We start from the raw sequence: 57,671 nt of genomic DNA, 5'->3' as shown, positions 1-57,671 counted from the left end.
GGTTGATGCGGATGCCCGTCAGCGTCTCCAGGGTGGAGATCGTGCAGGCGACGCCGCCGTGGTTGTAGGCGGAGTTGATCATCGCGCGGCTGGGCGGCATCTCCTGTTTGGTCGTCTCGTTCTTGCACTTGGGGATGTCCACCATCGAGTCGCGCGGGAAGCTGATGAGCCTCGCCTGATCGCGGTTGGGGGAGATGTGCAGGACGATGATCGTGTCGGTGCGCTTGCCGCCCGCGTCGGCCAGCCGGGCCGTCTCCTGGCCGTACTGGGCGTTGCCGTCGCCCGCACGGGTGTCGGAGCCGACCAGCAGCACGTTGAGCGCGCCGGTGTCGCGGGGGCGGGGGTTGATGATGTCGTCCTTGACGTTCTTCTGGTCGATCGCGCCGAACGCGTCGCGGTAGGCGACGTAACCGGTCAGCGAGCCGGCGACCATGAGGGACGTGGCCGCGATGCTGACCCAGGCCAGCACGCGCATTTTGCCGTTGCCGCCGTCTCCGCCCCGCCGGCCGCGCTCGGGCTCCTTCGGCGGAGGCGGCGCCGAGGCGGCGAGCCTGCGTGCCATCCTGCTGCCGGGCTGGGGGGACCTGCTGTCCTCTACGGACATGCCTCTGTAGTCACTCATGCGCCCCCTAGCCTCGTCGCTGCGCCTCACGCGCTGGCTCGGTCGTTCTGCGCCACGAGACTAGGTCACCGGCGGCGTCGCCGCAGCCATGACTGGAGTAATCGACCGTGACCCAGCGGTGATGATACCGGGGCAAAGCATACTCAGAGTTGGACATTTCGTGGAATAAGATCAGTAAATTCTCTACCGTTCCCGCAGGCCAGGGCCGCCGCCAGGCAGGCGAGCGGCACCGCCGGCAGCACGTACCGGTAGTCGAACTCGGCCACGGCCGCCGGAGTGATCAACAACACGACGGCCACCGACCAGGGCAGCAGCCACAGGGCACGAGGGGAACCCGGGCCCCGCCCGTACCGGAATGCCCGCCACGCCACGGCGGCGGGCGGCACGAGCAGGACCACCAGCAGGACCGTGCCGGGGATCCGCGCCACGTCCTGGTAGGCGCGCATCCACCCGGCGTACGGCTCCACGATCGAGGTGCCGATCGGGCCCTGCTCGTAGCGCTTGGCGAACTCGGTGCCGACCTGCGCCGGGTAGCGGCCCGGCGGCCCCGGCGGGGTCTCGGGGAACTGGTAGTAGCCGTAGATCTCCTGGTCGGGGTAGACCGGGCGGCCCCACACGAACGAGCGGCCCAGCTCCGCCAGCACCGAGCCGGCGTAGTCGAGCGGCTGCGTGCGGATCGCCAGCAGTGCGAAGCGCATGGCCAGGTCGTCGGTCTCCTTGGTGAACGTGATGCCGGGCAGGGCCACGATCGGCGCGTCCCTGGCCCAGATGTACTCCTGCGACGGCGGCCGCTGGTCGGCCGGGCGCGGGTCGCACAGCACCCGCAGGTCGGGCGGCGGGTTCATCTCGGCGCAGTCGGCGAACGACATCGTGCGGGCGTAGAGGAAGACGCCGTTCGCGCCGATGACGCCGACCCGCTGGTAGGTGGCGTAGAACCAGCCCCCGTACGCGAGGATCGGGACCACCGCGGCCACCAGCATGATCCAGGCCGGCCTGATCTGGCGGCGCAGCAGGAACCAGGCCACCAGCACCACGATCAACGGCTGCCCGACGGTCCTGGTGAGCGAGGCGGCGGCCAGCAGCAGCCCGATCGTGACCGCCTTGGGCCGTCCGGCGAGCGCGAGCGCGACGGCGGCGACGACCAGGAACATGAACAGCGTGTCGGAGACGAGCAGGTGCTCCAGCTCGATCTGGTACGGCTCCACCAGCACGGGGGCGGCGGCCAGCGTCGCGATCCACCTCCGGGTGTGCCGCGCCGCGGCCCAGTAGACCAGCACCCCGGTGGCCAGCCCCAGCAGGTGCTGGGCGGCGGTGACCGCGCCGAAGGAGTGCAGCGGCTCCAGCAGCTTCATGAACATCGAGTAGCCCGCCGGGCGCACCAGATCGGGCCGGGGGCGCAGGACGGTGACCACGTAGGTGTAGGAGTCGGGGAACCACAGCGCCGGCCGGTAACCGAGCATCGTGACCACCCGCAGCGCGGCGCCGATCGCCAGGACCGCCAGAAACCACCCGTGCCGCCCGAACCCGGCCCGCTCATCCACCACGCCGCGCACGCGAGCGGCTGCTCGCCGCGCGCCCTCCCGATCTCCCCCCACGCCGCGTACGCTACCGGCCCCCGCCCGCGGCGCCGTCATCTCAAGCCGGTTCCTTGTCTCCCGTCACGTCGCGGCGCTGGGTCTTCTTCCGTCCCGCCGCGTTCGCTACCGGCCCCCGTGCCCTCCCGATCTTCCCCCCCCCGTCACGTACGTGACCGGCCCCGCCCGCCCTGCCGGTATCCCAAGCCGGCCACGTCGTGTGCTGCCGTGGTCACCTGCTCGGGCTGGGGTCTCCTTCTTCTGTTTTCCGCCGTAGGTGGGGTGGACACTCAAAAGCCTTTTGGGAAACCCCTCGGGCTGGGCGCCGATAGCAAGCCTTCGGCCTGCCCGACCCGCCGTAGGTGGGGTGGACCCGTGACTCGTCCCTTTGGTCTTGGCTTTCGTCATCGTGTGCTGGGGGCGGGGGTTTGGTGTGATCATGATTGGTGGGTTCTCGGCGCTGCCTGGCGTGCCGTCGGCTTGAGGTTGGATACGCTCGCTCACCGATGGGAATCGCCTGGTTGGACCCGATGCGGAGGCCGCCGGCGGGCCGGGTGCTCGCGGCGCTCTCGGTGCTGCCCGCGCTGGCCGTGGCCGGGTGGCTGCTGGCGGCGCTGCCGCTGCTCGCGTTCGGCGTCTACCGGCCGGTGGTGGCGATCCCGCTCGGGCTGGCCATGGCGGGGCTGCTGTGCTGGGCGGGCACGCGCGGGCTGGTCAGCGTGGCGGAGGACGCCGACGGACACGGGCCGGTCGACACCGTGCGGGCCACGGTGGGGCAGGTGGCCGCTGCTGTGGCGGTCGCGGCGGGGGCCGGGGTGTTCAACGGGGTCATGCACGGTGAGCAGCTCGCCGTCCGGCGTGACCCGTCCACCTACGCGCAGTACGCCATCTGGCTGGCGCGGGAGGGATCGCTGCCGATCCCCGCGCGGCCGGAGGCGTTCGGCGGGGCCGACCCGTCGCTGATCTTCGAGAGTGTCGGCTTCTACGCCGTCGGCGACTCCGTGGTGCCGCAGTTCATGCCGGGCGCGCCGATGCTGTTCGCGCTCGGGGAGTGGCTCGGCGGGCTGTTCCTGGCCCCGGTCGTGCTGGGGGCGCTGGCGGTGCTCGCCGTGGCCGGGCTGGCGGCCCGGCTGGCCGGCGGGCGCTGGGCCCCGGTGGCGGCGCTGGCGTTCGCCTGCTGCATGCCGATCATCTACACCTCGCGCGCCACCTTCAGCGAGATCCCGTCGATGCTCCTGCTGCTCGGCGGGCTGGCGCTGGTGCACGACGCCCTGTACGGGCACGGGCGGCGGATCGGGGCGGCGCTGGGCGGGCTGACGCTCGGGCTGGCCGTGCTGGTGCGGGTGGACGGCCTGCGTGACGTGCTGCCCGTGCTGGCGTTCGCCGGCCTGCTCGTCGCGATGGGCCGCCGGTCGCCCGGCCGCCACGGAGGGCTGGGGCCGCCGCTGCTGGCCGGGCTCGCCGCCGGGGCGGGCCTCGGCCTGGCCGCCGGTTACGGGCTGTCGCGGCCCTACCTGACGTACCTGTCGAGCTCGATGCGGCCGCTGCTGCTGATCTGCGCCGCCGTCCTGGTGCTGACGCTCGCCGGTACGGTGGCCGCCCCGCTGCTGGCCAGGCTCAGGCCGCCGGGCTGGCTGCCGGCGGCGGGGGCGACGCTGGTGGCGCTGACCATGGCCGGGCTGGCGGTGCGGCCCTGGCTGGTGACCGTGCGCAGGGTCCCCGACAACGTCGACGACCGGCTCACCGCCACCTTCATCGAGCAGATCCAGAAGGCCAACGGCCTGCCGATCGACGGCACCCGCCTGTACTTCGAGCACACCCTGCACTGGGTGGCGTGGTACGTGGGCGTCCCGGCGCTCGTGCTCGCCACGCTGGCCGCGGCCGTGCTGACGCACCGGCTGCTGCGCGGCCGCGGCCTGCCATGGCTGCTGCCGCTGGCGGTCATCGGCTGGGCCACGCTCACCACGCTGCTCCGCCCGGCGATCACCCCCGACCACCCGTGGGCCGCGCGCCGCCTGGTGCCGGTGGTGATCCCCGGCGTGATCCTGCTGGCCGTGTGGGGGGCGGAGCGGCTGCGCGAGCGGGCGGGAGAGGGCAGGTGGCGCGGCTGGGTCGTGCCGGTCTGCGCGCTGCTCCTGGTCGTGCCGCCGGCCGTGACCTCGATCGGCACCGCGTTCACGCCGGTCGGGCGGGGCGAGGCGGCCGCGGTGGCCGCCATGTGCGCGCGCATCCCGCCGGACGCCTCGGTGCTCATCGCCGAACGGGTCACCGCCGACCGGTACACGCAGGTCGTCCGCGGCGCCTGCGGCGTCCCGGCCGCGGAGGTGCGCCAGGTGGAGGGCGACACCGCGCCGGAGTCCGACGTGCGCCGCCTGGTCGAGCGGGTGCGGGCCGCCGGGCGCACCCCGGTCGTGCTGGCCGCCGAGGAGGGGCAGGTGGCTCCGTACGGTCCGGTCACGCAGCTGATCGGGCTGGTCACCCGGCAGGACGAGCGGTCGCTCACCGAGGCGCCCGACGGCACCTGGTCACTGCGGATCAACGTGTGGATGGCCCTGCCTTGACCTGTGATGTGCACTCGGCCACGGACCGGGCAGAGTACCCTCGTCCCACGTGAGAACGCTCCGAGCCCCCGCAGCAAGGTGGACCCGCCGTGGATGAGGAAACCCCGTACGTCACCATCGTCCTGCCCTGTTACAACGAGCAGGACCATGTCATCGACGAGGTCGACCGCATCACCAAGGCGATGGACTCGAGCGGCTACACCTACGAGCTGGTCGCCGTCGACGACTGCTCGACCGACGAGACGCTGGCCAGGCTCAAGGAGGCCGCGCCGCTCTACCCCCACCTGCGCATCCGGGCCTTCCACCGCAACGGCGGCTCCGGCACCGTGCGCAGGATCGGCACGCAGGAGGCCAGGGGCGAGATCGTCGTCTGGACCGACGCCGACATGACCTACCCCAACGAGCGCATCCCCGAGCTGGTGCAGATCCTCGACAAGGACCCGACGATCGACCAGGTCGTCGGGGCGCGCACCAGCGAGGAGGGGTCCCACAAGCTGCTGCGGGTGCCCGCCAAGTGGGTGATCCGCAAGGTCGCCGAGATGCTCGCCGGGCAGAAGATCCCCGACCTCAACTCGGGGCTGCGGGCCTTCCGCAAGTCGGTGGCCAAGCCCTACCTGCGCCTGCTGCCGCCCGGGTTCTCCTGCGTCACGACGATCACGCTGTCGTTCCTGTCCAACCAGCACGACGTCTACTACCTGCCGATCGGCTACGCCAAGCGGGCGGGCAAGTCGAAGTTCAGCTTCGTCTCCGACGCCTACCGCTACATCCTGCAGGTCCTGCGGATGATCATGTACTTCAACCCGCTCAAGGTGCTCATGCCGCCGGCGCTCTGGCTGGTCGGCATCGGGCTCGTGAAGGGCGCGTGGGACATGATCCAGCACCCGTTCTACTTCCCGGCCAACACCGTCATGATCTTCCTGTCCGGGATGCTGATCGGGTCGGTGGCGCTGCTGGCCGACCTGATCGTGCGGTCGCGGGGAGACTGAGCGTGCGCGTCGCGATCGTCGGCCCCACCTACCCCTACAAGGGCGGCGGGGCGCAGCACACCACCGAGCTGGCGCACCGGCTGGCCGCGCTCGGCCACGACGTGGTCATCGAGTCCTGGCGGGCGCAGTACCCGTCGTTCCTCTACCCGGGGCAGCAGACGATCGACGCGCCGGAAGGCGTCCCGTACCCGAAGGTGCTGCGCGAGCTGGACTGGCGCAGGCCCGATGGGTGGGTGGCCGCCGGGCGGCGGCTGCGCGCCGCCTACCTGGTGGTCCTGGCCGTGCTCAGCCCGGTGCAGGTGCCGCCCTACCTGGCGATCCTGGCCGGGCTGCGGGGCCGGGCCCGGACGGTCGCGCTCTGCCACAACGTGCTGCCGCACGAGCGCAAGCCGTACGACCGGCCGCTGATGAAGGCGTTGCTCAGGCGGGCGGGGGTGGTGCTCACCCACTCCGAGCAGCAGGCGGGGGTGGCCCGCGAGCTGACCACCAGGCCGGTGCGGGTGGCCGCGCTGCCGCCGCACCTGCCGTCCACCCACGCCGCCCGGTCCGACCGGGTGCACCGGCGGCTGCTGTTCTTCGGCATCGTGCGCCCGTACAAGGGGCTCGACCTGCTGCTGCGGGCGCTGCCCGCGGGGGTGTCGCTGACCGTGGCCGGGGAGTTCTGGGGCGGGCTCGACGAGACGAAGGCGCTGGTCGGCGAGCTGGGTCTCGCCGACCGGGTGGACCTGCGGCCCGGCTACGTCGCGGCCGAGGACGTGCCCTCGCTGTTCGCCGGGGCCGACGCGCTGGTGCTGCCCTACCGCAGCGCCACCGCCAGCCAGAACGTGTGGCTCGCGCACGAGCACGGCGTGCCGGTGATCGCCACCCGGGTGGGGGCGCTCGCCGACCATGTCACCGACGGCGTCGACGGGCTGCTCGTGGAGCCGGGCAGCGCCGGCGCGCTCCGCGACGCGATCGAGCGGTTCTACGCCTCGGGGGAGCCCGAGAGGTTGCGGTCGGGGGTCAAGGCCGTCGACCCCGACCCGTTCTGGGCCTCGTACACCGCCACCCTGCTCGGCTGACGGCCCAGCAGGAACGCCAGCCCGGCGGCCGTCACGTCGGCGAGCGTGAACACCAGCCGCGACACCACCGCCACCGCGAGCGCAGGGCCGGTGCCGAGGATCGGGTGGAGCACCAGCACGAGCGCGCCCTCCCGCACGCCCACCCCGGCCGGCACCAGGAACGCGAGCAGCCCGGTCGACCAGGCGAACGCGTAGGCGCCGGTCGCGATCACGTACAGGTCCCAGCGGCCCGCGAGCATCCACGTGTGGAGCCCGTACACGAGCCAGCCGAGCACCGTCCAGGCGGCCGCGACCAGGACCGTGCGGCCGGGCAGCACGGAGTCGAGCGTGTCGCGGCGGGCCAGCCGTAGCGCCAGGTTGAGCCCCCAGGTGAGGATCTTCGGATGCATGCAGACGGCGATCACCGGCAGCAGGAGCAGCAGGTACCACGCCTGCCGCACCACCTCCTGGGTGGCCAGCGTGGCGGCGGCGATCGCGATGCCGACCCCCAGGTTGATCACCAGCGCCAGCGAGATGCACGCGAACGTGCGGCGCGGCGGGCTGCCGTGGTCGCGGCCCAGGTCCATCATCGCCGCGTACGCCCAGATCGCGCCGGGGATGTACTTGCCCATCTGGCCCACGAACATGATGCGCCCCGCGGTCCGCACCGGCAGCGGCGAGCCCAGCCCGGCCAGCACCTGCCGCCAGGCGAGCAGCATGCAGAACTGGCCGAGCAGCACGGCGGCGAACGCGCCGGCGACCGCCCACAGCGGGATCTCGGCGACCGCCGCCGTGGTGTCGGCCCAGTTGGCCGCCAGGCCGTAGCCCAGGAACCCGAGCGCGACCAGCGCGAGGACGATGCGCAGCAGGCGGCGGAACATCACGCAAGGGTACGGTGTCCGCCCAGGTGAAAGCCAGTTACCGCATCACGAACAGCGAGACGACGAGCGCGACCAGCGCCACCGCCGCCAGCACCGCCATGGTGATCTTCACGGCGCTGTACGGGCGATCGCCCTGCACCTCGCCGCCCACCCCGTTGACCAGCACCTGGTACGGCCTGCCTCCATACAGGTAGGAGCCGACCCAGACCGGCAGCAGCACCAGCTTGAACGTGACGTCCGCGTAGCGGGTGTCGACGCTGTGCAGGCGCTGCACGTCGCCGCCGATGTCGCGCTTGCAGTCGGCGGCGATCACCTCGGCCATCTTGCCCTTGGCGTTCTCCAGGCCCGCCTCGGGTCCGGCGTCGTAGCGCAGGCTGTGGTGGCCGGCGACGAAGCCGGGCTCGAACGCCACCGCGCGCTCCAGCGGCCACGGCTCCAGCGCGTCCAGTCGCTCCCTGGGCACCCGGGCGGTGGCCGAGACCAGCACGTCGTCGAACGCCCTGGTGACCGAGCCGCTGGCCGGATACCAGCGGGTCTTGCGCACCCGGCGGGTCTTGGTCTGGCCGTTGTCCGTGTAGGTCTCGGTGACCCAGTAGTGGACGCCGCGCTGGCCGGAGTAGTGGGAGAAGGTGCTCGCGTCGAACGTCCAGTGGGGCAGGTAGGTGCTCTTCATCGACTCCGCCTCGGTGACCTTCTTGAGGCGGTTCGGGGCGAACCAGCGGGACCTGGTCCACGTGCGGAGCGCGTCGCGGGCGGCTCCCTTGTCGAGCGCGAACGGCAGCACGGCCTCCGGCGCGATCTCGTCGCCGGTGCTGCCCGCGACCAGCGCGGTGCCGCAGAACTGGCAGTCCTTGGAGATCGCGTCGCTCTCGGTGCGGGCGCCGCAGCCCGGGCAGGTGAACTGGTTCGGCGCGATGGCCTGGACGCGGGGCTTGGCCAGGAACGCGTCGTAGGAGTGCTCGCGGACGTGCCGGGCGGGGGCGGCGATCGGCTGCTCGTGGCCGCAGTACGGGCAGCGCAGCACGCTGGTGCCGGGCGCGTACTGGACGCTCGCGCCGCAGCCCCCGCAGGGGTGGGTGGTGGGGGTGAGCGAGGTCATCGCGGGTCTTTCCGTACGGGGCGCCGGGGCGGTGAGGACGAGGGAGCCGGTCAGGACGGCGGGAGCGGCGGCGGGGTGTTGTGCAGCAGGGCCGCCAGTTCGGGGACGTCGCGGGCGGGCGCCCACTGGGCCATGCCGGCCCGCCACACCAGCGCGTCGGGGGTGAGCCCGGCGGCGGCCAGCCCGGTCTCGTCGAACGGGCCGCGCCGCTCGCCGCCGACCCCGAGGAACCACTGGTGCCGCTGGGGGAGCGGCGGCGGCTGCTGGGCGGGCTGGCTCAGGGAGGCCGCCATCTGCTGGCCGGCCGCGATGCCCATGCCGAGGCCCATGCCCTCGCCGGCGCCGCCCGCGTTCTCCAGCGCGTTGGCCGCCTGGAACCTCGTGTACTGGCCCAGGTCGCCGGCCAGGCCCATCTGGGTGCGCTTGTCCAGCGCCTTCTCCACCTCGGGCGGGAACGAGATGTTCTCGAAGGAGAAGTTCGGGATCGACAGCCCCACGGTGGACAGGTCGGCGGAGAGGATGTCGGCCAGCTTCTGCCCCATCGCGTGCTGGTCGGCGGCCAGGTCCAGCACCGGCACCTGCGCCGCGCCGAGCGCCCCCGCCAGCCGGCCGACGATCATCTGCCGCAGGTAGCCCTCGACCTCCTCGGTGCGGAAGCGCTGGTCGGTGCCTGCCAGCTCGCGCAGCAGGCTCATCGGCTCGGTGACCTGGACCGAGTAGGAGCCGAACGCCCGCAGCCGCACCGGGCCGAACTCCGGGTCGCGCAGCATGATCGGGTTCTGCGTGCCCCACTTGAAGTCGGTGAACCGCCGGGTGCTGACGAAGTACACCTCGGCCTTGAACGGCGAGTCGAAGCCGTACTTCCAGCCCTTGAGCGTGGACAGGACGGGCAGGTTGCGCGTCTGCAGCGTGAACGTGCCGGGCGGGAACGCGTCGGCGATGTGGCCCTCGTTGACGAACACCGCCACCTGGGACTCGCGGACCACCAGCTTGGCGCCCATCTTGATCTCGTTGTCGTGCCGGGGGAAGCGCCACACGATCGTGTCACGGCTGTCGTCGAGCCATTCGATGATGTCGATGAATTCGCCGCGGATCATGTCCAGAAAAGCCATAGAGCACCCGCTTAATGGTGGTTCGCACTGGCGGGCACCGTACCAAAGCCGGATCGACTGATGGTCGCGGCGGGCGCGGGTACTGTTGGGCGTCGTGGGGAAGCAACGGGTCGCGCAGCTGGCCTACTCCGAGTTCCAGGCGGCGATGCTCGACGAGGAGAAGCGCCGGCGCAAGGCCGCGAAGATCATCGCGGTGCTGGAGCACTTCCACGGGCCGCTCGGCGGGCTGACCGTGGGCGACGTCGGCTGCTCGGCCGGGTTCATCGCCGACGAGCTGGCCGCGGCGGGGGCCAAGCACACGCTCGGCGTCGACATCGACGTGCCCGGGCTGCGCAGGGCGGCCGACCGGTTCGGCGAGCGGGTGGCGTTCGTCTGCGGCGACGGCACGGCGCTGCCGTTCCCCGACGGGTCGATCGACGTGCTGGTGTTCAACCACATCTACGAGCACGTGGTCGACCCCGACGCGGTGGTGGCCGAGATGCGCCGGGTGCTCTCCGACGAGGGCGTGCTCTACCTCGGGCTGGGCAACCGGCTGGGCGTCATGGAGCCGCACTACAAGCTGCCGTTCCTGTCCTACCTGCCGCCCTCGCTCGCCGACCGCTACGTGCGCGCGTCCGGGCGGGCCGACCACTACTACGAGCGGTTCCGCACCCGGCGCGGGCTGCGCAGGATGCTACGCGCCTTCCACGTGTGGGACTACACGTTCCCCGTGCTCGCGACGCCGGAGCGGTTCGCGGGCGGCGAGCTGTTCTCCGGCGTCCCGGGCCGCGTGGCGCGCGCTCTCCTGGCCCGCACCCCCCGGGCGGCGCTCCGGCTGCTGCTTCCCCTCGTTCCCACGTACCTCTGGGTCGCGACCAAGACCCCACGCCCGCCCGCGGGCCCCGCGCTCCCGCAGCCCCCCGAACGGGTCCGGCCGCTGTGACGGACGTCCCCCGGTCCGAGGCGTCGCCGTCCATACCGTCCGGCGGAGAGCCGCGTGCCGTGCCCGCCAGGCGGCGGGGGTGGCGGACGGCCGTGCGGGGCGGGTTCCTCGTCGTGGCGCTCGGGTTCGGGGCCTGGGCGGTGGCGTCGCGGTGGGAGGAGGTCGCCGCCGGGTTCCGGCAGCTGACGCCGGGCATGGTCGGAGCCTCGCTGGCCGCCGTGGTGGCGGCGCTGCTGGGCGCGATGCTGACGTGGCGGACGCTGCTGGCCGACCTGGGGTCGCGGCTTCCCGTACGGAGTGCGGCCAAGGTGTTCTTCGTGGGCCAGCTCGGCAAGTACATCCCGGGGGCCGTCTGGCCGATGCTCGCGCAGATGGAGATGGGCCGCGACCTCGGGGTGCCGCGGGCCAGGAGCGCGGCGGCGTTCTTCCTGATGATGCCGGTCCAGCTCGCCAGCGGGCTGCTGGTGGCGTTCGCCACGCTGGGCTGGGACCGGTTCGGGTGGCTGCTGCTCCTGGTGCCGGCGCTGCTCGTGCTGCTGGAGCCCAAGGTGATCAACGCGGTGATCGGCTACGGGCTGCGCAGGCTGAAGCGGCCGCCGCTGGAGCGGCCACTCACCCGTAAGGGGATGCTCGCCGCGCTCGGCTGGGCGTTCGCGGGCTGGGCCTGTTACGGGATCCACCTCTACTTCGTCGCCCCGCAGGGCGGGGTGGTCTTCGCCGTCGGGGCGTTCGCGCTGTCGTGGTGCCTGGGCATCATGACGTTCGTGGTGCCCGCAGGGGCGGGAGTCAGGGAGGTGGCCATGGTGGCGGCGCTGGCGCCGGTGATGCCGGCCGGACCGGCCATCGCGGTCGCGCTCAGCTCCCGCGTGGTGATCGTGTTGGGTGACCTGATCTGCGCCGGTGTGGCCGGATTGTCAGCGCGGCGTTCCTCCGTGTGATTTGGCGCACGTTTTGGGGGACGCTGGTCATAAGGTGGAAGAAGAGGGGGGCCGCCGGGTCCCACGTTGATCTTGAGGGGAGAAGATCACGTAATGCCTCGAGTGCTCGTCGACGCGGCGGCGGTTCCCGCCGACCGCGGCGCACTGATCAGATATGTCGACGGCTTGGTGGCGGCGCTCGACCGGGCGGGCGCCGACCTGGCGGTGGTCTGCCAGCGGGCCGACGCCGCCCGTTACAGACGCCTCGCCCCGTCCGCGCGCGTCCTCCCCGGTCCCGTCTCGATCACGAATCGCGCGGCCAGGCTCACCTGGGAGCAGACCGGCCTGCCGCTGCTCGCCCGCCAGGCCGGGGCCGACGTGATCCACGCCCCCTACTACTCCATCCCGCTCCGCTCGGGCCTGCCGACCGTGGTGACGGTGCACGACGTCACCTGGTTCACCGAGCCCGAGCAGTACAGCCCGGCCAAGGCCTCGTTCTTCCGCTCCGCGACCCGCACCGCCGTGCGCCACGCCAACCGGGTGATCGTGCCGTCCAAGGCGACCAGGGACGAGCTCGTGCGCGTCCTCCACGCCGACCCGACCCGCATCGACGTCGCCTACCACGGGGTCGACCAGAGCCAGTTCCACCCGCCCTCCGAGGAGGAGACCCGGCGGGCGGCCAGCCGGTGCGGGCTGCACGGGCAGCCGTACGTCGCGTTCCTGGGCGCGCTGGAGCCGCGCAAGAACGTGCCCAACCTGATCCGCGGCTTCGCCACGGCGGTCAAGGACCTGGAGACGCCGCCGGCCCTGGTGCTCGGCGGCGGGGTGCACGAGGACGACGTCGACGCGGCCTGCCGCGAGGTGGAGGCCACGGTCAAGGTGGTGCGGCCGGGCTTCCTGGGCGCGCCGGACCTGGCGGGGTTCCTCGGCGGCGCGCTCGTGGTGGCGTTCCCGTCGCGGGGCGAGGGGTTCGGGCTCCCGGTGCTGGAGGCGATGGCCTGCGGGGCCCCGGTGCTCACCACCCACCGCACGTCACTGCCGGAGGTCGGCGGCGACGCCGTCGCCTACACCGAGCCCGACGCCGGCAGCATCGCCGCAGGGCTCGCCGACCTGCTGGCCTCGCCCGAGAGGAGGAGGCGGCTCAGCGAGGCGGGGCTGCGGAGGGCACGCGAGTTCACCTGGGAAGCTTCGGCCGAGGCACACCTGTGCGCCTTCCAACGCGCGACGGAATAGTTCGGTAACCTCCCACAACTATGGAGAGCAGCTCTTTGCCAGACCTCGAGGCGATACTCCTGGTCGGAGGCCGTGGCACGCGCCTGCACCCGTTGACTCTCGGCACGCCGAAGCCGCTGCTGCCGACGGCGGGGGTGCCGTTCCTGGCCCACCAGCTGGCGCGCGCCCGCGCGTTCGGGGTGCGCCGGATCGTCTTCGCGACGTCTTACAAGGCGGCGATGTTCGAGCCGGTCTTCGGCGACGGGTCGGCGCTGGGGCTCTCCCTGGAGTACATGACGGAGGAGACCCCGCTCGGCACCGGCGGCGCGATCCGCAACGCGGCCCAGGCGCTCGGCTCGGGGCCATCGGATCCGGTCCTGGTGCTCAACGGCGACATTCTGTCGGGTCACGACATCGGCGAGCAGGTGCGCCTCCACCTGGCGCGCCAGGCCGCTGTAACGCTCCATTTGACGGAGGTGGAAGATCCGGCCCGGTTCGGTTGCGTGCCCACCGACGACGAGGGGCGGGTGACGGCGTTCCTGGAGAAGACGCCTAACCCGGTGACGAACCGGATCAACGCCGGCTGTTACGTGTTCACCCGGTCGGTCATCGACGAGATCCCGCGCGACGAGGTGGTGTCGGTGGAGCGCGAGACGTTCCCCGCCCTGATCGAGTCGGGGCGGCCCGTGCTCGGTTACGCCACCCGCACCTACTGGCTGGACGTCGGCACGCCGGCCGCGTTCGTGCAGGGCTCGCGTGACCTGGTGCTCGGCCGGCTGGAGTCGCCCGCGATGCCGGGGGCCACGGGCGAGTTCCTGGCGCTGCCGGGCTCGTCGGTCTCGCCGGAGGCCAAGGTGCAGGGCGGCACGTCCGTCTGCGAAGGCGCGGTGGTCGGCGCGGGCGCCACGGTGACCGGCTCGGTGCTGTGCGAGGAGTCCGTGGTGGAGCCCGGCGCCGTCGTCACCGACTCGGTCCTGGGCCGGGGCGCGCGGGTGCGCGGCGGCGCGGTGGTGCGCGACGCGGTGATCGGCGACGGCGCGGTCGTGGGGCCGGGCAACGAGCTGCTGGCCGGGGTGCGCGTCTGGCCCGGGGTGGAGCTGCCGGAGCGCGCGATCCGCTACTCCAGCGACGAGTGACCGGCCGTACGCCTTCGTGCTGGTGCGCTGAGCTGCGGGGGCACGGCAGACTGGACGGGTGAGGGAGCGTAGCTGGGTTCCGGACGGGCCGCTGGACGTGGGCCTGGCGCTGGCGGCGCACAAGCGGGGCGGCGGTGATCCGGCCTGGCGGCAGACGCCCGACGGCGCGATCTGGCGCACCTGCCGCACTCCCGGAGGGATCGCCACGCTGCGGGTGTCGGTGGCGGGCGGGCAGGTGCGCGGGCAGGCCTGGGGGCCGGGGGCCGAGTGGATGCTCGACGGGCTGCCGGCGCTGCTCGGCGCCGACGACGACGTCTCCGGGTTCGAGGCCAGGCACGAGATCCTGCGCGAGGCGGTGCGCAGGCACGCGGGGTTGCGGATCGGCAGGACGGGGCGGGTCATGGAGGCCCTGGTGCCCGCGGTGCTGGAGCAGAAGGTCGTCGGCCAGGAGGCCTGGCGGGCGTGGCGGTGGCTGCTGGGTCGCTACGGCGAGCCCGCGCCGGGGCCGGCCCCGGAGGGCATGCGGGTGGCGCCGGAGCCGTCGGTGTGGCGCGAGATCCCGGCCTGGCACTGGCACCGGTCGGGCGCGGAGACCGTGCGCGCGAAGACGATCGCGACCGCCGCCTGGCACGCCGCCAAGCTGGAGGCGGCGGCCACCAGCGAGGAGCTGGACCGGCTGCTGCGGGCGCTGCCGGGCATCGGGGTGTGGACGTCGGCGGAGGTGCGCCAGCGGGTCTTCGGCGACCCCGACGCGATCAGCGTCGGCGACTTCCACCTCGCCAAGATCGTGGGGTACGCGCTGACGGGGGAGAAGACCGACGACCCGGGCATGCTGCGCCTGCTGGAGCCGTATCTCGGCCATCGCCACCGGGCCGGTCTGTTCATCACGCTGACCGGCCGCCGCCCGCCGGCCCGCGGCCCCCGGATGGCCGCCAGGGACTACCGGTCGTTCTGACCGCGGTTCTGCGGTACCGGGCGTCCGCTTTGCGAAGTTCCTCTGAGTAAGGTCTGCCTATGACCGTTGTCAGTGATTCGGCCCTTCGCCGCGCTCTCGCCCGCGCCCGTGACGGCAAGGCGCTCGACCTCACCGAGGCCGTCGTGCTGCTGCACGCGCGGGGTGAGCATCTCGACGCCCTGCTCGGGCACGCCTCCCGGGTACGGGACGCGGGCCTGGAGGCCGTCGGCCGTGCCGGGACCATCACCTACAGCCGTAAGGTGTTCATCCCCCTGACCAGGTTGTGCCGGGATCGCTGCGGCTACTGCACGTTCGCCACCGCCCCGCACAAGCTGCCGTCGCCGTTCCTGTCCCCCGACGAGGTGCTGGAGATCGCCCGGCAGGGCGCCGCGCTGGGTTGCAAGGAGGCGCTGTTCACGCTGGGCGACCGGCCGGAGGACCGCTGGCACCAGGCCCGCGAGTGGCTCGACGCGCACGGCTACGACGACACGCTCTCGTACGTGCGCGCGATGGCGATCAGGGTGCTGGAGGAGACCGGGCTGCTGCCGCACCTCAACCCGGGCGTGCTGAGCTGGCGTGACCTGCAGCGGCTCAAGCCGGTGTCCCCGTCCATGGGCATGATGCTGGAGACCACGTCGCGGCGCCTGTTCGAGGAGAAGGGGCAGCCCCACTACGGGTCGCCGGACAAGGACCCGGCGGTGCGGCTGCGGGTGCTGGAGGACGCGGGGCGCAGCAACGTGCCGTTCACCACCGGCATCCTCATCGGCATCGGGGAGACGATCGAGGACCGGGCCGAGTCGATCTTCGCGATCCGCCGGGTGGCCCGCGAGTACGGCGGCGTCCAGGAGGTCATCGTGCAGAACTTCCGCGCCAAGCCGGACACGGCGATGCGCGGGCTGCCGGACGCCGACCTGGAGGAGCTGGCCGCCACCATCGCCGTGACCCGGCTCGTCCTCGGGCCGAAGGCACGCGTCCAGGCGCCGCCGAACCTGGTCGACGCCGAGTACGCGCTCATGATCCGGGCCGGGATCGACGACTGGGGCGGCGTGTCGCCGCTGACCCCGGACCACGTGAACCCGGAGCGGCCGTGGCCGCAGATCGACGAGCTGGCGACGCGTACCGCCGAGTCGGGGTTCCGGCTCAGGGAGAGGCTGACGATCTATCCCGAGTACGTCCGGGCGGGCGAGCCGTGGCTGGACCCGCGGCTGGCGGCGCACGTGGCCGCGCTGGCGGAGCCGGAGACCGGGCTGGCCAGGGAGGGCGCGATCCCGGAGGGACTGCCCTGGCAGGAGCCCGACGGCGGGTTCGCCCCAGGCGGGCGGGTGGACCTGCACGTCGAGGTCGACACCACGGGCCGCACCCACGACCGGCGGGACGACTTCGACCACGTGTACGGTGACTGGGAGGCCCTGCGCGACCGCCTCCCCGCCGCGACCGGCGGCTCCGGGACGCCCGCGGAGATCAGGAAGGCGCTGGGCAGGGCCGCGAGCGACCCCGCCGGGCTCACCGACGACGAGGCCGTGGCGCTGCTGTCGGCCGACGGCGAGGCGCTGGAGGAGCTGGCCGGGATCGCCGACGCGCTGCGCAGGGAGGCGGCCGGCGACGACGTGACGTACGTGGTCAACAGGAACATCAACTTCACCAACGTCTGCTACACCGGCTGCCGGTTCTGCGCCTTCGCCCAGCGCAGGACGGACGCCGACGCGTACACGCTCAGCCTGGAGCAGGTGGCCGACCGGGCGGAGGAGGGCTGGCAGGCGGGCGCCACCGAGGTGTGCATGCAGGGCGGCATCCACCCCGACCTGCCCGGCACCGCGTACTTCGACATCGCCAGGGCGGTCAAGGCGCGCACGCCGGACATGCACGTGCACGCCTTCTCGCCGATGGAAGTGATCAACGGCGCCAGCCGGGCGAACCTGTCCGTCGAGGAGTGGCTGCACGGCGCCCGCGAGGCCGGGGTCGACTCGCTGCCCGGGACCGCCGCCGAGATCCTCGACGACGACGTGCGCTGGGTGCTCACCAAGGGCAAGCTGCCCGCCGCCGAGTGGATCGACGTCGTCACGACGGCCCACCGGGTCGGCATCCCGACCACCGCCACGATGATGTACGGGCACGTGGACAACCACCTGCACTGGGTGCGGCACATCAAGCTGATCAGGCGGCTGCAGGAGGAGACCGGCGGCTTCTCCGAGTTCGTGCTGCTGCCGTTCGTGCACACCAGCGCGCCCATCTATCTGGCGGGCGTGGCCAGGCCCGGCCCCACCGCGCAGGAGAACCGCGCCGTGCACGCGCTGGCCAGGATCCTGCTGCACGGCGCGATCCGCAACATCCAGTGCTCCTGGGTCAAGCTCAGGGACGACCTGTGCCGCCAGGTGCTCCAGGGCGGCGTGAACGACCTGGGCGGCACCCTCATGGAGGAGACCATCAGCCGGATGGCCGGGTCGGAGAACGGCTCGTACAAGACCATCAGCGAGCTGCGGGCCATGGTGGAGGTGACCGGGCGGCCGGTCCGCCAGCGCACCACCGAGTACGGCGTGCCCGGCGCGGAGCGGCTGGCCGCCGCCGCGGCCAGCGACGGCGTGTGCCAGAGCGTGCGCAGGGTGCTGCCCCTGGCGTAGATATAACCAGTTCTAGTTAGACTGGCGTCCGCTCTGGGAGGCACTGGGAACATCGGCACCCCCTTCGGAGAGAGGTTTCACCGTGCGTTTGGGCCGACACCGCGCCGCGCTGTCCCCCCAGCAGAGGCGGAGCCGGGCGCTGTGGCGCGGCGTGCTGGCGGGCACGACCGTGGTGGCCGTGCTCGCGGCGGCGATCGTCCTGGTGTTCGGCGGCGGCGCGGCCGTGTGCGCCACGCGAGAGCCTGTTCTGGTCGACGTGGCGGCCGCGGTGGACGTGGCCCCCGCCGTCATGGAGGCGGCCGGGCGGTTCAACGAGACCAGGACCACGGCCGGCGGCCGGTGCGTGCTCGTCCAGGTGACCGAGCAGCCTCCGGCCACGGTCTTACGCACGCTCATCGGCGACAAGGTGGGCGTGCTGCGCGAGCGGCCGGACGGGTGGGTGGCCGACTCGTCCGCCTGGATCCGGCTCGCCCGCGACCAGGGGGCCGGCGCGCTGCCGGGCGGCGAGACCGTGGTGGCCACCTCGCCGCTGGTGTTCGCCACCCGCTCGTCGCTGGCCGAGCGGTTCGCCATCGGCAAGACGGAGATGAACTGGCGGATGGTGTTCCCGGCCACCGTCCGGGGCCGGCTCGCGCCCACGGAGAACGAGCCCGACGTCGTCCGCGTGCCCGACCCCTCGCTGGCGGGCGCGGGCATCGCCACCGTCGCCGCCGCCCGCGACGTGGTCGGTACGGGCCCGGAGGCGGACAAGGCGCTGACCGCGTTCGTCCGGTGGGCGCAGGCCGGGTCGGCGCCCGACTACCGGAGCATGCTGACCGCGGTGGACGACCGCACGTTCTGGCAGCGGCCGGTCGTCATCGTGCCCGAGCAGTCGGTGTGGCACCACAACCGCGCCCCGTCGGACGACCCGGTGGTCGCGCTGCACCCGCGCGAGGGCACGATCACGCTCGACTACCCGTACGTGGTGACCGCCACCGACCCGGCCGTGGCCGAGGCGTCCAAGGCGTTCGCCGGTTGGCTGGCGGACGCCGAGGCGCAGGAGATCGTGCGCCGGGCGGGTTTCCGGTCGGGGGACGGCGCGCACGGGCCGATCTCGCCGGGCCCGGAGATCCCGCAGGCGACGCCGAAGGTGCGCCCGTCGGTGTCGCCCGAGGACATCGACGAGGCGCTGCGGGCGTGGAGCAGGCTCGCCCCGCCGACGAACATCCTCGTGCTGACCGACACCTCCAGGCACATGGCCGAGAAGCTGAAGGGCACAACCAAGGCCGAGGTCGCGCTGGAGGCGGCCAGGATCGGGCTCCAGCTCTTCCCCGAGTCCACGCACATGGGGCTGTGGGAGTTCGCGCACCGGGCCGGCGGCCTGCACGGCTACCGCGAGCGGGTCGGCCTGGGGCCGATCAACGAGCCGGAGTCCGGCCAGCTCGTCCGGCGCGGCGAGCTGAACCGGCTGACCACCACGATGAAGGCCGACCCGGACCGCGACAGCTCGCTCTACGACGCGATACTCGGCGGCTTCCGCGAGGTCGGCGGCGAGTACCGCGAGGAGATGAACAACACGCTCCTGGTGATCACCGCCGGGAAGGACGACGGCCGCGGCGTCAAGCGGCAGGCCCTGCTGGACCGGCTGCGCGGGGAGTGGAAGCCGGACCGGCCGGTCCAGATCATCGTCATCGCCTTCGGCGACGACGTGGACCGCGACGGCCTGACGGCCATCACCGCCGCCACCAACGGCTCGCTGCACGTGGCCCAGCAGCCCGGCGAGATCATCGACGTCTTCCTCGCCGCCCTGGCCCGCCGCCTCTGCCACCCCACCTGCAAGCCGGGGGCGTGAAGAAGGGGGCGCCGTGCGGGGCGCCCCCTTCGGCTCACGGGATCGTCAGACGCGCTGCCAGAGGGCGGGCACGTTCGGCGGCTCCCAGCCGGTGAGGGCGGTGTGCGCCTGGATGCAGCGGTAGGTGGCGCCGCCGTAGGTCACGGTGGAGCCGACCGCGTACGCGGTGCCGGCCTTCCAGGTGCCGCCCGGGTTCGAGGTGGGCGTCGGGGTCGGGGTCGGGGTCGGAGTGGTGGGCGTGGGGGTGGGTGTCGGAGTCGGGGTGGGGTTGCCGCCGCCGCCGATCTGCAGGTCGATGCAGGCGTAGAAGGCCATGGGGGTGTCGGCGATGTTCCAGATGGCCAGGACCTTCTGCTTGCCGCTGTAGCCCGACAGGTTCACGGTGTGGCTGACCTGGGCGGCGGGCTGCCGGCCGCCGTCGTTGAACACGGCGACGCGGTTGGCGCCGATGTAGTACTCCCAGGTGCTGGTGGCGTGGCGGGCGGTCAGCGTCCAGTTGAAGTTGACCGTGGTGCCGACCGAGGTGACGGGCCAGTTCTTGCTCTCGTCGCTGAGCTGGGCGAATCGGGCCACGCCGCCGTGGCAGTTGCGCTGGCCCTTCTGGCCTTCCACGCTCTGCGGCTCGTAGATGATGTCGCCGCAGCCGGAGACCCGGCCCTGCGCGCAGTGGGCCTGCCGGCTGGGCGGCGCGTTCACGTACCCGTGGGCCAGGGCGGGGGCGGCGGAGACGACCGTGGTGGCGGAGGCGAGCGCCGCCACCGACAGTACTGTGAGCATCCTTCGCATCGAGTGGCTCCTTTACCTTGGGGGGTGCGCCCAATGTAAAGGAAAGTTTCCTAACAGTGAACCGATTCGTGACTATTCATGAGAAAGCCAGTCAGTGAGAGATACGTGACCCCTGCCGCCCCGGATCAACGCGTCACCGTGAAGTCCGCGGCGTCGCGCGGCGCCCGGTCGCGCGGGGGAGCGGCGGCGTGGCCCACCGCGACGCACCCCATCGGGTCCCACGCCTCCGGCAGGTCGAGCACCTCACGCACCACCGGGCGGCAGAACATGGTCGACGACACCCACGCCGAGCCCAGCCCTTCGACGGCGAGCTGAACCAGGAAGTTCTGCACCCCGGCGCCCGTCGCCACCACGAACATCTCCCGCTCCGCCGCGTTGCGCCGCTCGTCGCGGTACGTGTGCGAGCCCTCCATCACCAGGCACGGCACCACCAGGTAGGGCGCGTCGCGCAGCACGTCGCCGCGCCTGATCCGCTTGGCGATCGACTCCTCGGTGAACCCGTCGCCGCGCAGGTCGGCGATCCACGCCTCCCGCATGGCGTCGAGCAGCCGCACCCGGGTCTCCGCCGACTCCACCAGCACGAACCGCCACGGCGTCGTGTGGTGCGGCGCGGGGGCGGCGATGCCCGCCGCCACGGCCCGCCGCACCGCCTGCGGATCCACCGGCCGGTCGGCGAACGCCCTGATCGTCCGGCGGGCGAAGACCACGTCGCGCGACCCGTACCGGAACATGTCCTCGTCGGCGGGCCGCACCAGCGGCCGGACCCCCGGGCCGTCGTCCTCGGTCACCAGATGCGACAGCCCGCGCACGATCGCCACGGGGACCCCGTCGAGCTTGCCCTTGACCAGCTCGGCCGCGGCGGCGATCTCGTCGGCCAGGGCCGTCACGGTGGCGCTGAGCGGGTTGCCGTGGGTGTCGGCGCCGCCGCGGAAGTCGGCCAGCGGGAGCATCCCTGCCACGCCGATGGCCACGTCGGTCAGCCCGTTCCGCCACGGCCGGCCGAACGTGTCGGAGACGATCACTCCGACGCGGCGGCCCAGACCGGCCCTGATCCGGCGCGCCGAGGCGTCGGGATCCTCGGGGAGCAGCAGGACGGTGCCGGCGGCGGTGTTGGACGCGTCGACCCCGGCGGCGGCCATGACGAAGCCGTGGCGGGTCTGCGAGATCACCGTGTCGCCGCGCCTGGCGACCACCCGGACGGTCTCGTCCTCGATGGCCTTGGCCCGGTCGGGGGCCTCGCGGACGCGGCCCTCCGCCTTGCTCACGATCTTGGACGTGACGACGACGATGTCGCCGTCACGCACGTCCGCGTCCGCCAGCAGGGCGGCCAGGTCGTCTCCGGGGCGCACCTCGCCGAGGCCGGGCACGCCGAACACCTCCAGCCGCTCGGCCGCGGAGAGGGTGGGGTCAGCGGTCATCGGGAGAGCTCCTGCGCGAGGTCGAGGGCGGCGCGGGCGATGGCGGCCGCCGCGTCCTGGTCGGTCATGAGAAGGGGACGGGCCGCCACCCGGACGCCTTCCAGCTCCACCCCGGAGTCCTCGGGCGCCACCAGCCAGCCGTCGACCAGCTCGGCGCCGTACAGCTCCAGCACCGCCTGGGCGCTGGTCTCGACCCCGATCGCCGTCAGGCAGGCGTCGGCCATGCCGCGCACCGGGACGCCGCCGATGATGGGCGAGACGCCCACCACGGTCTTCGCCAGCAGCGCCTCGCGGATGCCCGGGACCTGGAGGATCGTCCCGATGCTGACCACCGGGTTGGACGGCGGCAGGATCACCAGGTCGGCCTCGGCGATGGCCTCCAGCACGCCCGGCGCGGGCTTGGCGGCGTCGACGCCGACCAGCGCGAACGACTCCGCCGGGACCGAGGCGCGCAGCCGGACCCACCACTCCTGGAAGTGGACGGCGCGCCTGCCCCGCTCGTCGGAGATGACCACGTGCGTCTCGCACCGGTCGTCGGTCATCGGCAGCAGCCGCACCCCCGGCTGCCAGCGGGTGCAGAGGGCCTGGGTGATCTGGGAGAGCGGGAAGCCGGCCTCCAGCATCTGGGAGCGCACGATGTGGGTGGCGAAGTCGCGGTCGCCCAGCCCGAACCACTGCGGTTCGACCCCGTACGCGGCCAGCTCCTCCTTGACCACGTGGGTCTCGTCCAGGCGGCCCCAGCCCTGTTCCTCGTTGATGCCGCCGCCCAGGGTGTACATGACGGTGTCGAGATCGGGGCAGACCCGCAGGCCGAACAGGGTGATGTCGTCACCGGTGTTGCCGATCACGGTGATCTGGTCGTCCGGGGCGGTGGCGCGCAGCCCGCGCAGGAAACGGGCGCCGCCGATGCCGCCGGCGAGGGACACGATGTGCATGCGGTCAGTCTTGCATCGTGCCCTTTTGTCCCTTCCCCTGAGCCGGGGCAAGCGGGAGGAAGGGCGCGCATTGAGACCAACGCGCGACCTGTGATCGAAGCGGTCTTTGCCACGATATGGCAAACTCCCTTCGGGCTAAAGGGTCTGATGGGGGTAGTTGTGAACAAGCTTGACGTCGCCCGGTTGAGAGAGCCGGCCGCCTGGATCATGCTGGCCGCCGGCGGTCTGGACATCCTGGTCACGCTCGGCCGGATCTTCATCGGCTCGTCCGGCAGTCTCACGATCACCGAGCGCGCCTCCATGTACTTCGGGGCCCTGACCAGTCCCGTGGTGACCGCGTTGCTGCTCGGCGCGGTGCTGCTGCTCACCAAGGTCGGCCCGCCCTCGCCCAAGGCCAAGATCGCGGCGTACGGCGCCGCGGCGTTCCTCGGGCTGGCCACCCTGTTCGGCGCGCTGTCGCTGCTGATGGGGCTGTTCGCGGACCGGAGCGCGCGCTCCACCGTGGAGTTCGTGCTCGGCGGCGCGCCCCAGCTCGCGCTGACCGTCATCGCGCTGGTCTACCTGCTGCCCCAGGTCCTGCCCGAGCGCAAGCCCACCGGCTACCCGCAGGGCTTCCCGCCGGGGTACGGCCCGCAGGGCTTCGGCCAGCAGGGGTACGGGCAGCAGCCCGACTTCGGCCAGCAGCAGGGGTACGGCCAGCAGCCTCCGTCCCAGGGCCAGCCGATGCCGGGCTACGGCCAGCAGCCGCCTTCGCAGGGCCAGCCGATGCCGGGGTTCGCCCAGCAGCCGCCGCCCCAGGAGTACGCCCCCCAGCCGCCGTCCCAGGAATACGCTCCCCAGCCTCCGTCGCAGGAGTACGCCCAGCAGCCTCCGTCCCAGGGCGTTCCCGGATTCGCGCAGCAGGGGCAGGAGGCATACCAGCCGCCGCCCCCGTCCCAGCAGCCGAGGGCCGCGCTCCCGGCCGCCCCCGCGGACCGCGACCAGAGCCACGAGCCGGCCTTCCCCCAACAGGCCCCGGCCCAGGACCCGTACGCCGCGCCCGTCCAGGACCAGTACGCTCCGCCCGCTCAGGACGCCTACGTCCCGCCTGTCCAGGATCAGTACGCTCCGCCCGCTCAGGACGCCTACGCCCCGCCCGTCCAGGACCAGTACGCTCCGCCCGCCCAGGACGCCTACGCCCCCTCCGTCCAGGACCAGTACGCCGCGCCCGCCCAGGGCGCGTACGCGACTCCGCCCGTCCAGGACCAGTACGCGCCGCCCGCGCAGGCGCCGGACCAGTTCGCGCCGCAGGCCCAGGACCCGTACGCGGCGCCGCCCGCGCAGTCGCAGGAGCAGTACGTGCCGCCCGGCCAGGGACAGGACCCGTACGCCACGCCCGCCCACGCCCAGGACCCCTACGCCCCCCAGGCCCAGCAGGCCGCGTACACCTCCGGTGAGACCTCGCCGGACGCCGGGTTCAAGCCCCAGGAGTACCAGCCCGCCCCGTACGTGCCCGCCGACAGCCAGCCCAACGCGTACCCCCCGCCCAACCCGTACGCCCCGGCCGAGAGCCAGCCCGACGTCTACGCCCAGCCGAACCCGTACGCCCCCGCCGACAGCCAGCCCAACGCGTACGCCCCGTACACGCCGCAGGCGGACAGCCAGCCCTCGGCGGGCCAGTCCGGCGGGTTCGGCCAGCCCTACTCCTCGGGCGAGACCGCGCCGAGCGTCCCCTACCCCCAGGCCGACCAGGCCCAGCAGCCCTACTACGACCAGCCGCCGGCGTTCGACCAGCAGTCCCCGCAGCAGGGCGGCCAGCCGTTCACGGGGTACTCCGGCCACGAGTTCGGGTCCCCCCAGGAGCCCGACCCGCCCGTGGACCCGCGCTCGCAGCAGCTGCTCGACGCCTACCAGCAGGCGGAGACGTACCAGTCAGGCATCATCGGCACCCAGCCCGACCTGCGCGTGCCGGACTACACCAGCCAGCCGAGCCCGTACGACGACCCGTTCGGCCACCCGCAGCAGCCGCCCCAGCAGCAGGCCCACCAACCCCAGCCCCAGCACCAGGCGCCGCAGCAGGGCCAGCACCAGCCCGGCCAGCCGAACCCGTACGAGCCGCAGGCCTACCAGCCGACCCACCAGGCGCCCGCGGGCTGGAGCGGCGGCCAGCCGGCGGACTCGACGGTCAGGCTCGACCCGAACTCCTACCGCGGGGACGACCCGATCGACCCGACGGCGATATACACCCCCAACGAGCCCCGCAGGTAAGGGACCCGCAAAGGACTGCTAGAGAAGAGGTGGCTGAAGGGCGGAGCTCTATCCCGCCCTGATACGGTTCCGACCGCTGACAGCGTTGAACACGCCCGTCCACGCCGCATCAGAACGGCGCAATTCGGGCGCGAACCACACACGCGAGCTGGACCGGGGCGAGACCAGGTCTTTCCCCGGATACCGGCATGCCGCTTGACGTCACGTACAGCACACGCGTGTAATTACAACCATGTTGTTACGCCTTCCAGTGGGTGGGTAATAAGGAAGGCGTTCCATGGGGGGCTCCATTGCGGGCGGGCGGCAGGGAGGTGTGCAGTGACCGACTTGGTCATCGCACAAGATCAGCTTGACGCTGAAGAACTGGGCTGGCAGGAGCGCGCGCTCTGCGCGCAGACTGATCCGGAGGCGTTCTTCCCGGAAAAGGGCGGCTCCACCAGAGAAGCCAAGAAGGTGTGCCGATCGTGCGAGGTTCGTGCCGAGTGCTTGGAATACGCACTTGAGCACGACGAGCGCTTCGGCATCTGGGGTGGGTTGTCCGAGCGGGAGCGCAGAAGGATCAAGCGCGAGGCCGTTTAGCGATATGTGGACGGAGGGGTCACACGGGAGTTCCCGTGTGGCCCCTTTTTCATGTGGATGACCCGGTTCGGCCTGTAGGGTAAGCGCCGCCGATCATCCGCCCCTTGGAGCCTGATGTCCCGTCCCTACGTCACCGTGGTCGTCGTCTCCCACGACGGGGCCCGCTGGCTCGGGGAGACCCTGCGTGGCCTGCTGGGCCAGAGCCGGCGCCCGGACCGCGTGGTCGGTGTCGACAACGGCAGCCGCGACGGCTCGGCCGACCTGCTGACGGAGGCGCTCGGCCCCGGCAACGTGCGCAGGCTGCCCCGGTCCACGGGCTTCGGCGAGGCCGTGGCCGAGGCGCTGAGCGACCTGCCCGCCGTCGAGGACGAGTGGGTCTGGCTGCTGCACGACGACTGCGCCCCCGACTGGCGGGCTCTGGAGGCGCTGCTGTACGCCGCCGGCCAGGACCGCAAGGCCGCCGTGCTGGGTCCGAAGCTGCGCGACTGGCTGGACCGGCGGCGGCTGCTGGAGATCGGCGTGACCGTCGGGCTCACCGGCCGCAGGGACACCGGCCTGGAGCCGCACGAGTTCGACCAGGGGCAGCACGACGGCACCCGCGAGGCGCTGTCGGTGTCCACCGCCGGGATGCTGATCCGCCGCGACGTGTGGGAGGCGGCCGGCGGGCTCGACCCGTTCTTCCCGCTCTTCCGCGACGACCTCGACCTGTGCTGGCGGGTACGGAACGCGGGCCACCGCGTGCTGGCCGTCACCGACGCCGTCGCCTGGCACGCCGAGGCGGCGGCACGCAGGCGGCGGCGCATCACGGTCAGCGGCGACCACCCGCGCCGCCTGGACCGGCGCAACGCGATCTTCGTCGTCATGGCGAACCTGCCGTTCCGCACCATGCTGTGGGCGCTGGTCAGGAACGTGCTCGGCTCGTTCGTACGGACGTCGCTGTTCCTGGTGGGCAAGCAGCCCGCGAACGCGCTGGACGAGCTGGTCGCGCTCGGGTCCATCCTCATCCACCCGCTGCGGCTGCTGCGGGCGCGGCGGGCCAGGCGGGCGGGGCGCAAGAAGGGGTACGCGCGAGTCCGGTTGCTGCTCACGCCCAGAGGGTCGGGGCTGCGGCGGCTGGTCGACATGGTGCGCGGCTTCCTGAGCGGCGACCGGCCGGTCGAGTCCGCCGGCCGGCACCACCACGCCGCCGCCCCCGGCAAGCCGGAGGACCCCGACGAGCTCCCGCCGGAGGACCGCGGCGCGGTCAAGCGCTTCCTCGGCCGGCCGGGGGTGCTGCTCGTGCTGGCGCTCACCCTGGTCACGCTGGTGGCCTCGCGCTCCCTGCTGGGCGGAGACCGGCTCGGCGGCGGGGCGCTCGTCCCGGTGACCGGGAGCGCGGCCGACCTCTGGGCCTTCTACACCGGCGGCTCCGCCGGCTGGGCGCCGCCGTACGTGGCGGTGCTGGCGGCGCTGTCCCTGCCTGCCTTCGGGCAGACGGGTCCGGTGGTGTCGGCGCTGCTCCTCGGCGCGGTGCCCCTGGCGGGGGCGTCCGCGTACCTCGCCACCCGCCGCCTGACCACCCTCCCCGACCTCCCCCCATTCCTCCGCCGCCCGAACCACCCAACCGGCCGCCCCCCGTTCCTCCGCCGCTCAAAACACCCCCCATCCGACCGCCCCTCCTCGTCCGGCCGCTCTCCGGCCGCGGACGGTCCTTCGGGCCGTGATCCCTTCTCGTCCTCGGGTCGCTCGGCGGTCGCGGATGCTTTCTCGGGTCGTGATCCCCTCTTGTCCTCGGGCCGTTCCCCGGTCGCGGACGGTTCTTCGGGTCGTGATCCCGTCTCGCCCTGGGGCCGTTCCTCGGTCGGGGACGGTTCTTCGGGTCCTGATTTCGCCTCGTCCTCGGGTCGCTTTCCGACTGGGGACGGTTCTTCGGGTCCGAATTTCATCTCGTCCTCCGGCCGCTCCCCGGCTGCGGAGGGTTCTTCGGGTTTTGATCTCGCCTCGCCTTCCGACCAGGCTCTGGCCGCGAGCGGGTCTCCGCGCCGGGGCCTCTCCTCGACTCTTGACGTCACTTCGGCCGCTGGCCGCCCTTCGGGTGCCGAGCCGGGCAGGCGGCGGCGGGGGCGGCGTGGAGCTGCCGTCGATACCGGGACGGGGGAGCAGGTTGAGGGTCCCGCCACCGATTCCGCGGCCGGGCGGCGTGCGGGCCGGGCCGCCGATTCCCCGGTGGGGTGGGGTGAGGGGGCGGTCACTCGTACTGGGGTGGCGGTTCGGGTGTGGGTGGCGGCCACGTACGCGTTGCTGCCTGTCGTGACCGGTGCGGTCGCGGCCGGGCGGCTGGGTACGGCGGTGGTGCATGTGCTGTTGCCCGCTTACGCGGTGCTCGGCGGGCACCTGCTGTTCGGGGACCCGCGCCGGTCGCGCCGCGCCGCCTGGGGGCTCGGTCTGCTGCTGGCCGTCGGGACCGCGTTCGTGCCGCTCGTCTACGTGCTGGTCGCCGTGCTGGGCGGGGCGGCGGCCTGGCTGCTGCGCGGGGCGCGGCCCGGCGTCCTGACCTCGGCGGGCATCGCGCTGGCCGTGCCGGTCGCCCTGCTGCTGCCGTGGCTGGTGGACCAGGCGCTGGACCCGGGCCGGCTCCTGCTGGAGGCCGGGCTGCACGGCCCGGCGCTGAGCGACGCCCGGCTCGGGCCGGAGTCCCTGCTGGCGCTCAACCCGGGCGGGCCCGGCGTGCCGCCGTTCTGGGTGACCGCCGGGCTGGTCGCCGCGGGGCTCGCCGCCCTGCTCGCCCGCAGGCGGCGGCGGGCGGTGGCCGCCGGGTGGGCGGCCGCCCTGTTCGCGATGCTGGTGGCGGTCGTGATCGCCCGGATCACCGTGTCGGGCGCGACGGCCTGGCCCGGCGTGCCGCTGGCACTGGCCGCCGCCGCGCTGATCGTGCTCGCGGGCCTGAGCGCGCCGGGCCTCGCCGCGCTGGGTGCGGCAGGCGGGGTGCGCCGGATGGCGGCGGTGCTGGTGGCCGCCGTGGCGATCAGCGCGCCGCTGCTCGCCGCCGGTCACTGGGTCGTCCAGGGGGTACGCGGGCCGCTCCGATCGGACGTGCCCGACCCGACGCCCCCGCTGGCCGCGATCCACGCGCGGCCCGGAGAGCGGATCCTGCTCGTCAACGGTTCGGAGTTCACCTTGCTGCCCGGCCGGGCCCCGCTCCTCGGCGAGGCGGAACTGCCCGCCGACCCCGAGGCCCGCGCACGTGTCCGCACCGCCGCGGAAGGGCTCGTCGGCGGGCGCGGCGGCACGGACGCCGCCACGCTCGCCCAGCAGGGCGTGGCCATGGTCGCCATCGCCCCGCCGGTGCCGGCCGGACTGGCCGAGACGCTGGACTCGCAGCCGTCGCTGCAGCGGATGAGCCTGTCGGAAGCGGGCGGGCTGTGGCGGGTGGCCGAGACGGTCACCCCCGTCCAGCCTCCGCCCGCGCACTTCCTGCACACCCCGTGGCTGTGGCTCCAGGGCGCGATGGTCCTCGCCGTGCTGCTGCTGGCCGCACCCGGCCGCCGCGACCCCGCCACCGACCCCGAACCCTCCCACCCGTCCCCGGTCCTGGCAGGCGCCCGATGAGAGCGCGCGTCGTGGGCCCCCGGTGGGTGGTCGGTCGGTCTCGGCTGGGGGGTGGGGTATGAGGAGGTTCGCGGCCGGGCGGTTCGGGCTGATCTTGCTGGTGGTGGGGGTGCTCGCCGGTCTGTACGGGGTCGCGTACGTGACCAGGCCGGCGGCGGAGCGGCCGGTGGAGGCGCAGCCGAGGAAGGTGGCGGTGGAGGCGGCGACCGCGGCCTGTCCCGCCACACGAGGCGAGGACGTCAGCGTCTACCTGCCCGGGACGCTGTCACGGGAGCCGATGAGGGACGCGGAACCGTACACGGTGAGCGGGCCGGGCGGACTGGAGGCCGGCTACATCACGCGGACGACCAGCGGCACCGGGCGCGGGCTGGCCGGGGTGCGGTGCGCCGAGCCCGCCGCCGAGAGCTGGCTCGTCGGGCCGGGACCCGCCCGCGCCCGCGTCACGTTGCACCTGGTCAACGCCGACAAGGCGCCCGCCTTCGCCGACGTCGAGGTGTACGCGGCGGAGGGGCCCGTCTCCGGCGAAAGGGGCCTCGGGCTGGAGATCAAGCCCGGCGAGCACCGCCAGATCGACCTCCGCACGCTGGCCGACGCGGCCGACGTGATGGCGGTCAGCGTGAAGACGTTCACCGGGAGGCTGGCGGTCTCTGCCAGGGCGGTGCTGGAGACCGGCGGCGTCGACTGGCTGCCCCCGGCCGCGGCCCCGGCCACCGAGGTCGTGGTGCCCGCGGTCCCCGGCGGCGGCGGGCGTCGTGAGCTGCTGGTCGCCGCGCCCGGCGAGACCGACGCGACCGTGACGATCAAGGCCGTGACCGAGGGCGCCGCGTACGCGATGCGCGGCAGGGAGTCCGTCGACGTGCCGGCGGGCAGCGTGCTGCCGCTCGACGTGACCACCGGCATCGGCGGCGAGTCGGCCGCCCTGGTGCTCACCTCGACGGCGCCGGTGGTGGCGGGCGTGGTGATCACGGGTACGGGGCGGCAGCCGGACGTGGCGTTCACCGCCGGCACGCCCTCTCTCGACCTGGGCAGCGCGGTGGCCGCCAACGGCGCCGGCTCCCGGCTGGTGCTGACCGCGCCGGGCGCCGCGGGGGAGGTGCGGGTGCAGGTGGTGCCGGAGAGCGGCGAACCGCCCGCGCCGATCGACGTGGCGGTGCCGGCGGACCGGACCAGGAACGTGCGGCTGAAGGGCGAGGGCGCGTACGCGGTGGTGGTCACGCCGGTGTCGGGACGGGTGTACGGGGGGCGGGTGATGGAGGAGCGGCTCAGGAGCGGTCTCCTGATCACGGCTCAGCCCCTGGCCCCCGCCCGGCTCTGGACCGTGCTCCGGCCGCTCACCGACACTCCCCGTGCGGTCCTCCCCTGACCTGCCGCGGCTGTCAGCGGCGTTCGTCGTAGCCCGGGTCGACGGTCTCGGGGGACAGGCCGAGGAGGGAGGCGACCTGCTCCACCACGGTGTCGTGGACGAGGGCGCCCAGCGTGTCGCGGTCGCGGGCGCGGGCCTCCAGCGGGCGCCGGTAGAGGACGATGGACGCCGGGTCCTGCCCCCTGGCCGTGTCGGCGCGGCCGAGCGGGATCGGGTCGGCGCCGAAGCCGGGCCCGTCGCCCAGCTCGCTGAGCGGCGGCACCTCCTCCACCGCGAACTCCACCGACGACAGCTGCCTGCCCCACTTCGGCCTGAGCCGGTCGACCGCGTCGAGCACCAGGTCGTCGAAGCGCTCGCTGCGGGCACGGGCCATGGGAACGTAGGAAGGGGCGATCGGGCCGCGCAGGCCGCGGCCGTGCCTGTCGCGCCGTCGAGGACCGCGCTTGCTAGTCACACGGCAAGTGTAAGCCGCCCCCGGCGAAGAACACCGGCATCGGTGCATGTAGGTGGAAAGGCTGCGACAGCTGTCCGAATTGTGGCGACACGCCTTTTAAGAGCGCTCAGATAGTGGCGTCCCGCCCCCTTACCAGATACGGTCCCTCCGTGAGCCCCGTCCGCCGCTGTTCCCGCACCGCCTGCAGTCAGCCTGCCGTCTTCACGCTCACGTACGTATACGCCGATTCGACCGCAGTTCTCGGCCCTCTGGCGACGTACGCCGAGCCGCACTGTTATGACCTGTGCGCCGAACACGCCGAGCGGCTCACCGCCCCCCGCGGCTGGGAGGTGGTGCGTCTGCCCACCGACGGCGCCACACCGAGCACCGACGATCTCGAAGCGCTGGCCAACGCGGTCAGGGAGGCGGCCAGGCCCAGCGGATCCGGCGTGGGGGAGCCCGTCGGCCAGGGAGTCGAGGTCGGGCGGCGCGGACACCTGCGTGTTCTGAGGTCGGCCCAGCAGCACCGCGACCGGTAGGCTCGGCTCTAGCCGGAGTGACGACCTAGGGGCGGAGCTGGATGGGCGATCTCGCCAGGATCTTCAAGGCGTATGACGTTCGTGGCCTGGTGCCCGACGAGTTCGACGAGCCGGTGGCCGAGGCCGTGGGGGCGGCGTTCGTCGAGGTGACCGGCGCCCGGTCGATGGTCCTCGCCCACGACATGCGCGAGTCGTCCCCGGTGCTGGCCGACGCGTTCGTCCGGGGCGCCCGTTCCCGCGGCGCCGACGTGGTGCACGCCGGGCTGGGCTCCACCGACCTGCTCTACTACGCCAGCGGCAGCCTGGGGTTGCCGGGCGTGATGTTCACCGCCAGCCACAATCCCGCGCAGTACAACGGGATGAAGATGTGCCGCGCGGGCGCGGTGCCGATCGGCGGCGACACCGGGCTCACCGAGATCCGCGACCGGGCGGCCGAGCTGGTCGGCGTCACGGCCACGCCCACCGGGTCGCTGATCGAGAAGGACCTGCTGCCGGGCTACGCCGACCACCTGCGCACGCTCGTCGACCTGTCGGGCATCAGGCGGCTCAAGGTCGTGGTCGACGCCGGCAACGGCATGGGCGGCCACACCGTCCCCGAGGTCCTCGCCGGGCTGCCGATCGACCTCACCCCGCTCTACTTCGAGCTCGACGGCTCCTTCCCCAACCACGACGCCAACCCGCTGGAGGCGGCCAACCTGGTCGATCTGCAGCGGGCCGTGGTGGCGGAAGGCGCCGACATCGGCCTGGCCTTCGACGGCGACGCCGACCGGTGCTGGGTGGTCGACGAGCGCGGCGAGTCCGTCTCGCCGTCCGCGATCACGGCCCTGGTGGCGGTGCGTGAGCTGGCCAAACACCCCGGCGCGACGGTCATCCACAACCTGATCACCTCGCGCGGCGTGCCGGAGATCGTCCGCGAGCACGGCGGCGACCCGGTCCGCACCCGCGTCGGCCACTCGTTCATCAAGGCCGAGATGGCCCGCACCGGGGCCGTCTTCGGCGGCGAACACTCCGCTCATTACTACTTCCGCGACTTCTGGTTCGCCGACTCCGGCATGCTGGCCGCGCTGCACGTGCTGGCGGCGCTCGGCGAGCAGCCCGACCCGTTGTCGCGGGTGGTGTCCGCCTACTCCCGCTACCACGCCTCGGGCGAGATCAACAGCACGGTCGCCGACCAGGACGCGGCCGTGCGCCGCGTGCGCTCGGCGTTCGGCGGCCGGGGCGAGGCCGACGAGCTCGACGGGCTCACCGTGAGCGGCGACGGCTGGTGGTTCAACCTGCGCGCGTCCAACACCGAGCCGCTGCTCAGGCTCAACGCCGAAGCGGCCGACGAGACCACGATGACGGCGGTCCTGGACGAGGTCCTCGACCTGCTGAGAGAGGTTCAACAGTGAAGATCGACGACTGGCTGCTGGAGATCCTGGCGTGCCCGGCGTGCAAGGCGCCGCTCCGCGCCGAAGGCGAGGCCGAGGAGCTGGCCTGCACCGGCTGCGGCCTGGTCTATCCCGTCCGTGACGACATCCCCGTCCTGCTCGTCGACGAGGCCAGGAAGCCGTGACCTGGGAGCCCGAGCGGCTCGACGACACGCATCACCTCACCGAGGGCGACCCCGGCGGCATGCTCCGCGCGGTCGCCGACTCCGCCGCCCAGGTCCGCACCGGCTATCGGTGCGCGGTCGAGTCCGGCGTCGACCGCCTCTCCGCGAACGTGCGACCGAGGGCGGTCGTGGTCGCGGGCATGGGGGGCTCCGCCCTCGCGGGAGACATCCTGGCCGCGGTGTGCGGGCCCGGCGCTCCGATCCCCGTGGTCACGGTGCGCTCCTACCAGCTCCCCGGCTGGGTGGGCGCGACCGACCTGGTGATCGCCGTCTCCTGGTCCGGAGAGACCGGAGAGACGCTCGCCATGGCGGCCGAGGCGGTGCGGCGCGGCTGCACACTCCTCGCGGTCGGGCCCGCGGGGTCCGCCCTGGAGGCGGTGGCGGTCCAGTCGTCCTCGCTCCATGTGGCGATCCCCACCGGCCGCCGGCCCAGGGCCGACCTGTGGCTCGTGACGACCCCGCTGGTGGTGGCCGCCGCCTCGCTGAGGCTGGTGCGGGCCGAGCCGACGGTCTACGAGCGGGTGGCCAGGACGCTCGAAGACATCGCGCACCGCTGCCGGCCGTCCAGCGACTCGTTCATCAACCCCGGCAAGGCGCTGGCGATGGACCTGGCCGAATCCGTGCCGATGATCTGGGGCTCGTCCCCGCTGGCCACCGCGGCGGCCACCCGTTTCGCCCACCGGCTCAACGAGAACGCCAAATATCCCGCGATGGCCGGCGAACTGCCCGAGGCCGGCCACAACCAGGTGGCGGTGCTCGACGGGCCGCTGGCCGAGCGCGACATCTTCGCCGACACCTCCTCACGGACGCTCCGGCTGGTGCTGCTGCGCGACATGGAGGAGCACCCCCGGGTGACCAGCACGAGGGAGGCGGTCCTACGGGTCGCACAGGATCGCGACGTGCGCGTCACCGAGCTGGCGTCCGACGGCGACCACCCGCTGGAGCGGCTGGCCTCGCTGATCGGGCTGACGGATTTCGCCAGCACCTATCTCGCGCTGGGTTACGGCGTCGACCCGACCCCGGTGCGGCCGATCACGGAGTTGAGGGCTCGGATTTCCCACTAGGATCCATCCGTCCAGGACTTTGTGATCGTATGACTGGAGACGACCGGTGAGTGCGAGCGGCGGAACCAAAGCAATCATCGCGGCTCTGGCCGCGAACATGTCCATCGCGGTCGCGAAGTTCGTGGCGGCGGCCTTCACCGGGTCGTCGTCGATGCTGGCCGAGGGCATCCACTCCGTCGCCGACTCGGGCAACCAGGCGTTGCTGCTGCTGGGCGGCAAGCGGGCCAAGCGGGCCAGCACCCGCGAGCACCCGTTCGGCTACGGGCGCGAGCGCTACTTCTACGCGTTCGTGGTGGCCGTGGTGCTGTTCGCGATCGGCGCGCTGTTCTCGCTGTACGAGGGCTATCACAAGCTGACCCACGCCGAGCCGCTCACCTCGCCCGGCTGGGCGTTCGGCGTGCTCATCTTCGCGATCATCGCCGAGATCTTCTCGTTCCGCACGGCCATCATCGAGGCCAACGCGGTCCGCGGCGATCAGGGGTGGATGGCGTTCATCCGCCGGTCCAAGGCGCCCGAGCTGCCCGTCATCCTGCTGGAGGACCTCGGCGCGCTGCTCGGCCTGATCTTCGCGCTGTTCGGCGTGACGATGGCCGTGGTGACGGGCAACCCGATCTGGGACGCCGTCGGCACCCTCATGATCGGCGCCCTGCTCGCCGTCATCTCGGTGATCCTGGCCGTGGAGACCAAGTCGCTGCTGCTCGGCGAGAGCGCCGCCCCCGAGATGGAGGGTCGCATCCGCGCCGCGCTCGAAGCCTCCTCGCAGGTCGACCGCGTCATCCACATGAAGACGCTGCACATCGGCCCGGAGGAGCTGCTGGTGGCCGCCAAGATCGCGGTGACGCGGTCCGACACCGCGCCGGAGATCGCCCAGGGCATCGACGAGGCCGAGCGGCGCATCCGCGAGGCGGTGCCGATCGCCCGCGTCATCTACCTGGAGCCCGACCTCGACCGTGAGGTGTCGCCCACGGTCTGACCGGTCACTCGTGGCCAGTGACGCACGACCTGCCCGAGTCGGTCTGGTCGAACAGGCACCGGCCGTCTCTGGCCAGCGTCACGACCTTCTTGACGGTGGCGAACTGCTTGAGCGTCGCCTCGATCGTACGCAGCGCCCGGGCGTCGGAGCCGACTCCTGAGCCCCAGACCGTGCGGCAGAAGCGGAGCGTGGCGGTGCCCTTGCGGATCTTCAGCGTGAAGTCGGCGCCGCAGTCGGAGCGGCCGCGGAGCTTGCCGGTCAGCTCGGAGTGCAGGCCGCGGCGCCGCTCGGCGGCGGTGGGGCCCTTGAGGAGCTGTTCGACGGCGAACCTGGCGACGCCGGCGTGCGGGGAGGTCCTGGTGACCGGCACGACCTTGCCGGGCACCCCGTGCCCCTTGGAGAAGTAGACCTGGACGTCGGCGGCGGTCTGCGCGGGGGTGAGGGCCAGCACGGTGGCCAGCAGCAGCTCCTTCATGCCCTGTTCGACGTATCGCCGGCACCCGGGGTTCGCAGCAGGCGCAGCGCCTTCTCCTTCTCGAAGTCCAGCGCCCTGCGCGGCACCTGGATGCGGCCGATGCGCACGCCCAGCTCGCGCACGCTCGCGGCGACGGCCGGCTCGCTGAGCGCGCGCAGCGCGAACGCCAGCTCGGCCGGTGAGACGTCGAACCGCTTCTCCAGCTCCACCGCGTGGGCGACGGCGGCGAGCTCCTCAGGGCCGAAACGCCGGTGCGCGCCGCGACCGCGCACCGGTGGCAGCAGCCCGAGAGCTTCCCGGTAGCGGAGCATCCTGGGGGACATGCCGAGCCGCTTGGCCGCTTCCGTGATTCGCATTCTTACATTCTTACGTCAACTTCCGGGGTCTCGGGGTGCGACCTTGCCGGACTGCCGCCTAGACTCGTCCGCGACCACACGATGACGCGAGGGGTAACGCAGATGGACTTCAAGGTCGCCGACCTTTCACTGGCCGAGTTCGGCCGCAAGGAGATCCGGCTCGCCGAGCACGAGATGCCCGGCCTCATGGCGATCCGCCGTGAATACGCGGCCTCCCAGCCCCTCCGCGGCGCGAAGATCATGGGCTCCCTGCACATGACCATCCAGACCGCCGTCCTCATCGAGACGCTGGTCGCGCTCGGCGCCGAGGTGCGCTGGGTGAGCTGCAACATCTTCTCCACCCAGGACCACGCCGCCGCCGCGGTCGTCGTCGGCCCCGACGGCACCGCCGACGACCCCAAGGGCGTGCCCGTGTTCGCCTGGAAGGGCGAGACGCTCGAGGAATACTGGTGGTGCACCGAGCAGGCGCTCACCTGGCCCGGCGCCGACGGCCCCAACATGATCCTCGACGACGGCGGCGACGCCACGCTCCTGGTCCACAAGGGCGCCGAGTACGAGAAGGCCGGTTTCGTGCCGGACGCCACCGACGCGGACCCCGAGGAGTGGCACGTCATCATCGGCCTCCTCAAGCGCACCGTCACCGACGAGAAGCGCTGGACCCGGATCGCCGAGGGCATCAAGGGCGTCACCGAGGAGACCACCACCGGCGTGCACCGTCTCTACGAGATGCACAAGAACGGCCAGCTGCTGTTCCCGGCGATCAACGTCAACGACTCGGTCACCAAGTCCAAGTTCGACAACAAGTACGGCTGCCGCCACTCCGTCATCGACGGCCTCAACCGCGCCACCGACGTGCTCATCGGCGGCAAGGTGGCCGTGGTGTGCGGCTACGGCGACGTCGGCAAGGGCTGCGCCGACGCGCTGCGCGGCCAGGGCGCCCGGGTCATCGTCACCGAGATCGACCCGATCTGCGCGCTCCAGGCCGCCATGGACGGCTTCCAGGTCACCACGCTGGACGACGTCGTCGGCATCGCCGACATCTTCGTCACCACCACCGGCAACTTCAACATCATCACCGCCGACCACATGGCGCGGATGAAGCACCAGGCGATCGTGTCCAACATCGGCCACTTCGACAACGAGATCGACATGGCCGGCCTGGCCAAGACCCCCGGCATCGAGCGGCGCAACATCAAGCCGCAGGTCGACGAGTGGGTGTTCGCCGACGGTCACTCCATCCTCGTGCTCGCCGAGGGCCGGCTGATGAACCTCGGCTGCGCCACCGGCCACCCGTCGTTCGTCATGTCCAACTCGTTCACCAACCAGGTGATCGCGCAGATCGAGCTGTTCACCAAGACGGAGGACTACCCGATCGACGTCTACGTGCTGCCCAAGCACCTCGACGAGAAGGTCGCCAGGCTGCACCTCGACGCCCTCGGCGTCAAGCTCACCCAGCTGACCAAGGAGCAGGCGGCCTACATCGGCGTCCACGTCGAGGGCCCGTACAAGCCCGACCACTACCGCTACTGATCTCCGGCGTGTTCGATGCTCCGGAGGGGCGGGCGCCCCTCCGGAGCCTTGGTGTCTGAAGGCTTGCATGGATCTGTGGGAGAGCGGGGAGCGGCACATCTCGTGGGCCGCCCGTTCGATGCCGGTGCTGACCGCGCTCGGGGAGCGGTTCGCCGCCGCGCGGCCGCTCGACGGGCTGCGGGTGGCCGCGTGCCTGCACGTCACGGCCGAGACCGCGGTGCTGATGGGCACGCTCAAGGCGGGCGGCGCGGAGATCGCGCTGGCCGCCTCCAACCCGCTGTCGACGCAGGACGACGTGGCGGAGGCGCTGCGCGGCTACGGCGTGGCCGTGCACGCCAGGGCGGGCGTCGACCGGGCCACCTACTACCGCCACATCCACCAGGCCCTCGACGTGCGGCCCGACCTGGTGCTCGACGACGGCTGCGACCTGGTCAACATCCTCCACACCGAGCGCACCGACCTGCTCGACGGGGTGTCGGGCGGGTGCGAGGAGACCACCACCGGCGTCATCAGGCTCCGGCAGATGGCCGCCGAGGGGGCGCTGCGCTTCCCGATGGTGGCGGTCAACGACACCCGGACCAAGCGGATGTTCGACAACCGCTACGGCACCGGCCAGTCGACGCTCGACGGCATCATGCGGGCTACCAACACCATGCTGGCCGGGAGCACGGTCGTGGTCGCCGGGTTCGGCTACTGCGGGCGCGGCGTGGCCGAGCGGGCCAAGGGGCTGGGCGCGCGGGTGATCGTGACGGAGATCGACGCGGTTAAGGCACTCGACGCCACCCTCCAGGGGTACGAGGTGCGCCCGATGGAGCAGGCGGCCCCGGCGGGTGACGTGTTCATCACCGTCACCGGCAACCGCGACGTGATCACGGCCGCGCACGTGGCGGCCATGAAGGACGGGGCGATCCTGGCCAACGCCGGCCACTTCGACGTGGAGATCGACGTGCGGGCGCTGGACGAGCTGGCGAGCGAGGTGCACCGCGGGATCCGGCCCAACACCGACGAGTACGTCCTGCCCGACGGCCGCCGCCTGCTGCTGCTCGCCGAGGGCCGGGTGGTCAACCTCACCGCCGCCGAGGGCCATCCGGCCGCGGTGATGGACATGTCGTTCTCCGCGCAGGCGCTCGCCGTCGCCTGGCTCGCCCGCGAGCGGGCGGGGATGGCGCCCGGCGTGTACGACGTACCCCAGGAGATCGACCAGGAGGTGGCCAGGCTCAAGCTGGTGGCCGCCGGCATCGGCATCGACGTGCTCACCGGCGACCAGGAGTCCTACCTCCACTCCTGGCGCAGCGGCTCCTAGCGCTAACCGGCCGCCTGCATCTCGCGCATCCGCCGGATCTCCGAGAGCTGGGTGACGCCCACGTCGTTGGCCAGCTCCTCGATCCGCAGGTGCGAGCCGCCCTTGAGCACCTCGGTCGACATCTCGATCGCGCCCTCGTGGTGCTTGATCATCAGCTCCAGGAACAGCCGGTCGAACGCCTGGCCCGACGCCGCTTTCAGCTGCTCCATCTGCTCGGGCGTGGCCATGCCGGCCATGCCGTCGTGCGCGGCGTGGTGGTCGGGCACCCGCTGGCCCTGCTGCTGCAGCCAGGTGCGCATCCACTGGATCTCCGGGCCCTGGGAGTCCTTGATCCGCGAGGCGAGGCTCTTGAGCTTGGCCGACTCCGCCCTGTTCGGCGCCAGGATGGCCATGTCGAGCGCCTGCTGGTGATGGACGATCATGTCCTGGACGTACGCGACGTCGGCCGCGTTCGCGCTCGCCTGGGGCACGGCGGTGACCGCCTCACCCGGAGCGAGCGTCCTGGCCTCCTCGCCGGGCTTGCCGGGGGCGATGACCGGCGCCGTCGAGTCGGCGCGCGGGGCCTGAGTCTCTGAGGTGCAGCCGGAAACGGCGAATATCGTGAGGGCACCGGTGACGACGACGAGCGCAGCGCGCACTCAGCCTCCTGACGGTTTCGGTCGGAACGTCGCATTCTAGGAGGGAATGGTGATCATTAATAGAGGGCAACCTGCTCTAATGTTTGACATATTGCGTGCTGGTCGTGAGCGGAGTTGAAGGGTGAAAATTTCACCATTTATGCCCCCTTTATAGGAGGACACCTCCCGTGCCGTCCACCCGCAGGTTCCTCGTCCTCGCTGGAGCCGCCCTCACCTTGGTGATGGCCGGCCTCCCCGCGCAGGCTGCGGACATCCCGGCTCCCGGCGAGATCGTCAAGAGCCAGAACATCACGCACGTCACCAACGTGCCCAAGCCCGAGGCCCTGGCCGACATCAACACGGACATGGCCTTCCAGGGTGACTACGCCTACGTCGGCAACTACTACGGCTTCTCGATCTACGACATCAAGAACCCCAAGAAGACCAAGGTAGTCAGCTCCGTGGTCTGCCCCGGCGGCCAGATGGACATCAGCGTCTACGGTGACCTGGTGTTCGGGTCCGTCGACTCCTCCCGCAACGACGACTCCTGCAACAGCACCGGCCAGAGCGCGGCCGTGAAGGAGTCGTGGGAGGGCGTCCGGATCTTCGACGTCCGTGACAAGAAGAACCCGCGGTACATCAAGTCCGTCGAGACCAACTGCGGCTCCCACACGCACACGCTCGTCCCCGACCGCCGCGGCAAGAACGTCTACCTCTACATCTCCTCGTACAGCCCGAACGCGGCCTTCCCCGACTGCCAGCCGCCGCACGACCTGATCTCCATCGTCAAGGTCCCGCTGCGGGACCCGGGTTCGGCATCGGTCATCGCCACGCCGAACCTGTTCCCCGACGGCGGCTTCCCCGGCGTGCCCGGCTCGTACCCCAACGGCAAGTCGGCCACCACCGGCTGCCACGACATCACCGCCTACCCGGAGAAGGGCATCGCCGCCGGCGCCTGCATGGGCGAGGGCATCCTCATGGACATCCGTGACCCGGAGAACCCGAGGGTGACCGCGACCGTCCGCGACGAGACCAACTTCGCCTTCTGGCACTCCGCCACCTTCAACAACAGCGGCTCGCGGGTGATCTTCACCGACGAACTCGGCGGCGGCACCAGGGCGACCTGCAACGCGGCCATCGGGCCGGACCGCGGCGCCAACGCGTACTACGACATCGGCGCCGACGGCCAGATGACCTTCCGCGGCTACTTCAAGATCCCGCGGCACCAGGACGACACCGAGAACTGCGTGGCGCACAACGGCTCGCTGATCCCGGTCAAGGGCAAGGACATCATGGTCCAGGCCTGGTACCAGGGCGGCATCTCGGTCGTCGACTTCACCGACCCGGCCAACGCCCAGGAGATCGCCTTCTTCGAGCGCGGGCCCGACGCGCCCAACCCGCTCAGCGGCGGCCACTGGTCGGCCTACTACTACAACGGCTACATCTACGGCTCGGACTTCAACCTGGGACTCGACGTCCTCAAGATCAACGACCCGCGGACCAACAAGGCCAACGGCGTGAAGTTCGACATCCTCAACGCCCAGACCCAGCAGTCCTACAAGGACCACGGGCACCACTGATCGTCCGTCGGCGGCGGGACCTCACCGGGGCCCCGCCGCCTTCGGCATGAGGAAACACGAGACCAAGGAGGCTCTCTGCATGTCCCGTATGTTCCGAACGCTGCTCGCGGCAGGCGCAGCCGTCGCCCTGAGCCTTACGGCGTTACCCGCCACCGCGGGTGACATCCCGCCCGCGGACACGATCGTCCACAGCCCGAACGTGAGCCACGTGCTCAACATCCCCAAGCCGGCGCCGCTCGCCGGCACCATCAACACCGACATCGCCTTCCAGGGCGACTACGCCTACGTCGGCAACTACGGCGGATTCTCGATCTACGACATCAAGAACCCGAAGCGGGCCAAGGTCGTCAGCTCGGTCGTCTGCCCCGGCGCCCAGATGGACCTCAGCGTCTACGGCGACCTGCTGTTCGCCGCCGTCGACAGCTCCCGCAGCGACGACTCGTGCAACAGCACCGGGCAGAGCGCCGCGATCAAGGAGTCGTGGGAGGGCGTCCGGATCTTCGACATCCGCGACAAGCGCAACCCCCGCTACATCAAGTCGGTCGAGACCGACTGCGGCTCCCACACCCTGACCCTGGTGCCCGGCAAGGGCCGGGACCGGAACAAGAACGTCTACGTCTACGTCTCGTCGTACCTGCCGGCGGCCAACCTGCCCGACTGCCAGCCTCCGCACGACAAGATCTCCATCATCAAGGTGCCGCTGCGCAACCCGACGCAGGCGCACGTGGCCGCCACGCCGGTCGTCTTCCCCGACGGCGGCAACGAGACCCAGCCGGGGCTGCTCGTGCCCACCACCGGCTGCCACGACATCACCGTCTACGCGGAGAAGGACATCGCGGCCGGCGCCTGCATGGGTGACGGCGTGCTGTTCGACATCCGCGACCGGCTCAACCCGCAGGTGACCGCCAGGACCACGGACGAGAACTTCGCCTTCTGGCACTCGGCGACCTTCACCAACGACGCCAGGACGGTGCTGTTCACCGACGAGCTCGGCGGCGGCGGCGCGGCCACCTGCAACGAGACCGTCGGGCCGAACCGCGGCGCGGACGCCATCTACCGCATCCACCGCGGCGAGCTGGTCTTCCAGGGCTACTTCAAGATCCCGCGGCACCAGGCCGACACCGAGAACTGCGTGGCGCACAACGGCTCGCTGATCCCGGTCAAGGGCAAGAACATCATGGTCCAGGCCTGGTACATGGGCGGCGTCTCGTTCATCGACTTCACCGACCCGGCCAACCCGCGCGAGTTCGGCTACTTCGAGCGCGGGCCGAAGGCCGACGGCAGCGGCGGCGGTGTCTGGTCGGCGTACTACTACAACGGGTACGTGTACGCGGCCGACTTCGACAACGGCCTCGACGTGCTGAAGATCGACGACCCGCTGGTCAAGGGGGCGTCGCACGTCCGCAGCGACATCCTCAACGTCCAGACCCAGGAGTCCTACCCCGGTGGAGGCTCGGGCCGCCACTAGGCCACGACCCGACCATCAGCGCCGGTCCCGGCTCACCGGGGCCGGCGCCCCTCACTGCGGCGGCGCGAACCCGCCGGTCCCCTCCGAAGCGGGCGGCGCCGGCGGTCCGTACGGATTCGGCCCGCCCTGAGGACCGGCGGCGGGCCCGTACGAGGTCGGCTGGACGGGAGGGGGGCCGTACGGGCCGGTCTGCGGCGCGTACGGGGAAGGCGCGGCCTGGCGCATCAGGCGGGCCTGCTCGCGGCGGCGGCGCTCGGCGAGCACGGCGCTGAGGTAGGCGTGCGGCGGCACCCCCGGCGGCGCGGCCGGGGACACGAACGACGCCATCTGGGTGGCGATCCGCACCCCCATCTCGTACTGGATCCGCGGCGACAGGTCATGCCAGCGGAGGATGTAGTGACGGGCGGCCGTCGCCACCTCGTCCGGCACCTGTGACAGCTCCAGGGACGCCGCCCAGGACGCCAGCTGCGGCGGCATCACGATGGCGTCGGAGTTGTCGCGCGGCCCCCGCTCCGAGATCACCATCGTCCCGGCGAACAGGTCGCCCAGCCGCTTGCCCTTCTGCGAGACGAGCGAGGAGATCAGCGCCGGCGCCCCGAAGAAGGCCCAGAACTCCACGAGCCCGGCGAGCCCGCGGAACAGCGCCTGCCGGAACCGCTCGGGGCTGCCGTCGTCGCTCACCACCCGCAGCCCGAGCGCCAGCTTGCCGAGGCTGCGCCCGCGCGTGGCCGTCTCGAAGATCACCGGATAGCCGACCATGACCAGGAACAGGAACAGGGTCACCACGGCCGCGAACATCGCCGGATCGGTGAACGCCGCGAGGTACGGCAGCGTGCTCAGCCCTCCGATCAGGAGCAGGATCTGGATGGCGTAGTCGATGAAGAAGGCCAGGGCGCGCGAGGGGAACTGCGCTACCCGTACCTCCAGGACGACGGCGTCACCGGTCACAACCTCTGACATATGTGGAGCCTAACGGCAATGACCGCCCGCGTGAGCGGCCAGAATGGTCACGTGGACATCGACGCGTTCGTCTCGGCCCACCGCCCGACATGGGATCGGCTGGAGCACCTGGTCAAGCACCGCTCCTCCCTGACGGGGGCCGAGGTGGACGAGCTCGTCGACCTCTACCAGCGGGTGTCGACCCACCTGTCGATCGTCCGCTCCTCCTCGTCGGACGCGATGCTGGCCGGCCGGCTGTCGGCGCTGGTCGCCCGCGCCCGCTCGGCCGTCACCGGCTCCCGCAACCCGGCCTGGCGGGAGGTCGTCCGCTTCTTCACGGTCTCTTTCCCGGTGGTGGCCTACCGGACGCGCTGGTGGTGGCTCGCCACGTCGCTGGCGTTCGTGGCGGTGGCCTGGGCGCTCGGCGCGTGGGTGGCCGGCGACCCGAGGGTGCAGGCCTCGATCGCCACCGAGGAGGCGATCACCCAGCTGGTCGAGCACGACTTCGCAGACTACTACTCGGAGAACCCCGCGGCGTCCTTCGCCAACCGCGTGTGGATCAACAACGCGCTGGTGTCGCTCCAGGTCATCGCCTACGCCGTCCTCCTGGGCCTGCCGATTCCCTACGTGCTCTGGCAGAACGCCGCCAACGTCGGCATCTCTGGCGGACTCATGGCCTCCAGGGACAAGCTCGACATCTTCTTCGGCCTCATCACCCCGCACGGCCTGCTGGAGCTCACGGCCGTGTTCCTCGCCGCCGCCGTCGGCATGCGGCTCGGCTGGACCGTCATCGCGCCAGGCCCCCGCAGACGCGTCGAGGTGCTGGCCGAGCACGGCAGAGCGGTGATGGCGGTCGCGCTCGGGCTGGTCGTGGTGCTGTTCGTGTCGGGCCTGATCGAGGCGTTCGTGACGCCGTCCGGGCTCCCCACCGCCGCCCGCGTCGGCATCGGGGTGTTCGCCGAGGTGGTCTTCCTCGGGTACGTGATCGCGTTCGGACGCCGCGCGGCCCGCGACGACCAGACCGGTGACCTGGAGGACGCCCCCGACGTGGCCCCGAGCGGCTAGAGCCGGCCCGCGGCCTTCAGCGCCAGGTAGTGGTCGGCCAGCGCGGGCGCGATGTCGTCGGGCGGCGCGTCGACCACCTCGACGCCGTGGCGGCGCAGCCTGGCCGTGATCCGCCGGCGTTCCAGCCGGGCGTGCTCGGCCGCCGCCGCGTCGTACACCTCCTCGGCCGTGCCCCGTCCGGAGGCCATCGCCGCCACCCGCGGATCCGACACGCCCGCCACCAGCACCAGGTGGCGCGAGGAGAGCTGGGGCAGCACGGGCATCAGACCCTCGTCCATCGCGGCCCCGTTCAGGTCGGTGAGCAGCACCACCAGGCAGCGGCGCTTGGCCCGGGACAGGATCGCGGCCACCATGCCCTGCGCGTCGGCCTCGACCAGCTCGGCCTCGATCGGCGCCATCACGTTGACCAGCGACGACAGCAGCTCGGTGCGGGAGGCGCCGCTCAGCCAGGCGCGCACCGACCGGTCGTAGGCCAGGAAGTCCACCCGGTCGCCGGCCCTGGCGGCGAGCGCGGCCAGCAGCAGGGCCGCGTCCATCGACCAGTCCAGCCGCGGCCACCCGGGCTCGGGACGCGGTGCGGGACGCACCAGCAGCCCGCCCTGGCCGTCCGCGACCGCCCCGGCCAGCGGGATCGGCGCCGCGCCGACCCGGCCCGCCGAGGTGCGGCCGGTGTCGAGCACGATCAGCACCCGCCGGTCGCGCTCCGGCCGCCAGGTGCGCACGACCACGTCGTGCCGCCGCGCGGTGGCCCGCCAGTCGATCGAGCGCACGTCGTCGCCGATCACGTACTCGCGCAGAGAGTCGAACTCGGTGCCCTGCCCGCGCACCAGCGCCGGATGCTGACCTTCCAGCTCGCGCAGTCTGGCCAGCCGGGACGGCAGGTGCTTGCGCGACAGGAACGGCGGCAGCACCCGCACGGACCAGGGGGAGTAGTGGTTGCCCTGGCGGGCGGCCAGCCCCAGCGGCCCGCGCGAGCGCACGGTCACCGCCACGGACTCGCGGTCGCCGCGCCTGGTCGGGGTGAGCGTCACCACCAGCTTGCGGCGCTCGCCGGCCGGCACGTCCAGCGCCAGCTCGCGCGGCGCCGCCCCGGCCGACGGCGGCCACGCGTCGCGCAGCACCCCGCGCACCCGCCTGCTCCCCGGGTTCTCGACCGTCAGCTCCACCGTCGCCCGCTGCCCGAGCCGCACCAGCCGCTCGCCCGACCGGTGGAAGCGCAGCGGCCGCACCGCGCCCGCGAACACCAGGTCCACGAGGATCCCGGCGGCCAGCAGCAGGCACACCCCGGCCAGCGCGGGGCCGGGCTGCGGGGCGAACAGCACCACCACGATCCCGAGCGCCGCGACCAGCCCGGCGCGTCCCGTCAGCGCCATCAGCGCGGGACCGGGACCGAGGCGAGGATGCCGTCGAGCAGGCCGTCGGCGGTCGCGCCCTCCAGCTCCGCCTCCGGCCGCAGCTGCACCCGGTGCCGGAGCGCGGGCCTGGCCAGCGCCTTGACGTCATCCGGAGTCACGTACGCGCGGCCCGACAGCCACGCCCACGCCCGTGAGGCAGCCAGCAGCGCGGTCGCCCCGCGCGGCGAGACGCCGAGCTGGAGCGACGGCGAGTTCCTGGTGGCGCGGGCGACGTCCACGATGTAGCCGAGCACCTCGGGGGCGACGTGCACCTGCGCCGCCGCCTGGCGGCCCGCCTCCAGGTCGGTGGCCGTCGCCACCGGCTTGATCTCCGACAGGTCGCGCGGGTCGAAGCCGAGCGCGTGCCGCTCCAGCACCGCGATCTCCTGGTCACGCGGCGGCAGCGGCACCGTCAGCTTCACCATGAACCGGTCCAGCTGGGCCTCGGGGAGCTGGTAGGTGCCCTCGTACTCGACGGGGTTCTGCGTCGCGCACACCACGAACGGGTCGGGCAGCGGGCGGGCCGCGCCCTCCACGCTCACCTGCCGCTCCTCCATCGCCTCCAGCAGCGCCGCCTGGGTCTTCGGCGGGGTGCGGTTGATCTCGTCGGCGAGCAGCAGGTTCGTGAACACCGGGCCCTCGCGGAACTCGAACTCCGCCGTCTTCGCGTCGTAGATGAGCGAGCCGGTCACGTCGCCCGGCATCAGGTCGGGGGTGAACTGCACCCGCTTGAAATCCAGCGACAGCGCCGCGGCGAGGGTGCGGACCATCAGCGTCTTGGCCACGCCCGGCACGCCCTCCAGCAGCACGTGTCCCCGGCACAGCAGGGCGATGACCAGCCCGGTCACCACCGCGTCCTGCCCGACGACGGCCTTGGACACCTCGGCCCGGAGCGCGCTCAGCGCCTCCCTGGCCGCGTCCGCGGGGGCCGCCGTCCGGGCGAAATGCTCAGAGCTCACTGACCTTCCTTTCGATGTGGTCCACGTATCCGGCCAGGGCGACCAGCTCGTCGTCCGTCTCCGGCGAAGGCCCGTACAGCGCGGCGCCGACCCGCTGCGCGTCCTCACCCGTCCGTACGGCGATCGCCGCCACCACTTCCCGGCTGTCCGCGCCCTGGCCCAGCCCGAGCCGGGGCGTCAGCCGGTCGATCGCGCCCGCCCGCAGCGCGTCGGCGGCCCTGGCCCTGGCCTTCCTGGCGCGGTAGAGCCTGCCGCGGCCCTCCACCGTCTCGGCGGCCCGCACCACCACCGGCAGCCGCTCCACCACGACGGGGCCGAGCCGCCTGCCCCGCCAGAACGCCACCAGCGCCACCGCCACGCACGCCATCACCAGCGACCAGCCGACGCCGGCGGGCATGAGGTCGTACATGGAGCGGCCCTCGATGCCCGCCAGGTCGCCGGTGGGCGGGGTGTCGGGGGACACCAGCCAGGTCACGGGCTTGCCGGTGTCGAGCAGGTTGAGCGCCAGCGCGGCGTTGCCGTCCTCGGCCAGGCGCAGGTTCGTCATGAACGAGGCGCTGCCGACGACCGTGGTCGTGCCGGACCCGTTCGGGAAGCTGACGAGCGTCGAGCCCTCATGCGACGGATAGCACCCCGTGCCGCCGGTGGGGACCTCGAACGCGACCCCGCCGATGTAGGCGCTCCCCGCGGCGGTCGCGGCGGGCAGCGCGCACTCGGGGTCGCGCGAGCGCTCCCGCACCGCCTCCGGCACCGGGTCGACGTTCGGGGCGAGCGTCGGCAGGTCGTAGAAGCCCACGATCAGCCGGTCGCCGGGGAGCGAGGCCAGGGCGGACGTGTCCACGTACGTCGTGTCGCCGGCGAACAGCAGTCTGTCGCCGCCCAGGGCCCTGGCCGCTTCCGCCGAGTCCACCCGGTCCACCGTGACGCCTCTGGCCCGCAGCAGCTCGGCCAGCGCCTTGGAGCCCTGCAGCGAGGTGTCGTCCGGATCGAGGAAGCGCTGGGCGCCCCGGTCGGGGCCGAGCAGCACCACGGCCGTGGCGACCGCCACGACGATCAGGCCGAGCAGCGCGATCAGCCGGCCGCCCCGCCACACGGACCGCACGGTCGGCGACGTCGGCACCGACCCGCCCCCGGCCGCCGGCGCCAGCCCGCCCGACGCCGGAACGCTCTCCTCCGGCCTCACCCGCACGCCTTCACCGGCCATCAGAACCTCCGAACCGCACCCCACCCGGCCTCCCGGCCCGGCGTCCTTCCAGGGGGTGGTGTCCTGCTGGGGTGGCCTGGACGGGGCGGTCGTGCGGGGGCGATGGGCGGGGAAGGGTCATGGGGTGGCTCCCAGGGCGGCCGGGCGGGCGGTCGCGAGGCGGGTGTCCAGCGTGCTCATGGACTCGTAGGCCGCGGGGGTGCCGCGGACGTCGCCGTAGGTGACGTCGTCGAAGGAGCGGGCCGCCGCCGCCAGGTCGGCGGCGAACGGCGGGAGCGCCCGGCCGGCCTCGGCGGCGAGCTCGGCGGCGGTGCGGCCCGGCATGCCGTCGACCAGGGCGCGCTCCTCCAGGTCGCGGGCGATGGCGCGCAGCCGCTCCTGGATCGCCTCCGTCCACCGGCCTTCGGCGGCGAGCCGCTCGGCGGCCTCACGGTGCTCGGCCGCCGTCAGCCGCCGGGTGTCGAACAGCTCGCCGGGAGCGGCGGCCCTGCGCCGGCCGGCGCGGCGGACCTGCCAGACGACCAGCGCCGCGACGCCCACGAGCAGCAGCAGGATGACGATCGCCGCCAGCACGCCGCCCGCGGTGCCGCCACCGGCCACCGTGTCGAGCAGGTCGTTGACGAACTGGAAGAACCAGCGCTGCAGCCGGTCGAACAGCGGCTCCCGAGCGTATTGAGGGTCGAGGAGCTCGCGCGCCGCACGCCCGGCGGCCTCGTCCCTGCCGATCGGGCTCACGACTTGGCGGAGTTGGACGGGTGCCACAGCTCGTCGGCCGTCGAATGCACCCAGCCCTGCCGTTGCTGCTCGATGGCCGCCGTCTGCAGGACGAGGTCGAAGGCCTCGCCCCGCATGCGGCGGTCCGCGTACAGGAGCCCGGCGACGCCCGCCTCGAACGGGTAGGTGATCATGGCGCCGAGCGTGCCGCCGACGGCGACCAGGATGGAACCGATCACGATCGTCGCCACCGACCCGCTGCCCACCAGTCCGATCACCATCCCGACGATCATGAACGGCACCTGGAGGATGCTGGCGATCAGCCCGACCACCAGCGTGGTCAGGAACAGGATGCCGAGGACGCGCCAGAAGTCGCCGGTCACCAGGTTCCACGACCGGCGCATCGCGTCGACAGGCCCCCTGCCCTCCAGCACCACGGCCGCGGGCGCGAAGGCGAAGCGCGTGCGGAAGAAGAACACGTACCCGATGTAGAGCACGATCATCAGCAGGAACAGCAGGAGCAGCCCGCCGGCCGCCTCGGGCGAGCCCCCGGCGACGGTGCCGAAGGCGACCACGAGAACCGCGGCCATGACGGCCACCGGGGCCAGCATGATGAGGGCCAGCAGCCCGACGACGCCGAACAGGGCGGGCAGCCGCCTCCTGGTCGTCTGCCACGCCTCCTGAGTGGTGATCTTGCCGCCGAACACGGCCCGGCCGAGGATGCGCGTCAGCACCCCGGTCAGCACCGTCACCGCGACGAAGCTGATCGCGTACGAGACGAAGGCGCTGACGTACTGGGCCCCGAGCATGCCGTAGGTGCCGGCCGGGTCCTCGGCCTGGAGGGCGGCGGGGTCGTTCATCAGCGGCGCGACGGCGCCGAACACGAAGCCCTGGCCGACGGCCAGCGGGATGGCGGCGAGCAGCGCCGCGACCGCCGACAGCCCGAGCACGGCCTTCGGGTTGGAGCGGATCAGCTTGATGGTGCCGTCGTAGATGTCGCCCAGAGCGAGCGGGCGCAGGGGGATGATGCCGGGCCGCAGCGCGGGCGGGTGGGGACCGTACCCGTAGGGCTGGCCCTGCGGGTAGGGGCCGTGGGGCGGCCCGTAAGACTGTTGCCCGCCGGACTGGGGGCCGGCTTCGTAGGGAGGACCGGAAGGCGGCGGCTGCTCGCTGCCGGGGGCGGTCCACGGCGACGCCGGAGGCGCGCCGTAGGGCGGGGGCTGCTCCGCTGCCCAGCCCGAAGGCCTCTCTGACGCGGAACCGTGACCGTCTGACATATCCCAATCCTGGCACGCTGGGCGGCTGGGTGGCGTCGCGCCGTCGAGAAGACCGCATCTTGGCTCGCATTCCACGCGTTTCGGCGCGGCGGATCTCGTCCAGGGTGGCCGAAAGACCTTCCGTTACCGCAGACTGAAGAAAGCGGTCGCGGCGCGAGCCTGATACAGACCTTTCGCGGGACTCATGTCACACTCATGGGCCGAGCGGGGGTAACCTTCACCGACCGTGCAGGTATGTCCCAGAATGCGTAGAACGAATGAGGGGCCATGAAAGGTCGCGTGCTGGTCGTCGATGACGATGCCGCTCTCGCCGAGATGCTCGGCATCGTGTTGCGCGGAGAGGGCTTCGAACCATCCTTTGTCAGTGACGGCGACAAGGCGCTGGACGCGTTCCGCGACACGCGCCCCGATCTCGTCCTGCTCGACCTGATGCTGCCCGGCGCCGACGGCATCGACGTCGCCCGCCGCATCAGGGCGGAGTCCGGCGTGCCGATCGTCATGCTCACGGCAAAGAGCGACACCATCGACGTGGTGCTGGGGCTGGAGTCGGGCGCCGACGACTACATCGTCAAGCCCTTCAAGCCGAAGGAGCTGGTGGCCCGGGTGCGGGCCAGGCTGCGCCGCACCGACGAGCCGACCCCCGAGATCCTGCAGATCGGCGACATCACCATCGACGTGGCCGGACACTCGGTCAAGCGCGGCGACGAGACCATCAACCTCACCCCGCTCGAGTTCGACCTGCTCGTCGCCCTGGCCCGCAAGCCGCGCCAGGTCTTCACCCGCGAGGTCCTGCTGGAGCAGGTCTGGGGCTACCGTCACGCGGCCGACACCCGCCTGGTCAACGTGCACGTGCAGCGCCTCCGCGCCAAGATCGAGAAGGACCCCGAGCACCCCGAGATCGTGGTGACGGTCCGCGGCGTGGGCTACAAGGCCGGTCCCGCTTAGGGACCCGGCTCTCCCCGCCATGCCCCCGACCAAGACGAGACGCACACGCCGCCGGACCCTCCGCCAGATACTCGGCGGGATCCGGCGGCGGGCTCGTCGTGCGGCGGGCAGGGCGCGCCGGCTGTGGCGGCGCTCGCTCCAGCTCCAGGTCGTCACCAGCACCCTGGTCATCTCGCTGATCGTCGTGGTGGTGCTCGGCATCTTCCTGTCCGACCAGATCAACAACTCGGTCATCGAGCGGCGGCAGCAGTCCGCCGCCAGCGAGGCCGCCGCCGACCGGCTGCAGATCGCCGACGCGCTCACCCGGCGCGAGGACGACCAGGCCAAGTCCTCCGATCCCGGCAAGAGCGTGCCGCCCGACCCGCTCGACGAGGTGATGGACAACATCATCGGCACCGGCAGGGACGGCTGGAAGAAGCGCTACGAGGTGCTGATCCTCAACGTCGACGAGCCCGGCCGGTCCCGCGCGTCGGGCAACGTCAACCAGCAGAACATCCCCGAGGCGCTGCAGCAGATGCTGCGCCGCCAGGCCGAGAAGTTCATCGACAGGCCGCAGCGCTACACCGAGCCGATCAGGCTGCCCGGCGAGAGCCAGCACAGGCAGACCCTCGTCATCGGCGCCATCATCCACGTCAACGGCAGCTACGAGGTCTACCACTTCTTCCCGTTCGACGAGGAAGAGCAGATGCTGTCGAACGTCCGGCTGGCCATCGTCGTGGTCGGCTTCGGGCTGGTGCTGCTGCTCGCCGCCATCGCGTACCTCGTGGCCCGCCAGGTCGTCACGCCGGTCAGGCTCGCCCGCCAGGCCGCCGAGCGGCTGGCCGCCGGGAAGCTCGACGAGCGGCTCAAGGTGCGCGGCGAGGACGACCTGGCGAGGCTCGCGACCTCGTTCAACGAGATGGCCGCCAACCTGGCGCTCAAGATCCACCAGCTGGAGGAGCTGTCGCAGGTGCAGCGGCAGTTCGTCTCCGACGTCTCGCACGAGCTGCGCACCCCGCTCACCACCGTCCGCATGGCCGCCGACCTGCTGTACGACGCGCGCGAGGACTTCGAGCCGATGGCCTCGCGCTCGGCCGAGCTGATGCAGGCCCAGCTCGAACGGTTCGAGTCGATGCTGGCCGACCTGCTGGAGATCAGCCGGTACGACGCCGGCGCCGCCGACCTCGACCTCGACTCCGTCGACATCCGCGACGTGGTGCTGCGCGCCATCGCCGACTCCGAGGCGCTGGCCGAGCGCCACAGCACCCGCTTCGAGCTGCGGTTGCCCAACGAGCCGTGCATGGCCGAGGTCGACAACCGCCGGGTCGAGCGCATCCTGCGCAACCTGCTGTTCAACGCCATAGAGCACGGCGAGGGCCGCGACGTCGTGGTCACCGTCGGCGCCGACAGGGACGCGGTCGCGGTCGCGGTGCGCGACCACGGCATAGGGCTCAAACCCGGCGAGGACACGCTGGTGTTCGACCGGTTCTGGCGGGCCGACCCGTCGCGGGCCAGGACCATCGGCGGCACCGGGCTCGGCCTGGCGATCTCCCGCGAGGACGCCGGCCTGCACGGCGGCTGGCTGCAGGCGTGGGGCCAGCCGGGCGAGGGCTCGCAGTTCCGGCTCACCCTGCCCAGGAAGGCCGGCACCGACCTCAAGGGCTCCCCGCTGTCGCTGGTCCCGCCCGAGATCGAGATGCGCCGCACCTGGCGCGGTCAGATGACGCCGGTCCTACTGCCGGCCACCGGAGACGGGGGCGGCCATGACGAGGATTAGGCGGCTGGGCGGCGCCGCCGCCTTCGCGTTCACCATGCTCCTGGCCGGCACCGGCTGCGCGGTCATCCCTGTGGGCGGGCCGTTCCCGGTGGACGACGCGGGCAGCGGCGACTCCGTCACCGTGCCGTTCCAGCGCATGCTCGCCGTCGCGCCGCAGCCCGACTGGGGGCCGCAGCAGGTCGTGGAGGGCCTGCTGGCCGCCATGGCCGCCTACGACGACGACCCCTCCGTGCTGCCCAAGTACCTGACCGAGGAGGCCAGGCGGGTCTGGAAGCCCGACGGCGCCATCACGGTGATCGACAACTCGTTCCGGTTCGGCGAGCTCGTCGAGAACAAGGAGAAGAACGAGACCGTCCTCTCCATCCAGGGCAACAAGATCGCGCAGATCAACGAGGACGACACGTACGTGCCGGTCGGCTCGTCCGACGACCCCAAGATCAACCGGCCGATCACCCTGGTCAAGGACGCCAACGGGGCCTTCAAGGTCAACGGGTTGCAGCAGGGCCTGCTGCTCACCGACGCCGACGTGCGGCGCGCGTACCGTCCCACCAACCTCTACTACCTCAACGGCAGCTCCGGCGCCGACCCGCAGCCCGACCGGCTGGTCGTCGACCGGCTGCGGCTGCGCGTCGACCCCGACAAGAGCTTCGCCCAGACCATCGTCGAGCGCCTCGCCGAAGGGCCGACCAGCGGGCTGCAGGGCGCGGTCGGCAACGAGTTCCCGGAGGGCGCCAGAGTGCGGTGGATCCGGTCCAGCGAGGACCGGGTGGTGATCAACATGGGCGGCCCGTTCAACCCGCTCGACACCTACACACAGGGCCTGCAGGCCCAGCTCAGGGCCAGCCTGAGCAGCAACAACCTGGCCAACGGCCGCACCCTGGAGGTGCTGCTCGACGGCGAGCAGTTCTTCTCCTCCGGCCCGCTCACCGTGCCGGCCAACCTGCCGGAGAGCTGGCTGGGCAGCGAGGACAAGCAGGTGTTCTACAGCAGCGGCGGCGCGGTCTTCGTGCTGGGCAGCGACGGCGAGGGCCACCCCGTGACCGGCCCCGCCGGACAGCCCAGCCAGGGCTACACCGGCTTCGCCGTCTCCAAGGACCGCGACCGGATCGCCGCCAGGTCCGCGGCGGGCGGCATCTGGGTGACCCGGCACTCGCCCGACGGCCGCTGGCAGGAGTCCATCCCCGGCGCCGACCTCACCGACCCGTCCTGGCACCGCGACGGCAGCCTGTGGACGTTCGACCGGCAGAACGGCGAGGTCATCCGCTCCCACCCGGTCGTCGGCCGGGGGCCCGAACGCGTCGCCGCGCCCGCCCTCCAGGGGCTGAACGTCACCTCGCTGCGGATGGCGCGCAACGGGGTCCGCGTCGCGGTCGAGATCGGCGACAACCGGGTCCAGGTCGGCGCGCTCACGGGCGGCGGCGGGAACGCCATGCTGAGCAACTTCGAGACGCTGACCACGGTCTCGGGCGGCGACGAGATCGTGGACATCGCCTGGAGCGACGGCGGCCACCTGCTGGTCCTCGTCCAGACCAAGGCGGGCCAGGTCGTCAAGGAGATCAACGTCGGCGACGGGGAGACCACCCAGCTCCCGACCACCAGCAAGCGACTGGAGCGCCTGGCCGCCCTGGGCGACGCGATCCTGGCCACCACCGAGGACAGCAACGAGATCCTCGAGTACAGCCGCGACAAACAAACCTGGACCCCGAAGCCCGCCACCGCCGTCGACCAGCCGATCTTCGCCCTGGGCTGACTTCGGGGGATCGCTCCGGCGGCTCTCCAGATCGGCTCGACCGCCCCGACCGCGAGCCGGAAGCTGCTTGGGCGCGAGCGGGAAGTCTTTGGGCGCGGGCGGGAAGCTTCTTGCGGCGTGAGCCGGAGGTCTCTTGGGGCGTGGGAGTGAGGCTTCTTGGGGCGTGGGAGTGAGGCTTCTTGGGGCGCCAGCCGGATGTCTTTGGGGCGTGAGGCGGGCGTCTCTTGCGGGCGCGGGTGCGAAGCTCCCTGGAGCGTGAGCGGGAAGTCCTTTGGTGCGGCGCGAAGCTTCTTGCGGCGCGAGCCGGGCGTCTCTTGCGGGCGCGGATGCGAAGCTTTGTGGGGCGCCAGCTGGACGTCTCTCGCGGGCGCGGGTGCGAAGCCTTGTGGGGCGTGAGCCGGATGTCTTTTGGGGCGTGGGCTTGAAGCTTCTTGAGGCGTGAGCCGGGCGTCTCTTGCGGGGGCGGGTGCGAAGCTTCCTGGGGCGCGAGCCCGAATTTCTCGGGGCGCGAGCGCAGAGGCACGCGCCTCTCTTGATCTTTTCTGTGCGGGCCCGAGGGACGCACGCTCGGTCAGCGTCTTGGGTTCAAACCCGAAAGATCCAAAAGCGAAAATCCTTTTGGGAACCCCCTCGGGCTGGGCGCCGATAGGCGTGCCTGACGGCCCGCTCAGCCCGCCGTAGTTCCGTAGAGAGTCGTTCGTGACAGGTGGCGTCTCTGGGTGCCCGTTCGGCTACTGAAAGTGTCGGTGGTGGGCGGCATGCTGGGGCCGTGTTCGCCGGTCTGCTTGATGTCGTGCTGCCGCAGCCCTGTCTTGGCTGTGGCGCTCCGGGGGTGCGTCTGTGCGAGGAGTGTCTGGCGCGTGTGGTGGTGCCCTCTCGCCGGATGCCCGCGCCGTGTCCCGATGGGCTTCCCGTGTGCTGGTCCGCTTCTCCGTACGGGGGCGTGGTGCGCAAGGCCGTCATCGCCTACAAGGAACGGGGTGAGGCGGCCCTGGCGGCGGCCCTCGCCGACCTTCTGGCCTTCGCCCTCGTGGCGGCCCTCCGATCGCCGCAGGAGGGCGCTGAGGGCGCTGTGGAGAGGTTCCGTGGCCGGGGGAGCGCTCGGTCGGTGGGGCTTCGCGGGGTGGAGGAGTGCGGGCTTCTTCTGGGAGGGGAGGGGGTGATCGTGGTGCCGGTGCCCAGTGGGCGGGCGGCCGTCAAGGGGCGGGGTCACGACCACGTGGGCGCGCTGGCGGAGCGGGTGGTGCGCCGGCTGTGCGGACGGGGTGTGGCCGCCACGCTCTGGCCCGCGCTGCGGCAGCGCCGGAAGGTGGCCGACCAGTCGGGCCTGAGCTCCGCCGACCGGGTGTCGAACCTGGCCGGGTCCTTCTCCGTATCTGAGAGCGCTGTCCGAGATCTCGAAGTCGCAGGGAGAGGAGGGGTCCACGATCTGTGGGCCGCAGGGAGAGGAGGTGCCCACGATATGTCGGTCGCAGGAAGAGGAGGTGCCCACGATCTGTCGGTCGCAGAGAGAGGAGGTGTCCATGATCTGCGGGTCGCAGGGAGGGGTGGTGTCCGCGTACGTGGGAGTTCGGCAGGCTTCGTGCGGAGGGCCGGGGGTGTGTTCGATCGTGCCCAGGTGGTCGTCGTGGACGATGTCGTCACGACGGGAGCCACGCTCGCGGACGCCGCGAGGGCGCTGCGGGCGGTGGGGGCGACGGTGCCGCTGGCCGTCACCGTCGCCGCGACACGCCGGATCTCACGAAATGGTCACGGTGACAGTCAGTAAAGAAAGGCCCAGGTGTGTTGCCTTCCGGAGGGCCACATGTCCGTAGCGGGAAGCGCCCGGTGAGGCAGCTCAGAAGGCTTGCCGCCCTGTCCTGTAAGGGGTGCCGTGGGACCAAACGGGGCATTCAGCCGGCCCGTAACCCCGCGCGAAAATCACGGAAAGTGATCCTTTGGAGCTTCCTCCGGCTGACATTCGCCGCCGATCCGGATAGCGTTCTGAACATGGCACCCGTTCGGGTCCGTGGTTGCGCAGAGCCGGGGCTCCCGGCTCCGCTAGCCGATGCCAGCCGCAGGCGAAACGGCCCACGTAAGGCGACTTTTCGTCGTCCGATCACGGTGCGGCTTAGGGGTAAGTCCTGCCTCCCCGGGGGTCCAGATGTCCCCCGCCAGGAGAGAAGGGCGGTAGTGGCATCAGAGCTGCGAAACCCTCAGCAGGCGGATGTGGGGTCGAAGACCAGGTCGGCCGGACGGGTGCCACCCGCGTTCCCGGTGACGAGGCGTCGGAGGAGGGTAACCCTGAAGGACAGGCGGACAGCAGAAAACCCTGCCCGGCACCACGCGAGTCGTCGGGCGCTCTATCTCAGTCGTTAGACGAAGGGGGGCTGTTGCATGGACATCATCGTCAAGGGCCGGCACACGGGAGTGAGTGATCGGTTCCGAGACCAGGTGACAACCAAGCTGGCCAGGATCGAGCGTCTGGACAACAAACTCATCCGAGTCGATGTGGAGGTGTCGAAGGAGCGCAACGTGCGCGCGGCCGACCAGCGAGAGCGGGTCGAGCTGACCATTCACACCCGCGGCCCCGCCATCCGCGCGGAGGCCAGCGCCGACGACCGTTTCGCCGCTCTGGACATCGCGATGGACAAGCTGGAGGGACGCCTCAGGCGGCTCGCCGACCGGCGCAAGATCCATCACGGCAACCACAAGCAGCCGTCCATGGCGGAGATCACCGCCACGATGCCCGACCTGGCCGCGCCCGCGCCGTCCAAGGTCGAGCCCGCCCGCGAGGAGGCCGAGCCCGAGGAGGATCGGCTGCCGGAAGACAAGCAGTACGACGACATCGTCCCCATCCAGATGGACGGCGAAGGCCCTCTGATCGTCCGGGAGAAGCACCACAAAGCAGAGCCCATGACCATCGACCAGGCCCTCCTCGAGATGGAGCTGGTCGGACACGACTTCTATCTGTTCCGTGACAAGGAGAGCGGCCTGCCATCCGTCGTCTACAACCGGCGTGGGTACAACTACGGTGTGCTGCGGCTCGTAGAGCCCTGACGGCCGCCGGAAAGATCTTCTCGACCACCCGAGAACCGCGGCACACGTGCGATCATGGCGGTTCGACGGCTCTGGCCCCCCGACGAGGAGGAGACGTGAGCGAGCTCAGTCAGGCGAGGACGAGCGAGCGAACCGGAGACACGACGGTCGCGAGGCGCATCGAGGAGGCCTTGTGACGGAGTCCGGCGAGGCGCGCCCCTCCGGCGGCGAGCCGATCCGCGTGCTGATCGTGGACGATCACGAGCTGATCAGGCGCAGCCTGGCCCTGGCGCTGGCCGCGGAGCCTGACATCGAGGTGGTCGGGGAAGCGAGCGA

At 72.1% G+C, this 57,671-nt stretch carries 48 protein-coding genes (2 of these 48 cut by a window edge); 30 read left to right on the top strand and 18 right to left on the bottom strand.

Translation table 11 applies throughout. The features are described from left to right. Positions 1-622, bottom strand: partial view of an LCP family protein gene (locus tag ACIBF7_RS27800; protein ID WP_219543585.1) — the start only. 995 nt of this gene lie to the left of the window's left edge; only the first 622 of its 1,617 coding nucleotides appear in the window; it begins with the start codon at positions 620-622; its stop codon lies beyond the left edge, outside the window. 143 nt (positions 623-765) lie between these two features. Beyond that, positions 766-2,217 (bottom strand): hypothetical protein, encoded by a 1,452-nt coding sequence (locus tag ACIBF7_RS27795; protein WP_397198497.1) that lies wholly within the window; start codon positions 2,215-2,217, stop codon positions 766-768. A 485-nt stretch (positions 2,218-2,702) separates the two neighbouring features. Here ACIBF7_RS27795 and ACIBF7_RS27790 point away from each other — a divergent pair, with 485 nt between their 5' ends. The 3 genes from ACIBF7_RS27790 (at position 2,703) to ACIBF7_RS27780 (ending at position 6,804) form a co-directional block, all read left to right on the top strand. Beyond that, entirely contained in the window at positions 2,703-4,757 is a 2,055-nt protein-coding gene (locus ACIBF7_RS27790; RefSeq protein WP_397198496.1) for a hypothetical protein, read from the top strand. Positions 4,758-4,846: 89 nt separating this feature from the next. Further along, positions 4,847-5,743, top strand: coding sequence for a glycosyltransferase family 2 protein (locus tag ACIBF7_RS27785; protein ID WP_148037069.1), 897 nt, complete (start codon positions 4,847-4,849; stop codon positions 5,741-5,743). 2 nt (positions 5,744-5,745) lie between these two features. Then, positions 5,746-6,804: a glycosyltransferase family 4 protein gene (locus ACIBF7_RS27780; RefSeq protein WP_397198495.1), complete on the top strand. Its 1,059-nt coding sequence runs from the start codon at positions 5,746-5,748 to the stop codon at positions 6,802-6,804. Here ACIBF7_RS27780 and ACIBF7_RS27775 read toward each other — a convergent pair. Genes ACIBF7_RS27775 through ACIBF7_RS27765 form a run of 3 tightly spaced genes read right to left on the bottom strand, consistent with a single transcriptional unit; the run spans position 6,708 to position 9,860 of the window. Next, positions 6,708-7,664 carry a lysylphosphatidylglycerol synthase transmembrane domain-containing protein gene (locus ACIBF7_RS27775; protein ID WP_148037071.1) on the bottom strand — a complete coding sequence of 319 codons (957 nt, stop codon included), beginning with the start codon at positions 7,662-7,664 and terminating at the stop codon, positions 6,708-6,710. The two genes, ACIBF7_RS27780 and ACIBF7_RS27775, sit on opposite strands and share 97 nt — an antisense overlap. Positions 7,665-7,701: 37 nt before the next feature. Continuing rightward, positions 7,702-8,763, bottom strand: coding sequence for a hypothetical protein (locus ACIBF7_RS27770; RefSeq protein WP_397198494.1), 1,062 nt, complete (start codon positions 8,761-8,763; stop codon positions 7,702-7,704). Between the two features lie 50 nt (positions 8,764-8,813). Next, positions 8,814-9,860 carry an SPFH domain-containing protein gene (locus ACIBF7_RS27765; RefSeq protein WP_397198493.1) on the bottom strand — a complete coding sequence of 349 codons (1,047 nt, stop codon included), beginning with the start codon at positions 9,858-9,860 and terminating at the stop codon, positions 8,814-8,816. Positions 9,861-9,969: 109 nt separating this feature from the next. Here ACIBF7_RS27765 and ACIBF7_RS27760 point away from each other — a divergent pair, with 109 nt between their 5' ends. The 7 genes from ACIBF7_RS27760 to ACIBF7_RS27730 all read left to right on the top strand — a co-directional run bounded on the left by ACIBF7_RS27760 (position 9,970) and on the right by ACIBF7_RS27730 (position 19,466). Then, the gene (locus tag ACIBF7_RS27760) at positions 9,970-10,797 is read left to right on the top strand and encodes a class I SAM-dependent methyltransferase (protein ID WP_219543579.1); all 828 of its coding nucleotides are present in this window, start codon (positions 9,970-9,972) and stop codon (positions 10,795-10,797) included. Further along, positions 10,794-11,735: a lysylphosphatidylglycerol synthase transmembrane domain-containing protein gene (locus tag ACIBF7_RS27755; RefSeq protein ID WP_364225666.1), complete on the top strand. Its 942-nt coding sequence runs from the start codon at positions 10,794-10,796 to the stop codon at positions 11,733-11,735. Before ACIBF7_RS27760 ends, ACIBF7_RS27755 begins: the two co-directional genes overlap by 4 nt. A gap of 93 nt (positions 11,736-11,828) precedes the next feature. After that, complete coding sequence (locus tag ACIBF7_RS27750) at positions 11,829-12,947, top strand: glycosyltransferase family 1 protein (RefSeq protein WP_148037076.1); 1,119 nt, start codon at positions 11,829-11,831, stop codon at positions 12,945-12,947. Between the two features lie 20 nt (positions 12,948-12,967). Beyond that, entirely contained in the window at positions 12,968-14,062 is a 1,095-nt protein-coding gene (locus ACIBF7_RS27745) for a sugar phosphate nucleotidyltransferase (protein ID WP_148037077.1), read from the top strand. 58 nt (positions 14,063-14,120) lie between these two features. Then, positions 14,121-15,017 carry a DNA-3-methyladenine glycosylase gene (locus ACIBF7_RS27740; RefSeq protein ID WP_271276902.1) on the top strand — a complete coding sequence of 299 codons (897 nt, stop codon included), beginning with the start codon at positions 14,121-14,123 and terminating at the stop codon, positions 15,015-15,017. A 59-nt stretch (positions 15,018-15,076) separates the two neighbouring features. Beyond that, entirely contained in the window at positions 15,077-17,635 is a 2,559-nt protein-coding gene (locus ACIBF7_RS27735; protein WP_397198492.1) for a bifunctional FO biosynthesis protein CofGH, read from the top strand. A gap of 82 nt (positions 17,636-17,717) precedes the next feature. Continuing rightward, entirely contained in the window at positions 17,718-19,466 is a 1,749-nt protein-coding gene (locus tag ACIBF7_RS27730; RefSeq protein ID WP_397198491.1) for a substrate-binding and VWA domain-containing protein, read from the top strand. A gap of 45 nt (positions 19,467-19,511) precedes the next feature. Here the strand turns inward: ACIBF7_RS27730 and ACIBF7_RS27725 are convergent, their stop codons facing one another. From ACIBF7_RS27725 to cofD, 3 genes are all read right to left on the bottom strand, one after another. Then, positions 19,512-20,252, bottom strand: a complete 741-nt coding sequence (locus tag ACIBF7_RS27725) for a lytic polysaccharide monooxygenase (RefSeq protein WP_397198490.1) — start codon at positions 20,250-20,252, stop codon at positions 19,512-19,514. 125 nt (positions 20,253-20,377) lie between these two features. Further along, complete coding sequence (locus tag ACIBF7_RS27720) at positions 20,378-21,670, bottom strand: coenzyme F420-0:L-glutamate ligase (protein ID WP_271276898.1); 1,293 nt, start codon at positions 21,668-21,670, stop codon at positions 20,378-20,380. Further along, entirely contained in the window at positions 21,667-22,605 is a 939-nt protein-coding gene (cofD, locus tag ACIBF7_RS27715; RefSeq protein ID WP_397198489.1) for a 2-phospho-L-lactate transferase, read from the bottom strand. Before cofD ends, ACIBF7_RS27720 begins: the two co-directional genes overlap by 4 nt. A gap of 159 nt (positions 22,606-22,764) precedes the next feature. Here cofD and ACIBF7_RS27710 point away from each other — a divergent pair, with 159 nt between their 5' ends. From ACIBF7_RS27710 to ACIBF7_RS27695, 4 genes are all read left to right on the top strand, one after another. Next, positions 22,765-24,852 (top strand): hypothetical protein, encoded by a 2,088-nt coding sequence (locus ACIBF7_RS27710; protein ID WP_397198487.1) that lies wholly within the window; start codon positions 22,765-22,767, stop codon positions 24,850-24,852. A 318-nt stretch (positions 24,853-25,170) separates the two neighbouring features. Continuing rightward, entirely contained in the window at positions 25,171-25,431 is a 261-nt protein-coding gene (locus ACIBF7_RS27705; protein ID WP_185088496.1) for a WhiB family transcriptional regulator, read from the top strand. A gap of 114 nt (positions 25,432-25,545) precedes the next feature. Further along, on the top strand, positions 25,546-29,019 hold the full coding sequence (locus ACIBF7_RS27700; protein ID WP_397198486.1) for a glycosyltransferase: 3,474 nt from the start codon (positions 25,546-25,548) through the stop codon (positions 29,017-29,019). Between the two features lie 58 nt (positions 29,020-29,077). Beyond that, positions 29,078-30,382, top strand: coding sequence for a DUF5719 family protein (locus tag ACIBF7_RS27695; RefSeq protein ID WP_364225695.1), 1,305 nt, complete (start codon positions 29,078-29,080; stop codon positions 30,380-30,382). Positions 30,383-30,395: 13 nt separating this feature from the next. Here ACIBF7_RS27695 and ACIBF7_RS27690 read toward each other — a convergent pair whose 3' ends face one another. Next, positions 30,396-30,836, bottom strand: coding sequence for a metallopeptidase family protein (locus ACIBF7_RS27690; protein ID WP_261808834.1), 441 nt, complete (start codon positions 30,834-30,836; stop codon positions 30,396-30,398). Positions 30,837-30,985: 149 nt separating this feature from the next. On the opposite strand from ACIBF7_RS27690, the gene ACIBF7_RS27685 reads away from it, so the two are divergent. Genes ACIBF7_RS27685 through ACIBF7_RS27665 form a run of 5 tightly spaced genes read left to right on the top strand, consistent with a single transcriptional unit; the run spans position 30,986 to position 34,985 of the window. Continuing rightward, positions 30,986-31,354, top strand: coding sequence for a DUF3499 domain-containing protein (locus tag ACIBF7_RS27685; protein ID WP_148034239.1), 369 nt, complete (start codon positions 30,986-30,988; stop codon positions 31,352-31,354). A gap of 41 nt (positions 31,355-31,395) precedes the next feature. Next, positions 31,396-32,745, top strand: coding sequence for a phosphomannomutase/phosphoglucomutase (locus tag ACIBF7_RS27680; RefSeq protein ID WP_397198485.1), 1,350 nt, complete (start codon positions 31,396-31,398; stop codon positions 32,743-32,745). Beyond that, entirely contained in the window at positions 32,742-32,909 is a 168-nt protein-coding gene (locus ACIBF7_RS27675) for a Trm112 family protein (protein WP_219543568.1), read from the top strand. The genes ACIBF7_RS27680 and ACIBF7_RS27675 overlap by 4 nt, the downstream gene beginning before the upstream one ends. Further along, a complete protein-coding gene (locus tag ACIBF7_RS27670) occupies positions 32,906-34,012 on the top strand; it encodes an SIS domain-containing protein (protein ID WP_364225701.1) in 1,107 nt (368 codons plus the stop codon). Before ACIBF7_RS27675 ends, ACIBF7_RS27670 begins: the two co-directional genes overlap by 4 nt. A 46-nt stretch (positions 34,013-34,058) precedes the next feature. Then, positions 34,059-34,985 (top strand): cation diffusion facilitator family transporter, encoded by a 927-nt coding sequence (locus ACIBF7_RS27665; protein ID WP_364225704.1) that lies wholly within the window; start codon positions 34,059-34,061, stop codon positions 34,983-34,985. Between the two features lie 4 nt (positions 34,986-34,989). Here ACIBF7_RS27665 and ACIBF7_RS27660 read toward each other — a convergent pair whose 3' ends face one another. Next, the gene (locus ACIBF7_RS27660) at positions 34,990-35,460 is read right to left on the bottom strand and encodes a GerMN domain-containing protein (protein WP_271276689.1); all 471 of its coding nucleotides are present in this window, start codon (positions 35,458-35,460) and stop codon (positions 34,990-34,992) included. Next, positions 35,457-35,816: a MerR family transcriptional regulator gene (locus ACIBF7_RS27655; protein ID WP_271276690.1), complete on the bottom strand. Its 360-nt coding sequence runs from the start codon at positions 35,814-35,816 to the stop codon at positions 35,457-35,459. Before ACIBF7_RS27655 ends, ACIBF7_RS27660 begins: the two co-directional genes overlap by 4 nt. A gap of 102 nt (positions 35,817-35,918) precedes the next feature. Here ACIBF7_RS27655 and ahcY point away from each other — a divergent pair, with 102 nt between their 5' ends. Next, positions 35,919-37,346, top strand: coding sequence for an adenosylhomocysteinase (ahcY, locus tag ACIBF7_RS27650; RefSeq protein ID WP_364225709.1), 1,428 nt, complete (start codon positions 35,919-35,921; stop codon positions 37,344-37,346). 67 nt (positions 37,347-37,413) lie between these two features. Further along, on the top strand, positions 37,414-38,649 hold the full coding sequence (locus ACIBF7_RS27645) for an adenosylhomocysteinase (protein ID WP_397198484.1): 1,236 nt from the start codon (positions 37,414-37,416) through the stop codon (positions 38,647-38,649). 2 nt (positions 38,650-38,651) lie between these two features. Here ACIBF7_RS27645 and ACIBF7_RS27640 read toward each other — a convergent pair whose 3' ends face one another. Beyond that, positions 38,652-39,287, bottom strand: coding sequence for a DUF305 domain-containing protein (locus ACIBF7_RS27640; protein WP_148034230.1), 636 nt, complete (start codon positions 39,285-39,287; stop codon positions 38,652-38,654). A 221-nt stretch (positions 39,288-39,508) separates the two neighbouring features. On the opposite strand from ACIBF7_RS27640, the gene ACIBF7_RS27635 reads away from it, so the two are divergent. After that, positions 39,509-40,846: an LVIVD repeat-containing protein gene (locus ACIBF7_RS27635; RefSeq protein ID WP_397198589.1), complete on the top strand. Its 1,338-nt coding sequence runs from the start codon at positions 39,509-39,511 to the stop codon at positions 40,844-40,846. Positions 40,847-40,925: 79 nt separating this feature from the next. Beyond that, the gene (locus tag ACIBF7_RS27630; RefSeq protein WP_148034228.1) at positions 40,926-42,314 is read left to right on the top strand and encodes an LVIVD repeat-containing protein; all 1,389 of its coding nucleotides are present in this window, start codon (positions 40,926-40,928) and stop codon (positions 42,312-42,314) included. Between the two features lie 51 nt (positions 42,315-42,365). Here the strand turns inward: ACIBF7_RS27630 and ACIBF7_RS27625 are convergent, their stop codons facing one another. Continuing rightward, entirely contained in the window at positions 42,366-43,274 is a 909-nt protein-coding gene (locus ACIBF7_RS27625) for an RDD family protein (RefSeq protein ID WP_397198483.1), read from the bottom strand. 51 nt (positions 43,275-43,325) lie between these two features. Between ACIBF7_RS27625 and ACIBF7_RS27620 the strand changes: the two genes are divergently transcribed. Further along, a complete protein-coding gene (locus ACIBF7_RS27620) occupies positions 43,326-44,318 on the top strand; it encodes a stage II sporulation protein M (protein WP_271276713.1) in 993 nt (330 codons plus the stop codon). On the opposite strand, the gene ACIBF7_RS27615 is transcribed toward ACIBF7_RS27620, so the two are convergent. From ACIBF7_RS27615 to ACIBF7_RS27595, 5 genes are all read right to left on the bottom strand, one after another. Further along, positions 44,315-45,691 (bottom strand): DUF58 domain-containing protein, encoded by a 1,377-nt coding sequence (locus ACIBF7_RS27615; RefSeq protein ID WP_364225720.1) that lies wholly within the window; start codon positions 45,689-45,691, stop codon positions 44,315-44,317. The two genes, ACIBF7_RS27620 and ACIBF7_RS27615, sit on opposite strands and share 4 nt — an antisense overlap. Further along, positions 45,691-46,671, bottom strand: coding sequence for a MoxR family ATPase (locus ACIBF7_RS27610; protein ID WP_271276693.1), 981 nt, complete (start codon positions 46,669-46,671; stop codon positions 45,691-45,693). Before ACIBF7_RS27610 ends, ACIBF7_RS27615 begins: the two co-directional genes overlap by 1 nt. Further along, positions 46,661-47,875, bottom strand: coding sequence for a DUF4350 domain-containing protein (locus ACIBF7_RS27605; RefSeq protein ID WP_271276694.1), 1,215 nt, complete (start codon positions 47,873-47,875; stop codon positions 46,661-46,663). The genes ACIBF7_RS27610 and ACIBF7_RS27605 overlap by 11 nt, the downstream gene beginning before the upstream one ends. A gap of 117 nt (positions 47,876-47,992) precedes the next feature. Continuing rightward, positions 47,993-48,610, bottom strand: coding sequence for a DUF4129 domain-containing protein (locus tag ACIBF7_RS27600; protein ID WP_148034223.1), 618 nt, complete (start codon positions 48,608-48,610; stop codon positions 47,993-47,995). Then, the gene (locus tag ACIBF7_RS27595; RefSeq protein WP_148034222.1) at positions 48,607-49,866 is read right to left on the bottom strand and encodes a DUF3824 domain-containing protein; all 1,260 of its coding nucleotides are present in this window, start codon (positions 49,864-49,866) and stop codon (positions 48,607-48,609) included. Before ACIBF7_RS27595 ends, ACIBF7_RS27600 begins: the two co-directional genes overlap by 4 nt. A 267-nt stretch (positions 49,867-50,133) precedes the next feature. On the opposite strand from ACIBF7_RS27595, the gene mtrA reads away from it, so the two are divergent. The 6 genes from mtrA to ACIBF7_RS27565 form a co-directional block, all read left to right on the top strand. Beyond that, positions 50,134-50,811: an MtrAB system response regulator MtrA gene (gene mtrA, locus ACIBF7_RS27590; protein WP_090763607.1), complete on the top strand. Its 678-nt coding sequence runs from the start codon at positions 50,134-50,136 to the stop codon at positions 50,809-50,811. 19 nt (positions 50,812-50,830) lie between these two features. After that, positions 50,831-52,567, top strand: coding sequence for an MtrAB system histidine kinase MtrB (mtrB, locus tag ACIBF7_RS27585; protein ID WP_148034221.1), 1,737 nt, complete (start codon positions 50,831-50,833; stop codon positions 52,565-52,567). Then, complete coding sequence (locus ACIBF7_RS27580; protein ID WP_397198482.1) at positions 52,554-54,317, top strand: LpqB family beta-propeller domain-containing protein; 1,764 nt, start codon at positions 52,554-52,556, stop codon at positions 54,315-54,317. Before mtrB ends, ACIBF7_RS27580 begins: the two co-directional genes overlap by 14 nt. Before the next feature lie 946 nt (positions 54,318-55,263). Further along, on the top strand, positions 55,264-56,085 hold the full coding sequence (locus ACIBF7_RS27575; protein ID WP_397198481.1) for a ComF family protein: 822 nt from the start codon (positions 55,264-55,266) through the stop codon (positions 56,083-56,085). 608 nt (positions 56,086-56,693) lie between these two features. Continuing rightward, on the top strand, positions 56,694-57,356 hold the full coding sequence (hpf, locus tag ACIBF7_RS27570; protein ID WP_148034219.1) for a ribosome hibernation-promoting factor, HPF/YfiA family: 663 nt from the start codon (positions 56,694-56,696) through the stop codon (positions 57,354-57,356). Positions 57,357-57,528: 172 nt separating this feature from the next. After that, positions 57,529-57,671, top strand: the beginning of a protein-coding gene (locus ACIBF7_RS27565) for a response regulator transcription factor (RefSeq protein WP_148034218.1). It continues 556 nt past the right edge of the window; 143 of the gene's 699 nt are visible here — the first part of the coding sequence; its start codon is at positions 57,529-57,531; the stop codon falls past the right edge of the window.

Origin of the sequence: Nonomuraea sp. NPDC050478, assembly GCF_044458265.1 — a bacterium.
GTDB classification, from domain to species: domain Bacteria; phylum Actinomycetota; class Actinomycetes; order Streptosporangiales; family Streptosporangiaceae; genus Nonomuraea; species Nonomuraea ferruginea.
This window is presented reverse-complemented; position numbering and strand designations above follow the sequence as displayed.

Bases quoted from the DNA above. Each gene is read 5' to 3' on its own strand.
- ACIBF7_RS27750 (WP_148037076.1), top strand. From the start codon at position 11,829: ATGCCTCGAGTGCTCGTCGACGCGGCGGCGGTTCCCGCCGACCGCGGC.
- ACIBF7_RS27615 (WP_364225720.1), bottom strand. From the start codon at position 45,691: ATGGCGCTGACGGGACGCGCCGGGCTGGTCGCGGCGCTCGGGATCGTG.
- ACIBF7_RS27745 (WP_148037077.1), top strand. From the start codon at position 12,968: ATGGAGAGCAGCTCTTTGCCAGACCTCGAGGCGATACTCCTGGTCGGA.
- ACIBF7_RS27700 (WP_397198486.1), top strand. From the start codon at position 25,546: ATGTCCCGTCCCTACGTCACCGTGGTCGTCGTCTCCCACGACGGGGCC.
- ACIBF7_RS27735 (WP_397198492.1), top strand. From the start codon at position 15,077: ATGACCGTTGTCAGTGATTCGGCCCTTCGCCGCGCTCTCGCCCGCGCC.
- ACIBF7_RS27695 (WP_364225695.1), top strand. From the start codon at position 29,078: ATGAGGAGGTTCGCGGCCGGGCGGTTCGGGCTGATCTTGCTGGTGGTG.
- ACIBF7_RS27625 (WP_397198483.1), bottom strand. From the start codon at position 43,274: ATGTCAGAGGTTGTGACCGGTGACGCCGTCGTCCTGGAGGTACGGGTA.
- ACIBF7_RS27605 (WP_271276694.1), bottom strand. From the start codon at position 47,875: ATGGCCGGTGAAGGCGTGCGGGTGAGGCCGGAGGAGAGCGTTCCGGCG.
- ACIBF7_RS27765 (WP_397198493.1), bottom strand. From the start codon at position 9,860: ATGATCCGCGGCGAATTCATCGACATCATCGAATGGCTCGACGACAGC.
- ACIBF7_RS27775 (WP_148037071.1), bottom strand. From the start codon at position 7,664: ATGTTCCGCCGCCTGCTGCGCATCGTCCTCGCGCTGGTCGCGCTCGGG.
- ACIBF7_RS27770 (WP_397198494.1), bottom strand. From the start codon at position 8,763: ATGACCTCGCTCACCCCCACCACCCACCCCTGCGGGGGCTGCGGCGCG.
- mtrA (WP_090763607.1), top strand. From the start codon at position 50,134: ATGAAAGGTCGCGTGCTGGTCGTCGATGACGATGCCGCTCTCGCCGAG.
- ACIBF7_RS27660 (WP_271276689.1), bottom strand. From the start codon at position 35,460: ATGAAGGAGCTGCTGCTGGCCACCGTGCTGGCCCTCACCCCCGCGCAG.
- ACIBF7_RS27595 (WP_148034222.1), bottom strand. From the start codon at position 49,866: ATGTCAGACGGTCACGGTTCCGCGTCAGAGAGGCCTTCGGGCTGGGCA.
- ACIBF7_RS27580 (WP_397198482.1), top strand. From the start codon at position 52,554: ATGACGAGGATTAGGCGGCTGGGCGGCGCCGCCGCCTTCGCGTTCACC.
- ACIBF7_RS27630 (WP_148034228.1), top strand. From the start codon at position 40,926: ATGTCCCGTATGTTCCGAACGCTGCTCGCGGCAGGCGCAGCCGTCGCC.
- ACIBF7_RS27655 (WP_271276690.1), bottom strand. From the start codon at position 35,816: ATGCGAATCACGGAAGCGGCCAAGCGGCTCGGCATGTCCCCCAGGATG.
- cofD (WP_397198489.1), bottom strand. From the start codon at position 22,605: ATGCACATCGTGTCCCTCGCCGGCGGCATCGGCGGCGCCCGTTTCCTG.
- ACIBF7_RS27725 (WP_397198490.1), bottom strand. From the start codon at position 20,252: ATGCGAAGGATGCTCACAGTACTGTCGGTGGCGGCGCTCGCCTCCGCC.
- ahcY (WP_364225709.1), top strand. From the start codon at position 35,919: ATGGACTTCAAGGTCGCCGACCTTTCACTGGCCGAGTTCGGCCGCAAG.
- ACIBF7_RS27790 (WP_397198496.1), top strand. From the start codon at position 2,703: ATGGGAATCGCCTGGTTGGACCCGATGCGGAGGCCGCCGGCGGGCCGG.
- ACIBF7_RS27635 (WP_397198589.1), top strand. From the start codon at position 39,509: ATGGCCGGCCTCCCCGCGCAGGCTGCGGACATCCCGGCTCCCGGCGAG.
- mtrB (WP_148034221.1), top strand. From the start codon at position 50,831: ATGCCCCCGACCAAGACGAGACGCACACGCCGCCGGACCCTCCGCCAG.
- ACIBF7_RS27680 (WP_397198485.1), top strand. From the start codon at position 31,396: ATGGGCGATCTCGCCAGGATCTTCAAGGCGTATGACGTTCGTGGCCTG.
- ACIBF7_RS27720 (WP_271276898.1), bottom strand. From the start codon at position 21,670: ATGACCGCTGACCCCACCCTCTCCGCGGCCGAGCGGCTGGAGGTGTTC.
- hpf (WP_148034219.1), top strand. From the start codon at position 56,694: ATGGACATCATCGTCAAGGGCCGGCACACGGGAGTGAGTGATCGGTTC.
- ACIBF7_RS27645 (WP_397198484.1), top strand. From the start codon at position 37,414: ATGGATCTGTGGGAGAGCGGGGAGCGGCACATCTCGTGGGCCGCCCGT.